The 57,671-nt window shown below is 56.7% G+C and carries 52 protein-coding genes (2 of these 52 running past the window's edge); 34 read left to right on the top strand and 18 right to left on the bottom strand.

Going from position 1 to position 57,671, the window contains the following annotated elements:
• The 3 genes from J7395_RS17715 to J7395_RS17705 all read left to right on the top strand — a co-directional run.
• Nucleotides 1-120, top strand: the final stretch of a protein-coding gene (locus J7395_RS17715; RefSeq protein WP_231858269.1) for an MFS transporter. The gene continues 1,272 nt to the left of window position 1, outside the view; the window shows 120 of its 1,392 coding nt (coding positions 1,273-1,392); the start codon falls outside the window, past its left edge; it ends in the stop codon at nt 118-120.
• Between the two features lie 122 nt (nt 121-242).
• Nucleotides 243-830: an ANTAR domain-containing protein gene (locus J7395_RS17710; protein WP_007091383.1), complete on the top strand. Its 588-nt coding sequence runs from the start codon at nt 243-245 to the stop codon at nt 828-830.
• Nucleotides 831-833: 3 nt separating this feature from the next.
• Nucleotides 834-2,030 carry a CmpA/NrtA family ABC transporter substrate-binding protein gene (locus J7395_RS17705; RefSeq protein WP_062959589.1) on the top strand — a complete coding sequence of 399 codons (1,197 nt, stop codon included), beginning with the start codon at nt 834-836 and terminating at the stop codon, nt 2,028-2,030.
• Between the two features lie 33 nt (nt 2,031-2,063).
• On the opposite strand, the gene J7395_RS17700 is transcribed toward J7395_RS17705, so the two are convergent.
• The gene (locus J7395_RS17700; RefSeq protein ID WP_062959588.1) at nt 2,064-3,005 is read right to left on the bottom strand and encodes a glucosaminidase domain-containing protein; all 942 of its coding nucleotides are present in this window, start codon (nt 3,003-3,005) and stop codon (nt 2,064-2,066) included.
• A gap of 62 nt (nt 3,006-3,067) precedes the next feature.
• A complete protein-coding gene (locus J7395_RS17695; RefSeq protein ID WP_209222819.1) occupies nt 3,068-3,781 on the bottom strand; it encodes a GNAT family protein in 714 nt (237 codons plus the stop codon).
• 627 nt (nt 3,782-4,408) lie between these two features.
• Here J7395_RS17695 and J7395_RS17690 point away from each other — a divergent pair.
• The 5 genes from J7395_RS17690 (at nt 4,409) to J7395_RS17670 (ending at nt 11,452) form a co-directional block, all read left to right on the top strand.
• The gene (locus tag J7395_RS17690) at nt 4,409-6,241 is read left to right on the top strand and encodes a dipeptide ABC transporter ATP-binding protein (RefSeq protein ID WP_062959586.1); all 1,833 of its coding nucleotides are present in this window, start codon (nt 4,409-4,411) and stop codon (nt 6,239-6,241) included.
• A gap of 66 nt (nt 6,242-6,307) precedes the next feature.
• The gene (locus J7395_RS17685) at nt 6,308-7,840 is read left to right on the top strand and encodes an ABC transporter substrate-binding protein (RefSeq protein ID WP_209222816.1); all 1,533 of its coding nucleotides are present in this window, start codon (nt 6,308-6,310) and stop codon (nt 7,838-7,840) included.
• Nucleotides 7,841-7,909: 69 nt separating this feature from the next.
• Nucleotides 7,910-8,833, top strand: a complete 924-nt coding sequence (locus J7395_RS17680) for an ABC transporter permease (protein ID WP_209222814.1) — start codon at nt 7,910-7,912, stop codon at nt 8,831-8,833.
• Nucleotides 8,834-8,837: 4 nt separating this feature from the next.
• Entirely contained in the window at nt 8,838-9,692 is an 855-nt protein-coding gene (locus tag J7395_RS17675) for an ABC transporter permease (protein WP_007091389.1), read from the top strand.
• The gene (locus J7395_RS17670) at nt 9,689-11,452 is read left to right on the top strand and encodes a M14 family metallopeptidase (RefSeq protein WP_209222812.1); all 1,764 of its coding nucleotides are present in this window, start codon (nt 9,689-9,691) and stop codon (nt 11,450-11,452) included. The genes J7395_RS17675 and J7395_RS17670 overlap by 4 nt, the downstream gene beginning before the upstream one ends.
• A gap of 94 nt (nt 11,453-11,546) precedes the next feature.
• Here J7395_RS17670 and J7395_RS17665 read toward each other — a convergent pair whose 3' ends face one another.
• The 4 genes from J7395_RS17665 to J7395_RS17650 form a co-directional block, all read right to left on the bottom strand.
• Complete coding sequence (locus J7395_RS17665; protein ID WP_209222810.1) at nt 11,547-14,108, bottom strand: FAD-dependent oxidoreductase; 2,562 nt, start codon at nt 14,106-14,108, stop codon at nt 11,547-11,549.
• Between the two features lie 78 nt (nt 14,109-14,186).
• The gene (purU, locus tag J7395_RS17660) at nt 14,187-15,044 is read right to left on the bottom strand and encodes a formyltetrahydrofolate deformylase (RefSeq protein WP_007091355.1); all 858 of its coding nucleotides are present in this window, start codon (nt 15,042-15,044) and stop codon (nt 14,187-14,189) included.
• 37 nt (nt 15,045-15,081) lie between these two features.
• Nucleotides 15,082-16,017, bottom strand: coding sequence for an FAD-binding protein (locus J7395_RS17655; RefSeq protein ID WP_209222808.1), 936 nt, complete (start codon nt 16,015-16,017; stop codon nt 15,082-15,084).
• Between the two features lie 17 nt (nt 16,018-16,034).
• Entirely contained in the window at nt 16,035-16,784 is a 750-nt protein-coding gene (locus J7395_RS17650) for an electron transfer flavoprotein subunit beta/FixA family protein (RefSeq protein ID WP_209222805.1), read from the bottom strand.
• Nucleotides 16,785-16,968: 184 nt separating this feature from the next.
• Between J7395_RS17650 and J7395_RS17645 the strand changes: the two genes are divergently transcribed.
• On the top strand, nt 16,969-18,042 hold the full coding sequence (locus J7395_RS17645; RefSeq protein ID WP_209222804.1) for a GlxA family transcriptional regulator: 1,074 nt from the start codon (nt 16,969-16,971) through the stop codon (nt 18,040-18,042).
• 88 nt (nt 18,043-18,130) lie between these two features.
• On the opposite strand, the gene J7395_RS17640 is transcribed toward J7395_RS17645, so the two are convergent.
• The 3 genes from J7395_RS17640 to J7395_RS17630 all read right to left on the bottom strand — a co-directional run bounded on the left by J7395_RS17640 (nt 18,131) and on the right by J7395_RS17630 (nt 22,318).
• On the bottom strand, nt 18,131-19,759 hold the full coding sequence (locus J7395_RS17640) for a BCCT family transporter (RefSeq protein WP_209222802.1): 1,629 nt from the start codon (nt 19,757-19,759) through the stop codon (nt 18,131-18,133).
• A gap of 154 nt (nt 19,760-19,913) precedes the next feature.
• Nucleotides 19,914-21,047, bottom strand: a complete 1,134-nt coding sequence (locus tag J7395_RS17635) for a hybrid-cluster NAD(P)-dependent oxidoreductase (RefSeq protein WP_181850037.1) — start codon at nt 21,045-21,047, stop codon at nt 19,914-19,916.
• Entirely contained in the window at nt 21,044-22,318 is a 1,275-nt protein-coding gene (locus J7395_RS17630) for an aromatic ring-hydroxylating dioxygenase subunit alpha (protein ID WP_209222800.1), read from the bottom strand. Before J7395_RS17630 ends, J7395_RS17635 begins: the two co-directional genes overlap by 4 nt.
• Before the next feature lie 687 nt (nt 22,319-23,005).
• Between J7395_RS17630 and J7395_RS17625 the strand changes: the two genes are divergently transcribed.
• Nucleotides 23,006-23,194 carry a DUF3008 family protein gene (locus tag J7395_RS17625; RefSeq protein ID WP_209222798.1) on the top strand — a complete coding sequence of 63 codons (189 nt, stop codon included), beginning with the start codon at nt 23,006-23,008 and terminating at the stop codon, nt 23,192-23,194.
• 22 nt (nt 23,195-23,216) lie between these two features.
• Here J7395_RS17625 and J7395_RS17620 read toward each other — a convergent pair whose 3' ends face one another.
• Nucleotides 23,217-24,344: a Gfo/Idh/MocA family oxidoreductase gene (locus J7395_RS17620; protein ID WP_209222796.1), complete on the bottom strand. Its 1,128-nt coding sequence runs from the start codon at nt 24,342-24,344 to the stop codon at nt 23,217-23,219.
• A 109-nt stretch (nt 24,345-24,453) separates the two neighbouring features.
• Here J7395_RS17620 and J7395_RS17615 point away from each other — a divergent pair, with 109 nt between their 5' ends.
• The 9 genes from J7395_RS17615 to iolG all read left to right on the top strand — a co-directional run bounded on the left by J7395_RS17615 (nt 24,454) and on the right by iolG (nt 34,864).
• Nucleotides 24,454-25,278, top strand: a complete 825-nt coding sequence (locus tag J7395_RS17615) for a MurR/RpiR family transcriptional regulator (protein ID WP_062953500.1) — start codon at nt 24,454-24,456, stop codon at nt 25,276-25,278.
• Between the two features lie 196 nt (nt 25,279-25,474).
• Nucleotides 25,475-26,416 (top strand): sugar ABC transporter substrate-binding protein, encoded by a 942-nt coding sequence (locus tag J7395_RS17610; protein ID WP_209222794.1) that lies wholly within the window; start codon nt 25,475-25,477, stop codon nt 26,414-26,416.
• A gap of 75 nt (nt 26,417-26,491) precedes the next feature.
• A complete protein-coding gene (locus tag J7395_RS17605) occupies nt 26,492-27,589 on the top strand; it encodes an ABC transporter permease (protein ID WP_062953502.1) in 1,098 nt (365 codons plus the stop codon).
• Nucleotides 27,589-28,368 carry an ATP-binding cassette domain-containing protein gene (locus J7395_RS17600; protein ID WP_062953503.1) on the top strand — a complete coding sequence of 260 codons (780 nt, stop codon included), beginning with the start codon at nt 27,589-27,591 and terminating at the stop codon, nt 28,366-28,368. Before J7395_RS17605 ends, J7395_RS17600 begins: the two co-directional genes overlap by 1 nt.
• Nucleotides 28,368-30,281, top strand: a complete 1,914-nt coding sequence (gene iolC, locus J7395_RS17595) for a 5-dehydro-2-deoxygluconokinase (protein ID WP_209222792.1) — start codon at nt 28,368-28,370, stop codon at nt 30,279-30,281. The genes J7395_RS17600 and iolC overlap by 1 nt, the downstream gene beginning before the upstream one ends.
• The gene (gene iolD, locus J7395_RS17590) at nt 30,278-32,107 is read left to right on the top strand and encodes a 3D-(3,5/4)-trihydroxycyclohexane-1,2-dione acylhydrolase (decyclizing) (protein ID WP_209222790.1); all 1,830 of its coding nucleotides are present in this window, start codon (nt 30,278-30,280) and stop codon (nt 32,105-32,107) included. The genes iolC and iolD overlap by 4 nt, the downstream gene beginning before the upstream one ends.
• Nucleotides 32,108-32,111: 4 nt before the next feature.
• Nucleotides 32,112-33,017: a myo-inosose-2 dehydratase gene (gene iolE / locus J7395_RS17585; RefSeq protein ID WP_209222788.1), complete on the top strand. Its 906-nt coding sequence runs from the start codon at nt 32,112-32,114 to the stop codon at nt 33,015-33,017.
• On the top strand, nt 33,017-33,820 hold the full coding sequence (gene iolB, locus J7395_RS17580) for a 5-deoxy-glucuronate isomerase (protein WP_209222786.1): 804 nt from the start codon (nt 33,017-33,019) through the stop codon (nt 33,818-33,820). Before iolE ends, iolB begins: the two co-directional genes overlap by 1 nt.
• A 54-nt stretch (nt 33,821-33,874) precedes the next feature.
• A complete protein-coding gene (gene iolG, locus J7395_RS17575) occupies nt 33,875-34,864 on the top strand; it encodes an inositol 2-dehydrogenase (RefSeq protein ID WP_209222784.1) in 990 nt (329 codons plus the stop codon).
• Between the two features lie 357 nt (nt 34,865-35,221).
• Here the strand turns inward: iolG and J7395_RS17570 are convergent, their stop codons facing one another.
• The 3 genes from J7395_RS17570 to J7395_RS17560 all read right to left on the bottom strand — a co-directional run bounded on the left by J7395_RS17570 (nt 35,222) and on the right by J7395_RS17560 (nt 38,732).
• A complete protein-coding gene (locus J7395_RS17570; RefSeq protein ID WP_209222782.1) occupies nt 35,222-37,198 on the bottom strand; it encodes a 3-hydroxyacyl-CoA dehydrogenase NAD-binding domain-containing protein in 1,977 nt (658 codons plus the stop codon).
• On the bottom strand, nt 37,198-38,034 hold the full coding sequence (locus J7395_RS17565) for an alpha/beta hydrolase (RefSeq protein ID WP_209222780.1): 837 nt from the start codon (nt 38,032-38,034) through the stop codon (nt 37,198-37,200). Before J7395_RS17565 ends, J7395_RS17570 begins: the two co-directional genes overlap by 1 nt.
• A 77-nt stretch (nt 38,035-38,111) precedes the next feature.
• A complete protein-coding gene (locus J7395_RS17560) occupies nt 38,112-38,732 on the bottom strand; it encodes an HNH endonuclease signature motif containing protein (RefSeq protein ID WP_209222778.1) in 621 nt (206 codons plus the stop codon).
• Nucleotides 38,733-38,920: 188 nt separating this feature from the next.
• On the opposite strand from J7395_RS17560, the gene J7395_RS17555 reads away from it, so the two are divergent.
• The 15 genes from J7395_RS17555 (at nt 38,921) to J7395_RS17485 (ending at nt 53,950) form a co-directional block, all read left to right on the top strand.
• Entirely contained in the window at nt 38,921-41,215 is a 2,295-nt protein-coding gene (locus tag J7395_RS17555; RefSeq protein ID WP_209222776.1) for a bifunctional salicylyl-CoA 5-hydroxylase/oxidoreductase, read from the top strand.
• 3 nt (nt 41,216-41,218) lie between these two features.
• The gene (locus J7395_RS17550; RefSeq protein ID WP_209222774.1) at nt 41,219-41,977 is read left to right on the top strand and encodes an SDR family NAD(P)-dependent oxidoreductase; all 759 of its coding nucleotides are present in this window, start codon (nt 41,219-41,221) and stop codon (nt 41,975-41,977) included.
• 2 nt (nt 41,978-41,979) lie between these two features.
• Nucleotides 41,980-42,471, top strand: a complete 492-nt coding sequence (locus tag J7395_RS17545) for a MarR family transcriptional regulator (RefSeq protein ID WP_247742258.1) — start codon at nt 41,980-41,982, stop codon at nt 42,469-42,471.
• Nucleotides 42,464-43,276 (top strand): enoyl-CoA hydratase family protein, encoded by an 813-nt coding sequence (locus tag J7395_RS17540; protein WP_082832698.1) that lies wholly within the window; start codon nt 42,464-42,466, stop codon nt 43,274-43,276. Before J7395_RS17545 ends, J7395_RS17540 begins: the two co-directional genes overlap by 8 nt.
• Nucleotides 43,276-44,433 carry an acyl-CoA dehydrogenase family protein gene (locus J7395_RS17535; protein WP_209222770.1) on the top strand — a complete coding sequence of 386 codons (1,158 nt, stop codon included), beginning with the start codon at nt 43,276-43,278 and terminating at the stop codon, nt 44,431-44,433. The genes J7395_RS17540 and J7395_RS17535 overlap by 1 nt, the downstream gene beginning before the upstream one ends.
• 19 nt (nt 44,434-44,452) lie before the next feature.
• On the top strand, nt 44,453-46,087 hold the full coding sequence (locus J7395_RS17530; RefSeq protein ID WP_062953516.1) for an AMP-binding protein: 1,635 nt from the start codon (nt 44,453-44,455) through the stop codon (nt 46,085-46,087).
• A complete protein-coding gene (gene kynU, locus J7395_RS17525) occupies nt 46,084-47,277 on the top strand; it encodes a kynureninase (RefSeq protein WP_209222768.1) in 1,194 nt (397 codons plus the stop codon). The genes J7395_RS17530 and kynU overlap by 4 nt, the downstream gene beginning before the upstream one ends.
• On the top strand, nt 47,274-48,143 hold the full coding sequence (gene kynA / locus J7395_RS17520) for a tryptophan 2,3-dioxygenase (RefSeq protein ID WP_209222766.1): 870 nt from the start codon (nt 47,274-47,276) through the stop codon (nt 48,141-48,143). The genes kynU and kynA overlap by 4 nt, the downstream gene beginning before the upstream one ends.
• A 396-nt stretch (nt 48,144-48,539) precedes the next feature.
• Nucleotides 48,540-49,679 (top strand): ABC transporter substrate-binding protein, encoded by a 1,140-nt coding sequence (locus J7395_RS17515; protein ID WP_209222764.1) that lies wholly within the window; start codon nt 48,540-48,542, stop codon nt 49,677-49,679.
• 95 nt (nt 49,680-49,774) lie between these two features.
• Nucleotides 49,775-50,692, top strand: coding sequence for a branched-chain amino acid ABC transporter permease (locus J7395_RS17510; protein ID WP_062953519.1), 918 nt, complete (start codon nt 49,775-49,777; stop codon nt 50,690-50,692).
• Between the two features lies 1 nt (nt 50,693).
• On the top strand, nt 50,694-51,680 hold the full coding sequence (locus J7395_RS17505) for a branched-chain amino acid ABC transporter permease (protein ID WP_209222761.1): 987 nt from the start codon (nt 50,694-50,696) through the stop codon (nt 51,678-51,680).
• A complete protein-coding gene (locus J7395_RS17500) occupies nt 51,673-52,422 on the top strand; it encodes an ABC transporter ATP-binding protein (RefSeq protein WP_062953521.1) in 750 nt (249 codons plus the stop codon). The genes J7395_RS17505 and J7395_RS17500 overlap by 8 nt, the downstream gene beginning before the upstream one ends.
• Before the next feature lie 2 nt (nt 52,423-52,424).
• Nucleotides 52,425-53,114, top strand: coding sequence for an ABC transporter ATP-binding protein (locus J7395_RS17495; protein ID WP_063094840.1), 690 nt, complete (start codon nt 52,425-52,427; stop codon nt 53,112-53,114).
• Between the two features lies 1 nt (nt 53,115).
• A complete protein-coding gene (locus J7395_RS17490; protein ID WP_063094838.1) occupies nt 53,116-53,547 on the top strand; it encodes a thioesterase family protein in 432 nt (143 codons plus the stop codon).
• On the top strand, nt 53,540-53,950 hold the full coding sequence (locus J7395_RS17485) for a RidA family protein (RefSeq protein WP_062959088.1): 411 nt from the start codon (nt 53,540-53,542) through the stop codon (nt 53,948-53,950). Before J7395_RS17490 ends, J7395_RS17485 begins: the two co-directional genes overlap by 8 nt.
• Nucleotides 53,951-53,996: 46 nt before the next feature.
• Here J7395_RS17485 and J7395_RS17480 read toward each other — a convergent pair whose 3' ends face one another.
• The 5 genes in view from J7395_RS17480 to J7395_RS17460 are tightly spaced (each overlapping or abutting the next) and all read right to left on the bottom strand, a layout consistent with a single transcriptional unit that may run on beyond the window.
• On the bottom strand, nt 53,997-55,241 hold the full coding sequence (locus J7395_RS17480) for a beta-ketoacyl-ACP synthase (RefSeq protein WP_209222759.1): 1,245 nt from the start codon (nt 55,239-55,241) through the stop codon (nt 53,997-53,999).
• Nucleotides 55,238-55,963 carry a 3-oxoacyl-ACP reductase FabG gene (gene fabG / locus J7395_RS17475; RefSeq protein ID WP_209222757.1) on the bottom strand — a complete coding sequence of 242 codons (726 nt, stop codon included), beginning with the start codon at nt 55,961-55,963 and terminating at the stop codon, nt 55,238-55,240. Before fabG ends, J7395_RS17480 begins: the two co-directional genes overlap by 4 nt.
• Nucleotides 55,960-56,451: a hypothetical protein gene (locus J7395_RS17470; RefSeq protein WP_209222755.1), complete on the bottom strand. Its 492-nt coding sequence runs from the start codon at nt 56,449-56,451 to the stop codon at nt 55,960-55,962. The genes fabG and J7395_RS17470 overlap by 4 nt, the downstream gene beginning before the upstream one ends.
• Entirely contained in the window at nt 56,448-57,665 is a 1,218-nt protein-coding gene (locus J7395_RS17465; RefSeq protein WP_209222753.1) for a beta-ketoacyl-[acyl-carrier-protein] synthase family protein, read from the bottom strand. The genes J7395_RS17470 and J7395_RS17465 overlap by 4 nt, the downstream gene beginning before the upstream one ends.
• Nucleotides 57,662-57,671: the final stretch of a DUF3261 domain-containing protein gene (locus J7395_RS17460; protein ID WP_209222751.1), read on the bottom strand. Its footprint extends 581 nt past the window's final position; 10 of the gene's 591 nt are visible here — the last part of the coding sequence; its start codon lies off the right edge, out of view; it ends in the stop codon at nt 57,662-57,664. The genes J7395_RS17465 and J7395_RS17460 overlap by 4 nt, the downstream gene beginning before the upstream one ends.

The following is a 57,671-nucleotide window of genomic DNA, read 5'->3' as shown; positions in this document are numbered from 1 at the left end:
GCTGCGCTTGCGGTTCGTTTCTCGGAAAAGACCGTGGCCGAGGAAAAGGAACGTTTCGAAAAAGCCATGCAGGAACGCGATGCGCTGCCATCCGGTGCGCAGGCGGTTCCGGCAGAATAACATACGATCTTTCCGGGATGCGGCATGTGCCGCATCCCGGTTCTCACCGGGCCATCAAGGTTCGGGCGAAAAAGAACAGACAGGAGAGAGACCTTGATCGTCAGGGATTTGGGTTGGTTTAAATGAAGCTTGAAGACTTCAGCATTCTGGTGATCGACGAAAACCCGGACCGTGCCGCCATTGTCGAGCGCGGCCTTGTCGAAAGTGGCTATACCCGTGTCAGCCGCATCGGCACGTCATACAATCTGGTCGAACGCATTCAGGCGTTGGCCCCCGACATCATCATCATTGATCTTGAAAACCCGGACCGTGATACGCTTGAACAGATGTTTCAGGTATCGCGTGTTATTGCGCGCCCGATTGCGATGTTTGTCGATCAAAGTGACAGCAACACGATCCGCGAGGCGGTAGAGGCCGGGGTCAGTGCTTATGTCGTTGATGGCTTGCGTCAGGATCGTATTCGGCCCATCGTCGAAATGGCCATTTCGCGTTTCAACGCGTTTGACCAGTTGCGCCGGGAACGGGACGAGGCCAAGGCCAAACTTAATGATCGCAAGTTGATTGATCGGGCAAAAGGACTTCTGATGCAGGAAAAGGGGCTAAGCGAGGACGAGGCCTATAACCTGCTGCGCAAAAACGCCATGAAACAGAACCGCAAAATTTCTGAAATCGCGCAAAGCGTGATCACGGCCTTTCAGTTGGAGTTCTAACGCATGTCCCTTAAACAGGTTCGACTTGGCTTTGTGCCACTTGTGGATTGTGCCCTGCCTGTCGTGGCGCGTGCCAAGGGCTTTGCCGAGGAAGAAAATATCGACCTGACCCTGATCCGGGAAATGTCCTGGGCGGCCATTCGCGACAAGCTGTCTTATGGTGTTTATGACGCGGCGCATCTTCTGGCGGGCATTCCGTTGGCAGCGCGGCTTGGGCTTGGCGGGATGCCGTCGCAGCGCATTGCGGTGCCGATGGCGCTGGGGCGGGGCGGGAATGCGATTACGGTTTCAACCCGGCTTTATCAGCGGATGCTTGAAGCGGATCCGGCGGCGATGCATGGGCCGCGCGGGCTTTCGGCACGGGCACTTAAAAAAGTGATCGACGAGGACCGGGCGGCCGGTCGTCCGATCATGTCCTTTGCGACCGTGTTCCCGTATTCAAGCCATAATTACGAACTGCGTTACTGGATGGCGGCGGGCGGTATTGACCCCGATAAGGACGTTAATATCGGCGTGATTGCGCCACCACGGATGTTTGACAGTCTGCGCAATGGCTGGGTTGATGGCTATTGCGTGGGGGAGCCGTGGAACCAGCGGGCGGTGTTCCATGGGGATGGCGTGATTGTGGCTCTTAAGGAAGATATCTGGGCGCGCAGCCCGGAAAAGGTTCTTGGCGTGCGCGAAGACTGGGTGCAATCCAATCCAGATACGGTGGATGCACTGGTGCGAGCGCTTGTCCGGTCGGCGGAATGGGCCGATCAGCCGGAAAACCGTACCGAACTGGCGCAATTGCTGTCTGGTGAAAACCATGTCGGCGCATCGTTTGATATCCTGCGGGCATCGTTGCTTGGTCGACCGGTTCTGAAGCCCGGGGACAATCCGATTGAGGCACCCGATCGCCATGTGTTTTATCGCTATACCGCGACGTTCCCGTGGCTGTCGCAGGGGGCGTGGGTTGGCACGCAGATGCAGCGCTGGGGGCAGGTGGATGCCACCGTCGATTTCAATACGCTTATATCCGACATATACCGACCCGACCTTTATCGCCGTGCGGTCAAGGGGCTTGATGTTGCGCTTCCGCATGATGACTGGCGGGTTGAGGGCGTGAATGATGCCGCGGACCGGGCGTTTGTCGGCCCGGATGCGTTTCTGGATAACAGCATATTCGACATGCGCAGCTTTGCCGGTGTCGGGGAATAGCCCGGCACCGGCTGTCGGCTTGTGAATGCGAACCTATTGTGCCGTCGCACCGATCGGGATCAGGTGATAATATTGTCCTTCAAGGACGGCATTGTCGACTTCCTGCAAGCCGTTCTGCCTGATGACGGCTTGGACTTCCTTGACATATTCTTCCCCGCGTTCGGAATAGCGGATCAGGGCTTCGGCCAGTTCCATACCGGTTGACTGTCGATCCGCCGCGATGTCGCTTGCGCGCATGTCACGCAGATCGGCATAGGCATTATGGGTATTGAGGTTCAGCAGATAGGCGCGCACCGATCCGAACGGGGTTCGGAAGGAGGCGATTTTATAATCGCCCAGATGTGTGCGTTGCTGTTCGGGGGTGATGCCCTCGCCATCATAGGTCCATTGCCCGAACAGGGCATTGCCAAGGGCGGCAAAGCGCGACGTGGCCCAGCCGCTTTCGATTGCCATCTGCGCCAGAACAAGTGACGGCGGCACCGGATTGATCCGTTCGCGCAGTTCGGCAATGGTTGTGCTGTCACCCGGGGCGCCATCGACCCTGTACTGGGTGGCAAGTTCCGTAATTACGGTATTGTCACCATCGGCAATGGCCTTTTCCAGTGCGACGCGCTGAAATTCGATTTCCTCGTTCGCGAGCAGGGCAAGCGGCCCCAATGTGCGGAAGAAAATCCGTTTTTTGGTGGCGACGGTGACCTGATCGCTGATTTCACTTCGCCATCTTTCGGGGATGGTTTGCAGGAACAGGCGCGGGACTTCACGTTTGCCTTCCTGCCAGCTTTGCTGGGTGTAATCGAGGCTTTCGTAAAGCTCTTCAAGCTGTTCGTAACCGTCAAGCTCGATCCGATTGATCTGGTCCGGGTCGGGCATCGGCAGGATAATATCGGCGCGTGCAATTTGTGCCGCGCCGATCAGAAAGATGCTTGTTATCAGGTATTTCAGGCTTTTTTGCAGGCAAACGGAAAAGGACGGCATGGCATAACCTCCCGCTATGCGCGATCATGAATGCGCGCGTTGCTTGTGTTCCCTGCGTGTGATTATACCTTGCGGAAGCTTTGCAGACTATTGCGTTGTTTGCCGGTTTCATCAAAGTTGCCAGGGGCAAGCCATGCTTCGAACGCGGTCCTGATCCTTGGCCATTCAAGATCGGTAATCGAAAACCACGCGGTATCGCGGTTGCGGCCCTTATAGACCATGTGATTGCCGAAGGTACCTTCGTAGGTGAAGCCATACCGCAGGGCAGCGGCGCGTGACGGGGCGTTCTGATCGTCGCATTTCCATTCGTACCGGCGGTATCCAAGTTCGTCAAAGGCGCGTTTCATCATCAGATACATCGCCTCTGTGCCGCCGATGGTTTGCGACAGGGCCGGGGAATAGTTGATATTGCCGATTTCAATGCCGCCAAATTTGGTATCAATCCGCATGAAGGCGGCGACACCTACTGCGGTGCCGGATGCCTTGTCGATGATGGTGTGCAGCATCGGGTCGCTGGTGGTGGCCAGGCTTTCAAGCCACACCTGATAAGCGTCAAAATCGGTGAATGCGTCGGTGAAAAGATAGGTAAAGCGCGATCCGTCCATGGCTTCGCGATTGGCGTCAAACAGTTGTCTGGCGTCGCGTTTTACATTGACCGGGGTGACAATGACATGGCGACCGACCATGTCACTGCGTGGTGGCATCGGGCATTCTTTCCAGTTTTCAACCGGGCGGCCGACCGGCTGACCAAATTCGTTTTTATATTCGGATGGCATCTGATGACCTTTGTTGCGAGGCGAGGGAGAATGCAGTCTGGGATATTATTGGTGCGTCATAAAGAGCCGTTTTGGCAAAATGAAGGGAGCCAATTTTGCGGGGCTTAAGGGATGACCGAAAAACTGGTCCGGTTTGGCAAAGGGAAGGGTGGTTTGAGGTCGGGTCATGAGGAGTCTTTGGGCGTGTTACGAAAGTGTTGTGATGCGTTCGTCTTTGGGTTGCAGGGTGTGTTGGATTACCCGTGACATGGAGGGAAATGCTGCGTTGCGAAATTATGGTTTTGAAACAAACCTTTAATGCGTCCGGGCTGTGCGGTGGATTATGCGGCGACAGGGCATTCAAACCGAATTGAATTTAGTTAAATTCAATTCGTTGACAATTTGTCGAATAAATGATGAGGTTTGTATACAAAATAAAAAACCATGAATTCGGTATCAGGGTTGTTGGCAATCGTCGTTAAGAGGGACCGCGTTACAACTTTCCGTTACGCATCGTCAGAAGGCCACGGCCCCCACCGTGCCGGACGAGAAACCCGATCTGGCGCCAATCACGTCTTGCAGCACTGACACCGGTTTGACCGGTGCGCGCCACCCGCGCATCCGCCTTACATTGCCGAGGATGTTTGCGTGACTGATTCTGTTTCTGTTCCGATCCTGTCCGTCGAAGATTTGTCCGTTGAGTTCGGCGACAGCCGGGTCATCGAAAATCTGAGTTTTGCCGTGAAACCCGGAAGGACATTGGCAATTGTCGGAGAGTCCGGATCGGGCAAGTCGGTGACATCGATGTCGATCATGCGTCTGGCCGATATGATGGGCGCATCCTATGCATCGGGGCGCATCCGGTTTACGTCAAAAGATCGCGATGAAGATTTGCTGGCGCTATCGCAAAAACAGATGCGCCGCATTCGCGGCAAAGACATCGCGATGATTTTTCAGGAACCGATGACGTCGCTGAACCCGGTTTTCACCATCGGTGATCAGATCGCGGAATCCCTGATGCTGCATGAAGGCATGTCGAAGCCCGATGCGCTTGTTGAAAGCAAACGGCTGCTTGATATGGTGCGGCTGCCTGATGCGCAGGAACTTCTGGGGCGGTATCCCCATCAGCTTTCGGGTGGGATGCGCCAGCGCGTCATGATTGCCATGGCGCTTGCCTGTCGGCCCAAAGTCCTGATTGCGGATGAACCGACAACGGCCCTTGACGTGACCATTCAGGCGCAAATTTTGACCATTATCCGCGACCTGCAACAGGAACTTGGCATGGCGGTGATTTTCATCACCCATGACATGGGGGTCGTTGCCGAGGTTGCCGATGATGTTGTCGTCATGTGGAAGGGCAAAAAGGTTGAAGAAGGTACGGTTGCCGATATTTTTGCCAATCCTGCCCATCCCTATACCCAGACCCTGTTGTCCGCGGTGCCCAAACTGGGCAGCATGACGGGCGAAGCATTCCCCAAACGGTTCCCGGTGACGATGATGGATGGCGATACGCCGCGTCTGGTCGGGACGGAGCATATCCAGAATACCGCACGTTACGACGAGGCCCCGTTATTGTCGGTACGTGATCTGGTGACGCGCTTTGATATCAAAAAGGGCCTGTTTGGCGGGGTTTCCCACCGGGTTCACGCGGTCGAGAATGTCAGTTTTGATATTTATCGTGGTGAAACGCTTGCCCTTGTCGGAGAGTCCGGATCGGGCAAATCAACCATTGGCCGCACGATCCAGCAATTGCAAAAGGCAACGGCGGGAAATATCAGTTTCGAAGGCCGCGCATTTAGTGCAATGGGCAAAGGCGAACAGCAGCGCCTGCGTCAGGAAATCCAGTATATCTTTCAGGATCCGTTTGCGTCCCTTGATCCCCGCAAGAAAATCGGATTTTCGATTGCCGAGCCGATCCGCACGCACCGCCTTATTGAGGGCGAAAAACAGATTGCCGCACGCGTTGACCAATTGCTGGAACGGGTCGGCCTGACATCGGCCCATGCCAATCGTTACCCGCATGAATTTTCCGGCGGTCAGCGCCAGCGTATCTGTATTGCGCGCGCCTTGGCATCCAATCCCAAGCTGATCATTGCCGACGAAGCGCTTTCGGCGCTTGATGTGTCGATCCAGGCACAGATCATCAATCTGTTCATGGAGCTTCAGGAAGAACACGGGCTTGCCTATCTGTTCATCAGCCATGACATGGCGGTGGTCGAAAAAATGAGCCATCGGGTCGCCGTGCTTTACCTTGGTCAGGTTGCCGAACTTGGATCGCGCCAGCAGGTTCTTGAAACGCCGACACATCCTTATACCCAGCGGCTTCTGAGTGCCGTGCCGGTCGCGGATCCCACAATCGTGCGCGACCGCATCCTGATGGATGGCGAAATTCCAAGCCCGATCCGCCGGGTCGGTGATGAACCGGCCATCCTTGCCCATCGCGAAATTGCGCCCGGTCACTTTGTGGCCGACGCACGTTAAGCGGCCCTTGGGTCGCAAGCCTTGTCTCCCCTCGCGCCAAGCCACCAACAACGGAGAAAAAATAACATGACGAAAAAACAGGGAATGCGCAGTGCGCTGATGGCTCTTGCCTTTGCGGGCGGCCTGATGGCAACTGCGCCGGCATATGCCGAAGGCACCTTGACCATTTCATCACCACAGGACCCCGGTAGCTGGGACCCGGTCGATACGTTTCTGGTCAACTGGTCGTCGGTTGCGACCAATATTTATGACGGTCTGACCTATCGCGGGCCGGATGCCAAACTGGTTCCGGGGCTTGCGAAATCATGGGAAGAATTTGATGGCGGTACGCGCATCCGTTTCCATCTGCGCGAAGGCGTGACCTTCCAGAATGGCGAACCGTTCAATGCCGAAGCGGTCAAATTCACCTTTGATCGCCTGATGGGTGATGAAGGCAAAAAAGGGCCGCAGCGGTCAAACTATGCCGCAATCAAATCGGTCGAAGTTATTGACGAAAACACCGTCGACATGCATCTGACCCAGCCGGATCCGGTGCTTCTGACCAAGCTTGCCGGTTATGGTGCGATGATTGTTCCGCCGAAATACATCGCGGAAAAAGGCGAAGATTATTTCAACGCCCATCCGATCGGCACCGGTCCGTTCAAAATGGTTTCCTATGAGCCGAAAGTTGGTCTGACGCTTGAAGCCTATGCTGATCATTGGGGCGGTGTGCCGAAACTTTCGACCATCAAGTATCGCTTCATCAGTGAACCGTCGACCGCGGTTGCGGAACTTCAGGCCGGGAACGTTGACCTTGTCATTCCGCCGACCATTCCGATCGGCATGATCCCGACCATTCAGGAAGACGAAAATATCGATATCGTCACCACCGTAAGCCCGACGGTTTATGCCCTGCGCTTTAATACCGGCAATGGCATCACGGCGGATGAAAAAGTCCGTAAGGCGATGATTTACGGTGTGGATCGTCAGGCGATCATTGACTCGATCCTTGGTGGTCAGGCAGCGCCGATTGCAAGTTTCCAGGGTGAATTGTCGTTTGGCAATGACCCGTCGATGAAGCCGTTGCCGTATGATCCGGCCAAGGCACAGGCGCTTTTGAAAGAAGCCGGTGTTGCACCGGGCACGAAAATCCAGATCGACATTCGCGGCAATGACGCAACCTTTAACGAAGTTGCTCAGGCCGTTGCCAGCTACCTTCAGGTGATTGGCCTGAATGCGACGATCAAGCCTTATGAAACCAACGTTCTGCTTAATGACATCATTCCGGCGGGTAAAACCGGTGCGATGTTCCAGCAGTCGTGGGGCGGCTGGACGCTTGATTATGATAACACCGCTTATTCCATGTATCACACGGGCGAAAAGTGGAACCCGTATGACAGCGACCCGGAACTCGACAAGCTGCTGGAATCCCAGCGTGCGATTACCGACCGTGCCAAACGTGAAGAGATCCTGCAGTCGATTGCGCATTACACGGCCGATCGTGCGCTGGAAATGCCGCTTTATAACCTCAATGCGATCTTTGGGGTTTCCAAGCGCGTCAAGAATTTCACCCCGGTTCCCGACAGCCGTCTGCGCCTGACGGAAGTGACTGTCGACTGATGTGAAACGAAAGCCGCCCGGACAGATGCCGGGCGGCTTTCATGCCTATTTCTTTAAAGGACAAGTGTTTTGGCTGGTTTTCTGATCAAACGCCTTTTGCAGGCGATTTTCGTGGTCGTCGCGGTGACATTGATTGTCTCGTTTGCCATCCGCCTGACGGGTGACCCGGCGCTGATGTTAAGCCAGGGGGCCGGCAGCATCACCGAGGAAGACCTTGCACGTATTCGTGAATCCCTTGGTTTGAACCAGCCATTTTTTGTTCAGTATGCCGATTTCATGCTGGGGCTTTTCAGTCTTGATTTCGGTCGATCCTTCCTTGGTGGAACGCAGGTTTCCACCCTGATTGGCAATGCATTGCCCGCGACCCTGATGCTGGCGTTTGCATCGATGTTCGTATCCATCGTGATTTCGATCCCGCTGGGGATCAAGGCCGCCATTTCGCGGGGCAAATGGCCCGATCAGGTCATTCGCATCCTGTCGCTGGTTGGCCTGTCATTCCCGAATTTCTGGCTGGCGATCATGCTGGTGCTGTTGCTGTCGATTACTTTCCGGCTTCTGCCGCCAAGTGGCATGACGGGGATTGAGAACTTCATCATGCCGGCGATCACCATGGGGGTGATCCTGACCGCAACCAATGTGCGGCTTGTGCGGACCTCGATGCTGGAAACCCTTCAGTCGCAATACATTATGGTCGCACACGCCAAGGGGCTTAGCGAGAAGGTCGTTCTTTATAAACACGCGCTTCGCAATTGTGCGATCCCGCTTGTGACCTATTTCGGTTTGCAGTTTGGCAATCTTCTGGGCGGGATTGTTGTCGTCGAACTGGTGTTTAACTGGCCGGGAATGGGCACGCTGGCTTTTGATGCCGTTGGTGCACGTGATTATCCGGTTCTGCAGGCCGTGATTACGGTTCTGTCGATCATGATTGTCGGGGTGAACCTGCTTGTCGACATTGCCTATGGCCTGATTGATCCACGTATCCGGACGGAGTAACCCCATGGCGACCACTGCAACCAAGGCGCGGTTTGCGCGCTTTAAAAATCTTGAATTCGTTCTGGGTGCTGTTCTGACCGGTGGCATCTGTTTTCTGGTCGTGTTTTCCGACCTGCTGTTTCCTGGCGGGGCGGACAAGATTGATCTTTCGGCCCGCCTGATCGCGCCGTTTACCAATGCCGATCATATCTTTGGTACCGATCCGCTGGGGCGTGACGTTCTGGCGCGTGTGGTTTCAGGCGGCAAAATATCGCTTCAGGTTGGTTTGCTTTCCGTTGCCGGGGCGGTTGTCATTGGTGTGATCATGGGCCTGATATCGGGATATTATCGCGGTTTCTGGGACATGATCGTGATGCGCTTTGCTGATGTGCAGCTTGCATTGCCGTTCATTTTGCTGGCGATTACCTTTATCGCGATTATCGGCGGTGGACTGACCAACATGATCATTCTGCTGATCATTGCGCAATGGGTGCAATATGCCCGTCTGGTGCGGGGATCGGTTCTGTCATTGCGGGATCGGGAATTCATCCAGTCGGCCAAGGCGATTGGCGTGCGCGATATTCATATCCTGTTCCGTCACCTTCTGCCGAACCTGATCGGGCCAGTCATCGTACTGATGACGCTTAATGTTGCGACCAATATCCTGCTTGAAAGCAGCCTGACCTTCCTTGGGCTGGGGGTTGACCCCCTGATCCCAAGCTGGGGCGGGATGCTAGCGGATGGGCGGACCTATTTGCAGAATGCCTGGTGGGTGTCGGTTTTCCCCGGGCTTGCCATTCTTCTGACCGTGCTTGGCCTGAACCTTCTGGGCGACTGGCTGCGCGATAGCCTTGACCCCACAGGCAGGACGTCCAAATGACACAGATTTTCGCCACCACCTTTGCGCCGACCCTCCCAAACCTGATCGATGAAATCGTCAAGGCTGCCCGCCCCGGGCAGTTTATCGAGGCATGGCTGTTTAACGATGCCCAAACCCGTGCCGCGGCCGAGGCAAAGTTGGCCCAGCAGGGGATCCAGGCGCGCATTCGCAGTGCCTATAAGCCGCTTTTGCATTTCTTCCTTGAAGATATTGATCTGGCAAAGTCGGGCATTGCCGATATCACGGTGCGTTATCCGCGCCATCAAAATGCGGCGGATAATCGCTTCCTGCTTGAAACCTACCCCTTGGCGGCCTTGGTTACGCCAGCCTCGATCACGTTCGGGGCATCGGATCGTTGTGATTGCACCTATGATGTGATCCTGCGTGGGGCGGATGGGGTTGAAACCCGTCACGAAGTTTTTGCGCCAAACCGCGTGCATCAGGATGTGGTTGATGAAACCCACCTGTCGCCGACCGGGTGGGTGCGGATTACCGATGCCGATGGTCAGATTGTTCGCGATGAGCGGATTGAAACCGAATACGAAGCCCTTTTTGCCCGGACCATGACGGCCATTGCCGATCATGACTGGGGTGGTCAGGAACCCTATTTCGAAGAGCTGAATATCTCGGTTGATCTGCCGGGGCATGATCAGAAGATCGCCCATGGTCACGAGGTTCTGAGCCTGCATGAAGCCCTGCACGAGGATTTCTATTTCTCGCTGCTGGAATATTTTCAGGTCAAATCAGGTCGTCCGCTGGGTGATCGCGGATTGCAGCCGGGGCAGATTGTCCCGGAAATCCGTCAGGTGCCCAGTGCTGGTGATGGGGATGGCGAGACCCGTGTCACGGTTGAATTGCGCCCCCTGTCAAAGGACGAGACAGCGGGTGAGATGCAACAGATTGATTGCGCCACCCGCCCGTTGACGGTTGCGCAAATCCGCGCCGAGCTTGACGGGATCAAAGGCGAAGAATTCCACGCGACGTCGCGGTCCGGGCGCATTCTGAATGCGCGCTATCACAAGGGTACGGATTTGCCGGTCATGATCAGTGGCGGGCAGCATCCCAACGAGATTTCAGGTGTTGCGGGCGCGCTTCGCGGGGCGTTGGAGCTGGCAAAACGCGATGGGGCGCATTTCACGATTTCACCGCTGGAAAATCCGGATGGTTATGCCCTTCATCAGCGCCTGATTGTTGATAACCCAGCCCATATGCATCATGCGGCGCGCTATACCGCACTTGGCGATGACATGGAATATCGCAGTGGTGATGGCCTTTATGAAAAGGAAATCCGGGTGCGGGCGCGTGCCATCAGCGGGGCAAGCCTGCATGTCAATCTGCATGGCTATCCCTGCCATGAATGGACCCGGCCGCTTTCGGGATATGTTCCGCGCGGGTTTGGCATGTGGACCCTGCCGAAGGGGTTTTTCCTGATCATGCGCCATCATGATGAATGGTCGGAACGGGCGGAAAACTTTATCGATCAGGTTACCCGGAAACTTGCCGCCATTCCGGGGCTTCTGGCATTCAACGCGGCACAGATTGATCTTTATCGCATTCATGCCGGTGAAACCGGTTTTCGGATCATCAATGGTTTTCCGTGCATGATTTCGGTTGATGATCGACATGACGTGCCGCTGACCCTGATTACCGAATATCCCGATGAAACGATCTATGGCGATGCCTTCATCGCGGCCCATACCGCGCAGCTGGCAACGGTTGTTGCCGCCTATGATGCGTGGCAGAACCTTGATCTGCTTTAACCAAATCCTTTTGATTTAACTTTTAATGAGAATGATAGCTGCCTACCTTAATGCGTGTTGCCTGTCTTAATTCTTTGCATCGTCAGAAAACGGTTTAGCTGCGCGGTTTGAGGTTTTCCGGGTCGTAAAGCGGCTTGTAGCCGATGCCGACGACCTCGACCGGGTAAATCTCGTCAAAATAGGAGACGGTCAGTTTGCGGCCTTCCTGGCAATAATCCCATGGCAGATAGGCAAGGGCGATGTTTTTGCCGATGCTGGGGCCAAAGGCGATGGAGGTCGTGTAAGAGCGACGACCCAGTTCATCAATCAGGGTTTTGCCGGTGTCCGGGTCCATGACCGGCAGATTGCCGACCGGGTAGCGCGCCACCCCATTGGCATCCTTGTTGTCGGTCATGACAAGGGTGCAGAGCATGGCGGGTTGATGATCGCGTTCGCGATATTCGACATGCTTTGCCTTGCCACGGAAATCGGCCTCTTTGACTTTTGGGCGGGCAAGGGCGGCTTCGATCAGGTTATATTGCGTATGCAGATCGGCGTTTTGCAGACGCAGTGATTTTTCCAGACGGCGCGAGTTGGCATAGGTTTCAACACCCACGGCCATCACGCCGATGCCGCGCAGCGCATCCCAGACGGCAAGGCCGTCTTCGTAGCGCATATGAAGTTCCCACCCCTGTTCCCCGACATAGGAAATACGGAATGCGGTGACGGTTTTACCCGCAATGCTGATCTGGCGGATGGCGGCAAACGGGAAGTTTTCGATATCGAGTTCATCGGGGGCGGCGACAACCTTTTTGAGGTTTTCGCGTGCGTTCGGGCCCCAGATGCCGATGGTTGTGAATTTTTCGGTGACGTCGGTGATGGTGACGTCCCAGCCCTTGTCCTGTGCCATGCGGCGCATATAGATCAGGTCACGCGGGCCGGCATCCGCCCCATTGACCAGACGGCAACGGTCCGCCATGCGGAAGACGGTGAAGTCGGCACGGACCATGCCCTCGTCATCGAGCATATGGGTATAGATACCCTTGCCGATATTGGCATCCCCACCGATTTTGGCGGCACAGAGCCATTCCATCAGTTCGACATGATCCGGGCCTTCTATATCGGTCATGTGGAAGTGCGACAGGTTGATGATGCCGCAATCGTCACTCATCGCGAGCTGTTCGGCGTTGGAAACGCGCCAGAAATGGCGGGTATCCCATTCATTTTCACGCACCGGCACCCGGTCGGCGTATTTTTCAAGCAGATGTTCGTTGGCGGCGTAACCGTGGGCGCGTTCCCAACCGCCCAGTTCCATGAAATAGCCGCCAAGTTCGACTTCGCGTTCGTAAAACGGCGAGCGTCGAATGCCGCGGGCTTTTGAAAAGGGCTCGCGCGGGTGAACCGGCGGGTTATAGATCTTTTTCGCGGTTTCCCAGCAGCGGTCGTAAATGTATTTCTCGTCAAGCTGGAATTCATTGAAGCGCGCGAAATCAATCGCATGGTGATCGACATGGGTGCGGCCATGGGTCATCCAGTCGGCAATCAGTTTGCCCATGCCGGGCCCGTCCTTGATCCAGATGCCGACCGCATACCAAAGGCCGCGCAGCTTCTGGCTTTCGCCCATCGAAGGGCCGCCATCGGCCGAGGTTTGCAGAAGGCCGTTGAAGGAATGGCTTTCGTTAAAGCCAAGTTCGGTCAGGATCGGGGTCAGTTCCATGGCGCGTTCAAGCGGTTCGATCACGTCTTCGAGTTCAAGATCGCGCTGGGACGGGGACAGGCGGGCCTGATCCTTTTCAAGGATTTCACGCGGATGGACCAGACGCGGGTTTTCTTCGTAGTAATAGCCCCATTCGATCTGGCCGCCTTCGGTGCTTTTGGGATCGCCGGTATCGCGCATATAGGCCGAATTCCCCTGATCGCGCAGAAGCGGCATGCCGATTTCAACACCGGTGCCGGCAAATTCGTTATACGGCCCGAAGAAGGTCAGCGGATGGTCAACCGGCATCACCGGCAGGTCTTCGCCCGCCATTTCAGCAATCAGACGGCCCCAGAGACCGGCACAGACGACAACATAATCGGCATGGATCGTACCGCGTTCGGTTTTAACCCCGGTGATGCGGCCATTTTCGGTGATCAGTTCAAGGGCGGAGGTGTTGGCAAAGATTTTGAGCTTGTCACTTGCCACACCCTGATCGATCAGCTTGCCCGCCACGGTTTGCGAGCGCGGGATGACAAGGCCGGCATCCGGGTCCCACATAGCCCCCTGAATCTGGTCTTCTTCGAGAAGGGGGAATTTTTCCTTGGCCTCGGACGCACTGATGATTTTGACGTTGGTGCCAAATGCCTTGCCGGAATCAACGCGGCGTTTGAGTTCGGCCATGCGGGCATCATCGCCGACACGGGCAACCTCGATCCCGCCGATGCGGGCGTAATGGCCCATCTTTTCGTAGAAATCGATGGAATACATTGTTGTCCAGCAGGACAGCAGATCATGGCTTGTCGCAAAGCAGAAATCGGACGCATGCGCGGTCGAGCCGATATCGGTCGGGATGCCCGATTTGTCGATGCCGACAATATCGTCCCAGCCATTTTCGATCAGATGATGCGATACCGATGCACCGACAATACCGCCGACGCCGACGATAACGACTTTTGCCCTGTTCGGAAATGCGGCCATTTCTCTCTTTCCTTCTTATTGCGATGGTTATCTTGTGTCGGCGGTGGCGGAATTCTGGCGATATTACTGGGTGAAGAATTATTGGGTGAAGACTACGGTGCGGTTTTTGTTCAGCATCACGCGGCCTTCGAGGTGGTATTTGACACCACGGGCCAGAACGCGGGCTTCGATATCGCGCCCGGTGGCGACGAAATCATCGGCCGACATGGCGTGGCTGACGCGTTCGGTTTCCTGTTCGATGATCGGGCCTTCGTCGAGGTCCGGCGTGACATAGTGCGCGGTTGCGCCAATCAGTTTCACACCGCGTTCATAGGCCTGATGATAGGGTTTGGCCCCCTTGAAGGACGGCAGGAACGAGTGGTGAATATTGATGATCATGCCATAAAACTGGCTTGAAAGATCGTTGGTCAGGACCTGCATATAGCGGGCAAGGACGACCAGTTCGGATTTGGTTTCCTTGATCAGATCGGCAAGTTTGGCTTCCTGTTCGATCTTGTTTTCCTTGTTCACCGGCCAGTAATGGAAGGGGATGCCTTCCTGATCGGCAATTTTGCGCGCGTCTTCGTGGTTCGAGACGATGGCCGCGACCTCGGCATCGAGCCAGCCGACCTTGATCTGATAAAGCAGATGCAGCATCGCGTGATCGAATTTGGAGACCATGATGATGATCTTGGGGCGGCGGGACAGATCATCGATCTTGAGCTTCATATTGAAGCGGTCAACCGCCGGGTTCAGCATCAGTTCGATTTCGGCCTTGCTGACATTTTCCGGCGTGCTGGTGGCGATGCGCAAAAAGAACTGGTTGGTCTGACGGTCCCAGAACTGGTTGGATTCAATGATATTGGCCCCGCGCGATGCCAGGGCAGAGGCGACGGTTGCGACAATGCCCGGCTGGTCGTCACAGGCGATACGCAGGGTATAGGAATGTTCGCTCACTGGATGTGCTCCGTTTCAAAGGGATGTGACGTTCGTGTCAGAGCTGACGCTCCAGTTCGGGAAGAATGTCGAACAGATCACCCACAATGCCATAATCCGCGACCTGGAAGATCGGGGCATCTTCGTCGGTATTGATCGCAACGATGATTTTGGAATCCTTCATGCCCGCAAGGTGCTGAATGGCACCCGAAATGCCACATGCGATGTAAAGATCAGGGGCGACCACCTTGCCGGTCTGGCCGACCTGCAAATCGTTCGATGCATATCCGGCATCCACAGCGGCACGCGATGCGCCAATCGCTGCACCAAGTTTATCGGCAACCGGTGTCATGACTTCCTGGAACCTTTCGGCGGAACCAAGCGCGCGGCCGCCCGATACGATGATTTTCGCGGAGCCAAGTTCCGGGCGGTCATTTTTCGACAGGATATTTTCAAGGAAGGTCGAAAGACCGGTGCCATCCGATCCGGCATCGATGGTCTGGATCGGGGCCGGGGCGTTATCGCCATTGGCGGCGGCAAAGCTTGTCGTGCGGATCGTGAGGATTTTTGTCGCATCGGTCGTCTGCACGGTTTCAATCGCGTTGCCGGCATAGATCGGGCGTTTGAAGGTATCGGGGGAAACAACCTCGATCACGTCGGACACCTGCATGACATCGAGAAGGGCCGCCACGCGGGGCAGCACGTTTTTGCCCGTGGTGGTGGCTGGCGCGAGGATGGTGTCGTAATCGCCTGAAAGATTGACGATCAGGGCGGCGGTCGGTTCGGCAAGACGGTTTTCAAGCGCGTCGCTTTCGGCAAGCAGCACGCCACGAATGCCTGAAAGTTTTGCCGCCGCATCGGCCACGGAGGCAGCATTTTTTCCGGCGACCAGAATGTCGATATCGCCGCTGATCAGGGATGCGGCGCTGAGTGCCTTGGCAGTCTGATCGGACAGGGATTGATTATCGTGTTCTGCAAAAAGAAGAATGGCCATTTTTATCTCCGCCCGGTTTAGATGACGCCTGCTTCGGATTTGAGCTTTTCGATCAGATCGGTCACGCCCGCGACCTTGATGCCGGCCTTGCGACCAGCGGGTTCTTCGACCTTGATCAGGCGCAGACGCGGGGAAACGGTAACGCCGAAATCATCGGGCGTTTTTGTTTCCAGCGGCTTTTTCTTGGCCTTCATGATGTTGGGAAGCGACGCATAGCGCGGTTCGTTCAGGCGAAGATCGGCAGTCACAATGGCGGGCAGGGTGACTTCGATGGCCTGAAGACCACCATCGACTTCGCGGGTGACTTTGGCGGTGGCATCACCAAGGTCAAGTTCAGAGGCAAAGGTTGCCTGCGACCAGCCGAGCAGGGCGGAAAGCATCTGACCGGTCTGATTGGCGTCATCGTCAATCGCCTGTTTGCCAAGGATGACGAGGTCTGGATTTTCGGCCGCGACAACGCCTTTGAGCAGTTTTGCGACAGATAGCGGTTCAACCGGTCCATCGACCGTGATCAGGATGGCGCGATCCGCCCCCATGGCCAATGCCGTGCGCAGGGTTTCCTGTGCCTGTGCCGGGCCGATGGAAACGGCGACGACTTCGTCGGCCTTGCCGGATTCCTTGAGGCGCACGGCTTCCTCGACGGCAATTTCGTCGAACGGGTTCATCGACATTTTGACATTGGCAAGATCAACGCCAGTGCCGTCTGCCTTGACGCGGATTTTGACGTTGTAATCGACAACCCGCTTTACAGGTACGAGAACCTTCATCTTCGTCCTTCCTGATAAAATCACGGTTTGGGGATTTCATCCTTTCGCCGCAAAAACGCATTATTGGTATTGTTAAAAAATAGCTTGGTGAATTTTTGCGCCGGAAAATAGAATGTTTGCGTCAAAGCGGGATTATCGCTACGACAAAGACAGCAACCTTGTCTGCATCGGAGGGTCTAGGGCCATGTATTCCGGATCTCAGAACGCTAAAGCGGGGCGTCTTGCGAACGTCACTGGTGCGGGCAAATCGGGCCACGAAAAGCCGCGTCTTTCGGTCGGGTTCATTCTGGCGAAGCGGTTTACGCTGTGTGCCTTTGCCAATTTTGTCGATGTGCTGCGACTGGCAGCGGATGAAGGGGATCGCAGCCGACCGATCCTGTGCAACTGGACGGTTGTTTCCGACACCATGGACCCGGTGCCATCAAGCAGCGGCATTATCGTTCAGCCCAAGGAACGGCTGGGCGACCCAAGGCGGTTCAATTATATCGTCGTGGTCGGCGGGCTTATGGAAGAAACCCCCAATCTTGGTTCGGCCTATCACAAGTTTTTGCACGAGGCGGCGGAGGCCGGTATTCCGCTTGTCGGGATATGCACGGGCGCGTTCCTGTTGCACCGGGCCGGGTTGCTTGACGGGTATCGCTGTTGCGTTAGCTGGTTCCATCATTCCGATTTCATCGAACAGTTCGAAGGGCTTGATCCGGTTGCCGATCAGATTTTTGTCGTCGACCGGGATCGGCTGACCTGTTCGGGCGGGGTCAGTTCGGCGCATCTGGCGGCCTATCTGGTGGACAAGCATGTCGGGCGCGCACAGGCCAGCAAAAGCCTGCATATCATGATCATTGATGATGCATTGCAGGCGGAAAAACCACAGCCGGGTATTCCGCTTGACCTCAAGACGCAGGACCCGATCGTGCAGCGGGCTTTGCTGATCATGCAGCAGAATATCGATACACCGATTTCGGTGCAGGAAATCGCGCGCCGGATGGGCAACAGCAAGCGCCAGATTGAACGCCATTTCAGGCTTTCGCTTGATACATCGCCGCAGGTGGCGTTCCTGAATATCCGGCTTGATATGGCCCATCACCTGATGGAGAAAAGCCAGAAGTCGGTGGCACAGGTGGCGGTGGATTGCGGATTTTGTGATTCTTCGCATTTAAGCCGGATGTTCCGGCGCCGCTATGGCTGCACGCCACAGGAATTGCGCCGCCCGGTATCCGATCAAGTATCTGAAGCGGTGCCTGTTCTGGAAGAGGTGTAACTTTCGCCTGCATATCGAAGTTAACATGAAAACGCCGCCCGGAAGATGATCCCTCCGGGCGGCGTTTTTCAGTGATCAAAGACCGTGATCAGCGCGGTTCGCTGGCAAGTCCGCGCCAGATGGCAACGCACATCACAAGCAGAACAATCGTAAACGGCAATCCTGTTGAAATCACCATCGATTGCAGTGATTTCAGACCGCCCGCCGAAAGCAGCAGGACGATTGCGACCAGACCTTCGAACACGCACCAGAAGACGCGCTGCGGCATCGGGGCATCGACCTTGCCACCGGCTGCAATCGTATCAATGACCAGCGACCCGGAATCCGAGGACGTGACAAAGAAAACAATCACAAGCACGATCCCGATGAAGGACGTGATCGATGCCAGCGGCAGTGCATCAAGCATGGTGAAGAGCTGCACCGGAAGGTCGGCTTCCTGAACGGCGGTATAGCCGTCACGAACGACCTGGCTGATGGCGGAGCCGCCAAAGATCGACATCCACAGAACGCAGACCAGTGACGGGATCAGCAGAACACTGATGATGAATTCACGCACGGTACGGCCACGGCTGACACGGGCGATGAACATGCCGACAAACGGTGACCAGGAAATCCACCATGCCCAGTAGAACGAGGTCCAGCCCTGCATGAAGTTGACATCGTCACGACCGACCGGGCTTGAAAGAGCCGGAAGGTATTGAAGATATGCCCCAAGGAAGTCAAAGACATCGGTCACCAGAAGCAGGGTCGGCCCCGCGACAAGCACGAACAGGAACAGCAGGAAGGCGATCCCCATATTAATTTCGGATAACAGCTTCACCCCGGCTTCCAGACCGCGAACGACCGAGAACAGGGCGATGGAGGTGATGCCGACAATCAGGATCACCTGCCAGGTGGTGTCGATGGGCATTCCGAACAGCTTGTTAAAGCCGGAATTTGCCTGAACCGCACCAAGACCAAGCGAAGTAGCAAGACCGAAAAGGGTCGCAAAAACAGCAAGAATATCAATGATATGCCCCGGCCATCCCCAGACGCGTTCACCGAAGATCGGATAGAAGGCGGAACGGATGGTCAGCGGCAGACCCTTGTTATAGCTAAACAGGGCAAGGCTAAGGGCCACGATGGCATAAATCGCCCAAGGGTGAAGGGCCCAGTGGAAGATCGAGGCGGCCATGCCAAGGCGAATGGCTTCTTCCTGCGTGGCCGCCGCACCCAGCGGAGCCCAGTCGGTCCGAATGCCATCGGCCCCCACGGCAGTCCCGCCCAGAGAAGACGAGAAATGGCTTAGCGGTTCCGAGACACCATAGAACATAAGCCCGATACCCATGCCCGCAGCAAACAGCATGGAGAACCAGCTTACATAGCTGAAATCAGGTGTTGCGTCCCGTCCGCCAAGCCGGACCTTGCCATAGGGGCTGACGACGACGACGAGGCAGAGGATTACGAAAATATCGGCCGCACCGATGAAGAACCAGTCGAAGCCCTGTGTGACTTCGGAGAATAACAGGCTGAAAACAGAGTTCGCCTGATCTGGCATCAGCAGTGTGTAGGCAACGAACGCGATAACGGTCAGGGCGGAGACGGCAAAGACGGGGTTATGGATATCGAACCCGATGGGGCCCAGTTTGCCTTCGATATTGTCCTGACCAATATTGTAGTCTGTATCGATTTGGCCTTCTGGCGGCGTTTCTTCCGCCGCTGTTTTTACGTCACTCATGAAGCATTCTCCTGTTATGAACCTGCGAAAAAATTCCGTCAGGAGAGATCCTTTTGCTGGACCCTTCTTGTGATTTTGAATCAAAGGTGCCACGCACGCCAAAAGGCGAGCTCGTTCAGAACTGTCTTAACGTGCGGGGCGTAAGGCAGAGGTCTTAGAGTTCGACCTCGATGTCCGACAAAGGTGTCGAACAACAAATCAGGACTTTTCCCTGATCTATTTCGCGCTGGCGGATGCCGCCACCGTGTTGCATATCGACTTCACCGGAAATCAGTTTTGACTTGCAGGTGCCACAGATGCCGCGCTGGCAGGAGGACATTGGCAATATCCCCGCCTCGCGGGCTGCTGACAGCACCGTCATGCCCGGACCACATTCGACAACATGGCCGGTTTTGGTGAAGCTCACCCGGAAAGTCTGGCCGCTTATTTCCGGGGCCGCGACAGGCTCTTCAAAGGTTCCGGCGGTTTCCGCGCCGAAGTCGAAGCTTTCCTCGTAATATTTCTCCATGTCGAAACCGGTATCGCGCAGCATGTTGCGGACACCTTCCATGAAGGGGGCAGGACCGCAGCAGAACACCTTGCGGTCCTTGAAATCGGGCAGCATGAGCGACAGCATCTGAATGTTGAAGCGGCCGGTATAGCCGCTCCAGCTATGATGGGCGGCGGCCGTACTGCAGGTGAAGGCAAGTTTCAGGCCCGGGTTCTGGGCCGCGAGAAGCGATAGTTCATCGCGGAAAATGATGTCGGCCGGGGTGCGTGCGGCGTGGATGAAACACAGATCCGACGGTTCGGACAGATCGCAGGCGGTGCGGGTCATCGACATCATCGGGGTGATGCCGCTGCCAGCGGAAATGAACAGAAGCTTTTCCTCGCCGGTGGCGTCGGTGGTGAATTCACCGAACGGGCCGGAAACATTCACCTCCTTGCCCGGCAGCATGTAATCATGCAGCCAGTTCGAACCGGGGCCGCCCGGTACGCGTTTGACCGTGATTTCGATCCGGTAGGGGCGGGCGGCCGATCCCGAAATCGTGTAACTGCGCGTGACCATGCCTTCGACGGGCAGTTCAAACGTCATGTACTGGCCCGGATAGAAGCGAAACGCGCGCGGTTCGCGGGCCGAAAAGACGAATGTCTTTACGTCATGGGTTTCCTGCCGCACCTGCCGACAGACCAGAACGTCATCCTGTTCCGGGTCCCAAAGCGGGATGCGGGTGGCCTCGGTAAAGTTTTCATCGTCGCCGGACGGGGCGGCTTGGCCGGTGGCCGGTGGATTGGTCTGCGTCATCATTTGGTGGCCGCCCCGGATTTGTCTTTGGCCAGATGCTGTTTCATCCGTGCGATATACCAGTCACAGAAGGCTTCGACATGCGGTTCGGTAAAGCTTGAATAGGGGCCGGGTTCGTAGGATGGCTGTTCACTGCCAAGCTGGGCAAGACGGACCAGATCGGCGTCCTGCTGGTTGGTCATTTTCCAGACCTGGGTCAGGTTATCGAGATTGTAATCTTCGCCTTCGATGGCATCCTTGTGGACCAGCCACGTGGTGCGCACTAGCGTGCGGTCGGCTGACAGCGGCAGGACCGAGAAGGTGACGATATGGTCACTCATGAAATGGTGCCATGAATTCGGATGGGTCCAGAAGCTGAGCCCGCCAAGCTTCGGATCGGTGAATTTGCCAAGCAGCTTTTTGGAGGCGACCTTGGTATCGAGCGTCTGGGATTCTCCTTCCCACATCAGGGGCAGGCGCATGGTGCGGAAGCCGGTGACATCGGAAAGGTGATCTTCTTCTGCGGATGGCAGGCCACAGGATTCCCAGCGTTTATGGTCGTTTTCAACCGCTTTGGTATATTTTTTGACGTCTTCGGACCGGCGTTCGTCCATTTCATCAGGGGAGAAGCCAAAACCGAATTCGGAAAGCGGCACTGTCAATTGCGGATGGTTGGCTTCGCAGTGATAGCATTCGCGGTTGTTTTCCATCGTCAGCTTCCAGTTGCCTTCCTCGATCAGGTCGGAGGTGAAGGCAACCTTGCAATTGGCGATGTCGTGCGGCGCGATATAGGGCGTCATCACGCGGGCCATTTCATCGATATCTTTGGGCGCTTCGTCGGCAAGGCAGATGAAAATCAGCCCGGCGATGGAACGGATATGGACAGCCTTTAGCCCGTGGCAGCTTTTATCGAAGCCAGCGCCCATATGTTCGGCCAGAATCAGGTCGCCGTCTTCGTTATAGGTCCAGCCGTGATAGCGACAGACGATATTGCCGATGGTGGTGGCGCGTTCGTCGATCAGCTTTGCCCCGCGGTGGCGGCACACATTGTGAAAGGCGCGGATTTCCATATCGTCGCCGCGCAGAAGCAGGATGGAGGCGCGGCCAACCTCGACCGTGATGCAATCACCGGGTTCAGGCAGTTCCGGCTCGACCGCAACGAAAATCCAGTGCTGATTGAAGATCGCCTCGACATCAAGCTTGAGGATTTCCGGGGCGTTATAAAATGGCGCTTCGAGGCTTTTGCCTTTTTCGCGGCGCGACACGAGATCTTGTATGTCAGAAGAAAAGCGCATGATCAGATACCTCGGCGTCTAAGCGGTACCACGAAGAGAGGACTTTGTCGGTCCTTGCGGAATTATAGGATGATGGACCTCTGTCGGGTGCAAGGAAACAAGATGCTGCGACTTTCATCGGGCTTCTTGCGCGATTGCCAGCCGGTTTCGGGCTTTGGTCACGGAAGCAGCCGGAGGAAAGAAAATCGCACGGCATTCGGTCCCGTCGGCACATCCCGGCATAACCCGCACTGTCCATTACAGGGGGGGTGATACGGGCAAGACAGGTCCCTGTATGAGGGTTGCCAGTCTCGTGCATGGCACGGGCTATCAATTGCACCCAAAGTCTCCCTCTTTTCATGCGGCAGGTAACCTGCTCTTCATTCGCCCTTGATCGACAACGAGCGATTAAAAAGATTTCAAAATCTATTGCGAATTGGAAGGCAGTTGGCAGGAACCTTGAGGCAATCACACAGTAAAATTGCGACGCAGGACTGTAACATCGGGATTCCGGTCGGGAAGTCGTTCCAAACTTGCTTCGTGGATATTTGATCATACCAGAGGATGAAAGACGGAGTTGGCTTCACATCCATGCAGCCAAAATCAGAAAACCCTGCCTTTGTGGCGGCGATTTTATCGTATTTCGGAACTTCCCGCCCATTCTGGTGTTTGGCAAGTAGGGCAAACATCCAAAACAGGGACGAGACAATGCCTGCGAAATCCAAAGCACAGCAGATGGCGGCCGGTTTGGCGCTTTCGGTCAAACGGGGCGAGAAGAAGAAAAGCGAGCTTAAAGGTGCTGCGAAAGAGATGGAAGAAACCATGTCCGAAGCGGAGCTTGAAGAGCTGGCATCGGGCAAGCGGAAGGGCAAGCCCGAACATAAGTCGGACGCTTGAGCCCTTCCGATAATGCCATGCGTTAAAGGTCGTCGATTTTTACACGCCGTTCTTCGCGGGCCGACAGGGCAACCGCGTGGATGACCTTTTCGAATTCAAAGGCATCGCCGAAGCTTGGATAGGCGGCATGATTGTCGCGGATGGCGCGCAGAAGGGTCGCGGCTTCGATCACCTTGAGGTCGTTAAAGCCGAGCTGATGACCCGGTGCGGGGCAGAAATTGCCATAAGGCGGATGTTCCGGGCCGGTCAGGATGGTGGTGAAGCCCTGTTTTGCTGCCGGGCCTTCGTTGCGGTAAAGCTGCAATTCGTTCATGCGTTCCTGATCAAAGCACAGCATGCCCTTGGTGCCGTGGACTTCCCACGCCAGCCGACTTTTGCGGCCCCATGCCGAACGCGATGTTGAAATGCTGCCCTGAACACCGCTGGCAAAGCGGACAAGGGCGGTTGCCGTGTCCTCGTTTTCGACCTTTGCCCGGCCTGATCCATCGGCCAGCGGGCGTGTATCGTGAACGGTCTGCATGTCGGCAATCAGGCTGTCGATCGGGCCGACAAGACCATAGGTCATTGACACCAGATGGCATCCCATATCCCCCAACGCCCCCAATCCGGCATCGGCAATCGTGCTGCGCCAGGTCCATGGCAGTTCGGGATTGGCCTGATAATCCTCGTCGACCCAGCCGCGGAAATGCACGATGTCACCAATCGCACCCTCGCGGAGCAATTTACAGGCATGGGTGAAGGCGGGGTTTTTGATGTAATTATAGCCGACCATGGTTTTGACCCCGGCCTTGCGCGCCGCATCGCGCATCGCGCGTGCCTGATCAAGTGTCAGGGCTAGCGGCTTTTCGCAATAGACATGCTTGCCCGCGGCAATTGCCGCCAATGCCATGTCAAAATGCAGCATATTGGGCGTCGTGATCGATACGATATCGACCGCCGGATCGGCAATCAGGGCCTTCCAGTCGTCAGTCGCACGGGCAAAGCCGAACTGATCGGCCATGGTTTGGGCCTTATCCGCCGGGGTGTCGCACAGCAATTCAAGCCGGACATCGGGGACATCGCCCATCACAGCGCGCACCGCGCCAAATGCAAGCGCATGCGCTTTGCCCATGAAACCGGTGCCGATCAGGCCAATTCCGATTGATGCCATTTCGCTGGACTCCCTGCCGATATCAAAATAGAATTTTTATTCTATAAAATGGATGATCATGGAATACATCCAGCGTCAAGCAAAAACAAAAACAGGAAACCCGTACGCCATGACGGACCAAACCGCACCGGTCTCGCTTGAGGAATTCAATCATCGTCTTGCTGAAATATCGGAGGCAATGCCCAAAAGATTGAGGCAATGCGCCGAATTCGTTGCCCAGAATACCGACCGTATTGCGGTTTCAACCGTGGCGGAACTATCCGCCGGGGCAGGGGTACAGCCATCTGCCTTCATGCGGTTTTGTCAGTTGCTGGGCTTTTCGGGTTTTTCCGAAATGCAGAAGATGTTTCGCGAAACATATGCCCAGAAATGGCCCGATTACGCGACGCGATTGGAAAATCTGCGGGCAAGCGGGGCCGATAGCCCAAGCGCGCTTTTGGCCGAGTTTGTCGAGGCCGGGCGGCTGTCACTGGAAAATCTGGCATCGTCGATTGATGCAGGGTCGCTTGAAGAGGCGGTTGATGTGCTGGCCGCAGCCCCGATGATCCATATTGTCGGATTCAGGCGGGCATTCCCGGTCGCGAGTTATTTATCCTATGCGTTTGAAAAAATGGACATCCCGGCAGTGCTGCATGACGGGGTGGGGAAGCTTAACCCGCGCCACGCCATCCGCAAGGGCGATGTCATGATTGCCATTACCTTTGCCCCCTATTCGCAGGAAACCATCGATCTGGCGGCCTATGCACGGGGACTCGGCAACCCGGTGGTGGCGATTACCGATACCATGACCAGCCCGCTTCGGCGGATTGATGCCCTGACACTTGCGGTGTCCGAAGTCGATGTGGGTGCGTTCAGGGCGCTGTCGGCCACGCTTTCTCTGGCAATTTCGCTGGCGGTTGCGATCGGGGCGAAGCGCGATCAGGCTGCGCAATAGAAAAAATTTGTTGCATCAAAATAAAAATGGAATAAAAATTCCATTCATCGCATTTGGGGTTCCTAACGCCCGCAAGCGAGGCCCGGTAAAAAGTGACGCCTTAAGAAATCACAGGCCGGACCGCTCACTGAACATTCAGTCGACGCATCGGGGCGCAACATGCGGCCCCGTTTCAAAGCCACTAGGGAGGCTAACGATGAAGAAGACTTTGACCGCAATTGCGGCCGCTGCCATTGCCTTTACCGGATTGACCGGGACTGCTTCGGCAGAAGACGAGAAATTCGTTCTGATCAGCCATGCGCCGGACTCGGACAGCTGGTGGAACACCATCAAGAATGCCATCAAGGTCGCAGGCGACCAGATGGAAGTCACGGTTGATTACCGTAACCCGCCGACCGGCGATCTGGCCGATATGGCCCGTATCGTTGAACAGGCGGCTGCCACCAACCCGGACGGCATCATTGTCACCATCGCCGATTTCAACGTGCTTAAAGGCCCGATCATGGATGCGGTTGATCGCGGTATTCCGGTGATCACCATCAATTCCGGCACAGTTGAACAGTCCGCCGAGCTTGGCGCGCTGATGCATGTTGGCCAGCCGGAATATGATGCCGGTTTTGGGGCGGGCAAACGCGCCGCGGCCGCCGGTGCGAAATCATTTGTCTGTGTGAACCATTACATTACCAACCCGGCATCGGTTGAACGTTGCCGTGGCTTTGCCGATGCGCTGGGTGTCGAACTTGGCAGCCAGATGATTGATAGCGGCATGGACCCGTCGGAAGTAAAGAACAAGGTTGCCGCGTATCTTAATTCCAACCCGGATGTGGATGCGATCCTGACCCTTGGTCCGAATTCGGCCCACCCGACCCTGGCTGCCGTTCGTGATGCCGGTCTTGCCGGTCAGATCATGTTTGGCACGTTCGATCTTTCAAGCGAAATTGCCGATGCGATCAAAAAGGGCGAAATCAACTTTGCCATCGATCAGCAGCCTTACCTTCAGGGCTATCTGCCGGTCGTTATCCTGACCAACTATGCACGATATGGTGTTCTGCCGTCTGGCAACATCAATTCCGGTCCCGGTTTCATCACCAAGGACAATATCGCGCTTGTTGAAAAATACGCTGGCGAATTCCGTTAAGTGTTACCTCCCGTCAGGGGGCTGGCATCTGGCCGCCCCCTGGCAAAACTCACCTGCCATTAAAAGAGTGATGTCATGACGGACGAGCGGCTCAAGCAAGTCTCAACCCTTCGACGTGCCATGATCCGGCCGGAACTGGGCGCTATTTGCGGCACGATCCTGGTCTTTGTTTTCTTCTTCATGATCGCGGGCGATAGCGGCATGTTCTCGCCCGAAGGGGTCCAGAACTGGGGCGTGGTTTCTGCGCAGTTTGCCATTATCGCCGTTGGCGCCTGTCTTTTGATGATTGCCGGCGAATTTGATCTGTCGGTCGGATCGATGATCGGTTTTGCCGGGGTGGTGATTGCCATTCTGTCGGTGCATATGGGATGGCCGGTGTGGCTGTCGATCATTGCGGCCTTCGTCGTTTGCGTCGCCCTTGGTGCGCTAAACGGGTTCCTTGTGATCAAGACCGGGTTGCCGAGCTTTATCGTCACGCTGGCGTTTCTTTATATCCTGCGCGGTCTGACCATCTGGTTATCCATCCTGACCACGCGCCAGACGATTATTGGCGGTGTCAAGGAAGCCGCAGAGGGTGATCCGCTGGCCTTCCTGTTTGGCGGGGTCATCTTCAAGGACCTGTTCCAGTGGTTTGCCGATCTTGGCTTGCTTGATACCTTTACGCGCGGTTCGCGTGCCGGTCAGCCGGTTGTTGAAGGCCTGCCGATGCTGGTGGTCTGGGCGCTGGCCCTGGTGATTTTCGGGCACTGGCTTTTGACCAAAACCCGTTTCGGGAACTGGATTTTCGCATCCGGTGGGGATGCACAGGCAGCACGCTATGTTGGCGTGCCGGTCAATCGGGTCAAAATCCTGATGTTCATGTTTACCGCATTCTGTGCCACGGTTTTCGCCACCTGTCAGGTGATGGAATTCGGTTCGGCCGCAGCCGACCGCGGACTTTTGAAAGAGTTTGAAGCGATCATCTGTGTGGTGATCGGTGGCGCGCTTTTGACCGGGGGATATGGTTCGGTCATCGGGGCGGCACTTGGTGCGCTGATTTTCGGTGTGGTTCAGCAGGGGCTGTTTTTTGCCGGGGCTGAAAGTTCGCTGTTCCGTGTGTTCCTGGGCGGTATCCTGATCCTTGCCGTCATCATGAACACCTATATCCGCCGCATGATCACGGGAGAACGGTGATGAGCACGCCATTGATTGAAATGAACAATATCGAAAAGCATTTTGGTCCGGTGATCGCGCTGGGCGGGGTGTCGTTCGATGTGATGGAAGGCGAATGCCATTGTCTTCTGGGCGATAATGGTGCGGGTAAATCGACCTTTATCAAAACCATGTCGGGTGTGCATAAACCGACCAAGGGGACGATGAAGGTCAGCGGCAAGGAAATCACATTTGATAGCCCACGCGATGCCATGGAAAACGGCATTGCCACGGTTTATCAGGATTTGGCGATGATCCCGTTGATGTCGGTGACGCGCAATTTCTGGATGGGGCGTGAACCGCGCAAAAGTTTCGGCCCGTTCAAATGGATCGATTTCGATCATGCCAATTCGGTGACATTAAACGAAATGGCGCGCATGGGGATTAACCTGCGCGAGCCGGAACAGGCGGTCGGCACCCTTTCGGGGGGCGAGCGGCAGACGGTCGCGATTGCGCGTGCGGTCTATTTCGGGGCCAAGGTCCTTATTCTGGATGAACCGACATCGGCCCTTGGCGTGCGGCAGACGTCCAATGTCCTTGCGACCATCGACCGTGTGCGCAAATCGGGCATCGGGGTGATTTTCATTACCCATAACGTGCGCCATGCGATGGCGGTGGGCGACCGTTTCACGGTTTTGAACCGCGGGCAGACCCATGGCACGGCAAAGCGGGGCGAAATCAAACCCGAAGAATTGCAGGATCTGATGGCGGGCGGTCAGGAACTGGCCGAGCTTGAAGGATCGCTTGGGGGGACGATCTGATGAAAAAGCTTGATGTCATTACCATCGGAAGATCATCGGTCGATCTTTATGGCGCGCAGATCGGCGGCCGACTTGAGGATATGGCATCCTTTAGCAAATATATCGGCGGATCGCCCACCAATATGGCGTGCGGAACCGCGCGGCTTGGCCTGAAATCAGCCCTGATCACGCGGGTCGGGGACGAGCATATGGGCCGTTTCATCCGTGAACAGCTTGTGGCCGAAGGGGTTGATGTGCGCGGGGTGATTACCGACCCCGAACGCCTGACGGCCCTTGTCCTTTTGGGCGTGCGCGATCAGGAACAGTTTCCGTTGATTTTCTATCGCGAAAACTGTGCCGATATGGCGCTGTGCGAGGATGACATTGATCCCGAATTCATCGCCGATGCGCGGTGCGTTACGGTGACAGGGACGCATTTATCGCATCCGCGCACGCGGGCCGCGGTTTTGAAGGCGTTGAAACTGGCGCGGGAAAATGGGGCCAAAACCGCACTTGATATCGATTACCGGCCCAATCTTTGGGGATTGTCGGGGCATGGGGATGGTGAAAACCGGTTCATTGCATCGGACAAGGTGACCAAGGAACTGCAATCAACCCTGCATCTGTTTGATCTGATTGTCGGAACCGAGGAAGAATTTCACATTGCCGGAGGCACGACCGATACGCTTGAGGCGCTTGAAAATGTACGGGTTACATCGCATGCGACGCTGGTGTGCAAACGCGGGCCAATGGGGGCAGTTGCCTTTACCGGCAAGATTGGTGCGAAGCTTGATGACGGTATTTCCGGCCCGGGTTTCCCGGTTGAGGTGTTTAACGTTCTGGGCGCGGGTGACGGGTTTATGTCCGGCCTGCTCAAGGGCTGGCTGACGGATCAGGATTGGGAAACGTCGCTTAAATATGCCAATGCGTGCGGGGCGTTTGCGGTGTCGCGACATGGCTGCACGCCGGCCTATCCAAGCTGGGAAGAATTGCAGTTCTTTTTCAAGCGGGGGATCAAGAACCCGTCGCTGCGTCATGATGCGGAGCTTGAGCAGATCCATTGGTCGACGAACCGGATTGGTGACTGGCCGGAAATGCGGGTTTTTGCATTTGATCACCGGATGCAGCTTGAAGACCTGGCCGATGAGGTTGGCGTTTCGCGCGACCGGATCGGGCCGTTCAAGGAGCTTTGCCTGCGTTCGGTGCGCGATGTGGCGGGCGATAAATCGGGTTATGGCATCCTGTGCGAACCGCGTCTTGGCCGTGATGCGCTTTATGCCGCAGCTGGTACCGGGCTTTGGATCGGGCGGCCGGTCGAATTGCCGGGATCGCGTCCGTTACGGTTGGAAATCGGTCCTGATATTGGCAGCAAGCTTGCGGAATGGCCGGTCGAGCATGTGGTGAAGGTGCTGTGTTTCTATCACCCCGATGACGACGCGGCGATGAAGGCGGATCAGGAAGAAACCATCAAACGTCTGGCGGATGGGGCACGGGCCAACAGGCTTGAATTCCTGTTGGAAATCATCCCGTCCAAGGTTGCGGCGTGTGATGATCAGACGACGGCAAAAATCATCGAGCGGTTCTATGAAATCGGGGCTTATCCCGATTGGTGGAAGCTGGAACCGATGAAGTCGGACGCGGCATGGCGTCATGCCTGTGACATGATTTCACGCCATGATCCCTATTGCCGGGGCATCGTCGTTCTGGGTCTTGAAGCGCCCGAGGCCGAACTGGTGGCAAGTTTCGAAGTTGCCGCCAAGCATGACATGGTCAAGGGCTTTGCCGTCGGGCGGACGATCTTTGCCGGGGTTGCACGCGACTGGCTTGCGGGTAACATTGACGATCAAACAGCCGTTACACAGATGGCGGAAAAATATCGTGTGCTTTGCACCACATGGGATGCGGCACGCAAAAAATCGGGAGGAGCGGCATGAAAACCGTTCGATTAACCGCCGCCCAAGCGATGGTGCGGTATCTGAGCAAACAGCAGAACGAAGACGGTGTTGCGTTTTTCGGCGGATGCTGGGCGATTTTCGGTCATGGTAATGTCGCCGGGATCGGCGAGGCATTGCAAGGCATCGGGGATGATTTCCCGACCTGGCGCGGCCATAACGAGCAGGGCATGGCCCATGCCGCCATTGCATACGCCAAGGCATCGAACCGCAAGCGTGCCATGACGGTCACGACATCGATCGGGCCGGGTGCGACCAATATGGTCACGGCCGCCGCATTGGCGCATGTCAACCGTCTGCCGGTTCTGTTTGTGCCCGGTGATGTGTTTGCCAATCGCGCACCTGATCCGGTGTTGCAGCAGGTCGAGGATTTCGGCGATGGCACGATTTCGGTCAATGACTGTTTCAAGCCGGTCAGCCGTTATTTTGACCGCATCATGCGCGCCGAGCAGCTTTTGACCGCCCTGCCACGCGCCATGGCGACCCTGACCGATCCGGCCGATTGCGGCCCGGTGACATTGGCATTCTGTCAGGATGTGCAGGCAGAGGCATTTGACTGGCCCGAAAGTTTCTTTGACACCAAAATCTGGAAAACCCAGCGCCCGCGCGCCGATCTGGATCAGCTTGACGCAGCGGTTGCCGCAATCAAGGCGGCCAAACAGCCGATGATCATCGCAGGCGGCGGGGTGCATTATGCCGGGGCGTGTGGTGCCTTGGCCGAGTTCGCCCATCGTCACAATATCCCGGTCGGGGAAACGCAGGCGGGTAAATCATCCATGCCGTGGGATGATGAGCTTAACCTTGGTTCCATTGGCGTCACGGGGGCGAGCAGTGCCAACGCGATTGCGGAAAAATCCGACCTGATCATTGCCATCGGCACACGGTTGCAGGATTTCACCACCGGAAGCTGGGCCCTTTTCAAGCACCCGGACCGGCGCATCCTGTCGATCAATGTCGCGTCCTATGACGCGGCCAAACATAATGCGATTGCGGTGACGGGGGATGCCAAAATCACCCTTGCCGAAATTGGCAACATGCTGGGCGATTACCGGGCGCCGGCGATTGACGCCGCGCTTAAATCCGATTGGATTGCGGCGGTGGACAAGGTGACGGCAATGCCGACGGGCAATGCCCTTCCGACCGATGCGCAGGTGATTGGTGCGGTTCAGCGCAGTGTTGATGACGATGCGATTGTCGTCTGTGCGGCGGGTGGTCTGCCCGGCGAGTTGCACAAGCTTTGGAAGGCGGCAAAACCCAACGGTTATCACGTTGAATACGGCTTTTCCTGCATGGGATATGAAATTGCCGGTGGGCTTGGTGTCAAGATGGCACAGCCGGACCGCGAGGTCGTCGTGATGGTCGGTGACGGGTCATACATGATGATGAATTCCGAACTGGCGACCAGTGTGATGCTGGGCCACAAGATCATCACCGTGATCCTTGATAACCGTGGCTTTGGCTGTATCAACCGGTTGCAGATGGCAACGGGTGGGGAGAGTTTCAACAACCTTCTGGATACCGCGCGCCATGTGGTGCCGTCCGCGATTGATTTCACCGCCCATGCCGGATCGATGGGGGCGATTGCCGAAAAGGTATCGTCGATCAGCGAACTGGAAGCGGCGATGGAACGTGCCCGCAAGGCCGACCGTTCCTATGCCATTGTCATTGATACCGATCCCCTGCCAAGCACCGATGCCGGTGGCCATTGGTGGGATGTTGCCGTGCCGGAAGTTTCGGTGCGGCCAACGGTGAATGAAGCACGAAAAAATTACGAAGCTGCGCTTAAACAACAGCGCCCCGGAGATTGAGAAAATGATCCTTTACGGTACCAACCCGATTGCCTGGTCCAATGACGATGATCAGACGCTGGGTGCTGAAATCAGCCTCGAAACCTGTTTGTCCGAAGCAGGCGAAATCGGTTTTGATGGGATTGAAAAAGGCCACAAGATGCCGACCGAACCGGCGGCACTGAAGGCCAAGCTTGATCCCAACGGGCTTAAGTTCGTGTCGGGCTGGCATTCGCTTAATCTTCTGACCCATTCGGTCGAGGACGAGAAAAAGGCGATCCAGCCACATCTGGATTTGCTGAAAGCCATGGGATGCAAGGTGTGCATCGTGTGCGAAACCAGCAATGCGATCCACGGAAATGACAATGCGGCCCTGTCCGAAAGCCCGGTTTTGGCGGCGGACAAATGGGCGAAATTTGGTGCGGATGTTGAGGCGATTGCCGCCTATTGCACCGACCAAGGCGTGACATTGGTGTATCATCATCATATGGGCACGATTGTTGAAACGGCCGATGAAATTCATCAATTCATGGCCCATACCGGCCCTAAAACGCACCTGTTGCTGGATACCGGGCACGCATGGTTTGGCGGGGCAAATCCCGAAGAACTGGCCAGCCGTTATATGGATCGGGTCGCCCATATCCATTGCAAAAACGTGCGCCCGAAAATCGCCGAGCAGGTCCGCAATCAGCATCTGAGCTTCCTTGAAGGGGTGCGGCGCGGCGTGTTTACCGTGCCCGGTGACGAGGAAGGTATTGTTGACTTCGAACCGGTTCTGAAAATCGCGGCCGAGCATGATTATTCCGGCTGGCTGGTGATTGAGGCAGAACAGGACCCGGTCGTGCGCAACCCGTTCAAATATCAGTCGATGGGGCTTAAGGCGCTTCGTGCGATGGCGCAGAAAACCGGACTGGATAAGGGAGAAGCCTGATGGCCGATCTGCTGAGAAAACCGTCGGGGACAACCGGAAAAGTCCATGACATTACCGCCCAAAGTGCCAATTGGGGCTATGTCGGGTTCGGGCTTTATCACCTGAAAGCGGGTGAAACGGCAGCCGAGCCGACGGGCGACCGCGAGGTGATTCTGGTTCTTGTCGAAGGCAAGGCCGAAATCGCGGTGGGTGATCAGAATTTCGGGGAACTGGGCAAACGAATGAGCGTGTTTGAACGTATCCCGCCTGCCTGTGTCTATGCCCCCAATGATGCCAACTGGAATGCCAAGGCCACGACTGATTGCGTTCTGGCGGTCTGCACCGCACCGGGCAAGGGCAATTATCCGGCACGTGTGATCAGCGATATTGAGCTGGTTGAACGCGGCAAGGGTGCCAATACCCGATACATCTATCCGATTGCGATGGAGGAAAAGGATATTGCCGACAGCCTGCTTGTGACCGAGGTCTTCACGCCGTCGGGCAACTGGTCAAGCTATCCGCCGCACCGCCATGACGAGGATAATTATCCCGACATGACATACCTTGAGGAAACCTATTATCACCGTTTGAATCCCAAACAGGGTTTCGGTTTCCAGCGGGTGTTTACCGAGGATGGGGAGCTTGACGAAACCATGGCGGTTTCGGATGGCGATGTGGTGCTGGTGCCCAAGGGGCATCACCCGTGCGGCAGTCCTTATGGCTATGAGATGTATTATCTGAATGTCATGGCCGGGCCGATGCGCAAATGGCGATTCCAGAACCATCCCGATCATGACTGGATTTTCCAGCGCGACAGCAAATAAACCCGTTTTCCGTATTCCCGTCTTCGCAACATTTGTCCTTTCAGGATGTCAAACATGCTTAATATCGGACTTCTTGGTGCTGGCCGTATCGGCATCACCCACGCCAAAGCCGTTCAGGCCCTGCCAAATGCCAAAATCGCCAAGGTTTTTGACCCGGTCGATGCCGCGGCGGAAAACGCGATTGCCCTTACCGGGGCGACCCGTGCGACGGTCGAGGAAATCATGGCGGATGGCAATATTCACGCCGTTATCATTGCCACCCCAACCGACCTTCATGCCGATCAGATCGAACTGGCCGCGCGGGCGGGCAAGGCGATTTTCTGTGAAAAGCCGGTTGATCTGGATGCCGGGCGGGTGCGCGATTGCCTGAAAGTGGTCGAGGAAACCGGTGCGGTTTTGATGGTGGGTTTCAACCGTCGTTTTGACCCCAGTTTTGCCCGCCTTCGTGCCGAGATTGACGCGGGCGCGATTGGCGATGTTGAAATGGTGCAGATCACGTCGCGTGATCCGTCCGCGCCACCGGTTGATTATATCAAACGGTCGGGCGGGCTTTTCCGCGACATGATGATCCATGACCTTGATATGGCGCGCTTCCTTCTGGGCGAGGAGATTGTATCGGTCTATGCGACCGGTGCGGTCCTGACCGATCCGGCGATCAAGGCGACGGGTGATGTCGATAGCGCGGCGGCAACCCTTCGGACCAAAAGCGGCCGGATGGCGGTGATTACCAATTCGCGTCGTGCGACATATGGCTATGACCAGCGCATCGAAGTGCATGGCTCAAAAGGTCTGGTCGAGGCCGGAAACCATCGCACCACGTCGGTCACCGTGGCGAACGGTTCGGGATATACCGCCGAACCGTTGATGGATTTCTTCATGTCGCGTTATGCCGATGCCTATCGGATTGAGCTGACGACCTTCTGTGATGTGGTGGCGGGTAAAACCACCAATTATCCCAGCGGTGCAGATGGCCTGAAAGCGTTGATTTTGGCCGATGCGGCGCTTGAATCGCTTGCGAGTGGCAAGGAAGTTCTGGTCGGGTAGGCGAAAAAAAATCGCTGACCCTATCAAAAAGTTCTTGATTTGTTCTTTTCTGTCTGATATAAGAACCAAGTCAACACCAGAATTGCGCCCGCCGGGAACTTCCCGGCGGGCGTTTTTGTTTTGGCGGTGTGTGGCGGGTAGCCAGATTGGCGGTTCGTCGGGTCGGTATTAAGGCCACGGGCGGCGATTTTGGCCGTTTTGCTGGCGGTCAAATGGGGGACAAACGGCAGTCAAAAGCAGTCAAAGGCGGCCAAGCGGGAGAGTTGTGCCCGGTTTGTACCGGGGCGCGGGTGATGTTGGAGAAGGGCCGGGTTCGGGCACCTTTCCGGGGCCGTGAAAGCCCCGGATTTCAGGTGTTCAGGCGGTCTTTTTAAGGTGCATCGGGCCGCCCTTGTGGCGGGGGAAGCCGTAGCCGTTGACCATCACGACATCGATGGCATCAGAGCTGTGCGCGATGCCCTCGGCCAGGATTTTTTCGCCTTCTGCCTGCATGGCAGACAGGATGGTTTCGATGATTTCGGCATCGGAAAACGGGCGGCGTTTGATGCCCTTTTTCGCCGATTCAGCGATCACCAGTTCATCGACAACAGGATCAGGGAAAGCTTTGCCATGTTCATCGTAGCGATACCACCCAAGGCCATTCTTGCGCCCGAAACGCCCCATTTCACAGAGGTAATCCCCAAGCGCGACATAGCGTTCATTCGGGTCGCGGGTGGGTGCCAGGCGTTTGCGGGTGGCCCATGAGATTTCAAGCCCGGCCATGTCCTGCATGGCAAACAGGCCCATCGGGAAACCGAAATTGGTCATGGCGCGGTCAATGTCAGGCGGGAGAGATCCGTCTTCGAGCATGTATTCGCAATGTTTGCGATAGGCCGACATGATCCGGTTGCCGATGAAGCCATCACACACCCCGCAAGGGACCGCGATCTTGCTAAGGCGCTTGGCGAAGGCAAGGGCGGTTGCCAGTGTCACGGGGCTGGCCAACCGGGTGCGGACGACTTCGAGCAATTTCATCACATGCGCCGGGGAGAAGAAATGCAGGCCTATCACCCGTTCGGGATGGGTGCAGGCCGTCGCAATCGCATCGATGTCGAGATAGGAGGTGTTCGACGCCAGCACCGCATCGGGTTTGCAATGGGCGGAGAGTTTGGCAAACACGTCATGTTTGACGTCCATGTCCTCGAACACGGCCTCGATCACCAGATCGCAGTTGGCAAGGGCCGCGTAATCCGTGCTGCTGACGAGATCGCCCAGAAGCTGATCATGGCGGGACTGGGTGATGATGCCACGTTTGAGCGACCCGCCGAGATGATGGCGGACATTGGCGATGCCGCGTTCACAGGCATCGTTATCGCGTTCGATCATCACCACGGCATAGCCGGCCAGAAGGGCGGAGGTGGCAATCCCGGCCCCCATGATGCCGCCGCCAATGACGCCGATTTCGGCAACGGGGCGGGGATCGACCCCGGCCAGTTCGGGCAGCTTGGCAACCGATCGTTCGGCAAAGAAAATATGGCGCAGTGCCTTTGACTGGTCGCTGTCGCGAAGGCGAACGAAGTTTTCGCGCTCAAGACCCAGGGCGGTTCTGGCGTCGCCGGTCACGGCGGCCCGGATGGTCCGGGCGGCAATCACCGGGGCATCCTGCCCACGGGCCTTTTTGCCGATCCCGGCAATCAGGGCATCCCAAGCATCGGTGTCCGGGGCATTGACCGGGGCGCGGTCAATCAGGGCGGTCGGGCAGGGATCGGTTTTGATCCGTTCGGCCAGTGCGAGGGCGGCGGCCTGCAAATCACCATTTCCGATATCCGCAATTTCGTCGATCAGGCCGAAATCACGGGCGGTGGTGGCCGTGACCGGCTTGCCGCCGGTAATCATGGCAATCGCGTTCTCAACCGCGATCAGGCGGGGTAATCGCACGGTGCCGCCGGCACCGGGGATCAGGCCAAGATTAACCTCGGGCAGGCCGAGTTTGGCGGTGGCTGTGGCGATGCGGTAATGACAACCCAGCGCTACTTCAAGCCCGCCGCCAAGCGCATTGCCGTGAATGGCGGCGATCAGTGGCTTGGTTGATTGTTCGAGTTTGAGGATCAGATCGGGCAGGATCGGGTCCAGCGGCGGTTTGCCAAATTCGCTGACATCGGCCCCGGCGATAAAGGTTGACCCGGCGCAGGTCAGGATCGCAGCGCGGATCGCGTCATCGCGGTTGACCTGATCAATTGCTTCCCAAATTCCCAGACGGACGACATGACTGGTCGCGTTGATCGGTGGATGATCAATCGTGATGATCGCAATGTCGTTTTCGGTTGTAAGACTGACGGGGGACAGTGTGGACATTATGCGTCCTCCGGCTCAATCGGATGCAGCAGGCAGGCGACCAGATCAGAATCCGGATCGGCCAGATCGGCGATGACGTCGAAATGGTGTTTGTCGGGGGCCTCAACCGCGCGGGTCGCAGCACCTAGACCGGTCCAGATATTGGCAAGAAGATCGTTCTGACGGACAAATTCCGGCCGTTCATCCGCGCCGACCCAGCAGGTGATGGAGCATGGCAGATGCGGGCGGGTCAGTGCCGCACTTTCGGCGATTGCTTCGGCTTCGTCGAGTTTCAGCACATCATTCATCGCGGTTTTCAAAAGCGGGCGCAGATCGTGCAGGCCGCTGATGGATACCGTGTTTTTGATGCGTGCCTGCGTTGCCGGTGACAGGGGCGAGGAGACGCAATTCATCCGGCTGACCAGATGACCGCCCGCCGAATGGCCGGTCAGGTGAATAGGACCTGAAATGCGGTTGGCAACATGATCAATCGCCGCCCCGATCTGGCGGGTGATGTCCGAAAGACGGGCTTCGGGGGCCAAAATATAGCTTGGCAGACAGACCGCCCAGCCGCGCGCAACCGCACCACGCGCCAGATGCGACCATGTCGATTTATCAAACGCCTTCCAATAGCCGCCATGCACGAAAACAACCAAACCCTTTGGGGTGCCTTCGGGCAGGAACAGGTCGTATTTTTCACGCGCGGCGTTGCCATAGGAAATATCGAGTTCCGCCCGGTTCGATGCCGCCATTTCATCGCGGAAGGCTGCAGCCAGTTTGGCCCACATGCCGGGAAATTCCGCCGCACCCCTGATATGGTCGCCATTGGCGTATGCGTCGTCCCAGTTGGTGATCATTTTTTATCGTTCCCTTTTTGGAGTGCGGGTTTTTGTATAAGCCCGCAATAGACTTCGTCAGGTCCTTCGGTATCGAATCACGTCATCAATCGTTCCAGCCCGTCCCAAGAGCTACGCAAAGGTTCTCTGGTTCTGGGATCAAGGAGCCCGACTTCTTCGATCAGAAAGTTCATGCGCCCAAAGTTACACGGTGCGCACGTAATCACCAGATTATCGAGGTCGTTGTTGCCGCCCCTTGCGTGGGGGATCACGTGATCATACTGAAGCCACATCGCTTGAAATGCGGCGTGTTGTTCGGTGTTTTTCCGGCCCCATTTTAAAGAATCCGGGTAGAGCATTGCCAATTTCGCACGGACTTCTTTGCGAATGACGGGAATGCCGCAAAAACGGCAATGGAAAGCATCCCGTTCATGGAGATGCTTTTTTTTCAACGCATTTGGCATCCGGGCCGCGACCCGCTGTTCTTTGGTCAGAACAGGTGCTGCGCCAGAAATCCTGCCAGAGGAAACGTAGGGGCTGTTCTTGCCCCAAATTGATTCCGTCCAGTCCCGGATGACCGGCATATCTGCTCGTTTGATCAGCGTTGCAGCCTGTTCATGTTCCCCCTTTAGATGCGCAGTTACCGCAGCATCCAAATACTGAGCCGCTATCGCAATTTCAGGGATTGGCTCGCGGAAACATGACCGCAGGTCGGACATCAGAGATACCTTGTTGTTGGCTTGCTTGAAGCAACTTGCATCATCTTGTTTCGGGGATTCTAGGGGAAAATACAGATATTTCAAACCCAAATATTTTATGCTTGAAATAAATGTCGGGCAGGCGTACCGTTTTTGAAGTTTCCCAAAACAACCGGGGCAAAGACCCCATATCAAGAAGGGAAAATCAGGTGAGAGTAGCTTGTTTGGGTGGCGGTCCTGCGGGGCTTTATTTTGCGATTTCGATGAAATTGCGCGATCCCGGCCATGAGGTCGTGGTGATCGAGCGTAACAAGCCCGATGACACGTTTGGCTGGGGCGTTGTCCTGTCGGACGAGACGCTGACCAATCTGGCGCAGAACGATGCCAAAAGTGCCGAGGCGATCCGGGGGCATTTTTCGTACTGGGATGATGTTGCGGTTCTGTATCGCGGTGAAAAGACCGTATCGACCGGACATGGTTTTTGCGGCATCGGGCGCAAGCAGCTTTTGATCCTGTTGCAGCAGCGGGCAGGCGAACTGGGTGTCGAGCTTCGGTTCGAGACCGAGGCCGAAAGTGCCGCGCATTATGCCAAGGAATTCGACCTTGTCGTCGCATCCGACGGGCTTAATTCCAAAACCCGCACCGAGTTTGCCGATAAATTCCAGCCTGATATCGATACGCGGAAATGCAAGTTTGTCTGGCTGGGCACGCATCAGAAATTCGATGATGCCTTTACGTTCATTTTCGAGGAAACCGACAAGGGCTGGGTCTGGGCGCACGCCTATCAGTTTGATGACAAGACTGCGACCTTTATCGTCGAATGTTCGCAAGCGACTTGGGAAGCGTATGGTTTCGGCGACATGACCAAGGAAGAGTCGATTGCCACCTGCGAGGAAATCTTCAAGGACCATCTTGGCGGTCATGCGTTGATCAGCAATGCGCATCATGTGCGTGGTTCGGCGTGGTTGAGCTTCCCGCGGGTTTTGTGCAAAACATGGTCGCATGAAAATATCGTCCTTATGGGTGATGCGGCGGCGACCGCGCACTTTTCCATCGGATCGGGCACGAAGTTGGCCCTTGAAAGTGCCATCGGGCTTGCCAATTACCTGCATTCCGAGGCCGATTTGCCGTCCGCCTTTGCCAAATATGAAGACGAACGCCGGTTAGAGGTCTTGCGCCTGCAATCAGCCGCGCGCAATTCGATGGAATGGTTCGAGGAGATCGAGCGGTATTTCCATTTCGATCCGGTGCAGTTCACCTATTCGCTTCTGACCCGATCACAGCGCATCAGCCATGAGAACCTTCGACTGCGCGATGCCAAGTGGCTTAAGGATGCCGAAGGATGGTTCCAGCGCAAGGCGGGCATTCCGGCGAATGATGAAGTCCGTCATCCGATGTTCGTGCCGTTTACATTGCGCGACATGAAACTGAAAAACCGCATCGTGGTGTCGCCGATGGCGCAGTACAAGGCGGTGGATGGCTGCCCGACCGACTGGCATCTGGTGCATTATGCCGAACGGGCCAAGGGTGGTGCGGGGCTGGTTTATACCGAGATGACCTGCGTTTCCGATACCGGCCGCATCACGCCGGGGTGCCCCGGTTTTTACGCGCCGTCGCACGAGGCAGCGTGGAAACGGATTACCGATTTTGTGCATTCCGAAACGGATGCCAAAATCTGTGCGCAGATCGGTCATTCCGGGCGCAAGGGTTCGACGCAGCTTGGCTGGGAAGAAATGGATGCGCCGCTGAAATCGGGTAACTGGCCGTTATTGTCGGCATCCGACATTGCGTGGTCGGATCGCAACCAGACGCCAAAACCGATGACACGCGATGACATGGATAGGGTGCGCGATCAGTTCGTCGCAGCCGCCGAAATGGCGGATCGGGCGGGCTTTGACATGATTGAGGTTCATGCGGCCCACGGGTATCTTCTGTCATCGTTCATCAGCCCGGTCAGCAATACGCGCGGCGATGAATATGGCGGGTCGCTTGAAAACCGGATGCGTTATCCGTTGGAAGTGATTGATGCGGTGCGTGCCGCATGGCCGGCGCACAAGCCATTATCGGTGCGTATTTCGGCCAATGACTGGGTCGGGGATGAGGGCGTGACACCGGAAGAAGCGGTCGAGATCGCCCGGATGTTGCAGGCCCATGATGTTGATATCTGTGACGTATCCGCCGGTCAGACGACCAAGGCCGCACGGCCCGTCTATGGCCGCATGTTCCAGACACCGTTTTCCGACCGGATCAGGAACGAAGCACATATGGCGACCATGGCGGTTGGCAATATTTACGAACCCGATCACGTCAATTCGATCCTGATGGCGGGACGGGCGGACCTTGTGTGCCTTGCGCGGCCACATCTGGCCGATCCGTACTGGACGCTGCATGCCGCAGCCGGGCTTGGCAACCGGACGGAAAACTGGCCGGAACCGTATTATGCCGGGCGGGATCAGATGTGGCGTCTGGCGGAACGGTCCGACGTCATGACCGGGAAGGTGTAACCCATGGGAAACCTTGCCATCAGCACAGCATTGATTACCGGCGGCGGGACGGGTGTGGGGGCCGTGATGGCCCGTATGCTGGCCGATGCCGGGGTGAAGGTGGCGGTATCAGGCCGTCGGCCCGAGATGCTGGCCGAGGTGGCAAAACATCCCAATATCATCGCCATCCCCGCCGATGTGACGGATGAGGCATCGGTGCGTGCGATGTTTGGCACATTCTGCGATGTGATCGGCGCGCCCGATCTGGTGATTGCCAATGCCGGTATGGCCGAAAGCGCGCCGTTTGGCAAAACATCCATCGACCTTTGGAAACGCACAATGGATGTGAACCTTACGGGCACGTTTTTGACGTTCCGCGAAGGGTTGAACGTGATGGACCGCGCCAAGCGGGGGAGGTTGATTTCGATTGCATCGACGGCGGGGCTTAAGGGCTATGCCTATGTCACTGCCTACTGCGCGGCGAAACATGCGGTCATCGGGCTTGTCAAAAGCCTTGCGACCGAGCTGGCATCGACCCCGATCACGGTCAATGCGGTGTGCCCCGGTTTCATGGAAACGCCGATGCTTGAACAATCGGTTGCCAATATCGTTGCGAAAACCGGCATGAGTACGGAAGACGCCCGCGCAAGCCTTGCGAAGATCAATCCGCAGAACCGGTTGATCCAGCCCGAAGAAGTTGCCGAGACCGTCATGTGGCTGGCAAGCAGCCAGGCCGCATCGATCACCGGACAGGCGATTTCGGTATCGGGAGGAGAGATATGAATATGGATAAAACAGTCCGCGACCCCGATATGCCGCACAATGAAACATCGGATATTTCAAAGGCGCGCCTTAGGGCGTGGCTTCAGGTTTTACGCGTGTCGCGCAAGATCGAGGGCGAACTTCGCGAAAAGATGCGCCTTGAATTCGGGTCGACTTTGCCGCGCTTTGACGTGATGGCAGCGCTTTACCGGTCCCGCGACGGGATGCGCATGAGCGAGCTTTCAAGCGCGTTGATGGTATCGAACGGCAATGTCACCGGGATTGTTGACCGCTTGGTGAGCGAGGGGATGCTGGTCCGGGTGCCGGTTGAAAATGATCGCCGGGCATCCATCGTGCGCCTGACGGAAGCGGGCGAAAAGGATTTTGCCGAGCGCGCGCTTGTGCATGAGGGCTGGGTTTCCGAGCTGTTTTCCGATCTGTCGGCCAGTGATGCCGATGCCCTGATCCGTATCCTTCGGACTGTTTATCATCATAACGAGGCGCACCATGACTAAGATGGCAAACATCACGCCAAAGCATTTCAACTGGCGCATGGAAGGCGATGTTGCGGTCATTTCGCTGGATCGGCCGGAACGCAAGAACCCGCTGACGTTCGAGAGTTATGCCGAGCTTCGCGATACGTTCCGTGATCTGGTTTATGCCGATGATATCAAGGCGGTGGTGTTCGGATCGAACGGCGGCAATTTCTGTTCGGGCGGGGACGTGCACGACATTATCGGCCCGCTGATCGACAAGGACATGAAGGGGCTTTTGGAATTTACCCGCATGACAGGCGATCTGGTCAAGGCGATCATTGGCTGTGGCAAGCCGGTGATTGCGGCGGTGGATGGCATTTGCGTTGGTGCGGGGGCGATCATTGCGATGGCATCCGATTTGCGCATCGCGACCCCGGTATCGAAAACGGCGTTTCTGTTTACCCGTGTCGGGCTTGCGGGCTGTGACATGGGGGCATGTGCGATCCTGCCGCGTATCATCGGGCAGGGGCGTGCAGCCGAGCTTTTATATACCGGACGGTCCATGAGTGCAGACGAGGGCGAGCGTTGGGGGTTCTATAACCGGCTGGTCGAGGGGGATGTTCTGGAGGCCGAGGCGATTGCATTGGCGACCCGGATTTCCGAAGGCCCGAATTTCGGTCACATGATGACGAAAACCATGCTGGCGCAGGAATGGAATATGGGGATCGAGCAGGCGATTGAGGCCGAAGCACAGGCGCAGGCGATCTGCATGCAGACCGAGGATTTCAACCGCGCCTATAAGGCATTTGTCGCCAAGGAAAAACCGGTGTTCGAGGGGAACTGATGGCTGATACGTCCTATCTTGACTGGCCGTTTTTCGAAGACCGGCACCGCGAACTTGCCGCACGGCTTGATGCGTGGGCGGCGGCCAATCTTGACGGTATCGATCATCATGATGTCGATGGGGCGTGCCGTGACCTTGTGGCGCGGCTTAACGATGGCGGGTGGCTTAAACATGCAGCGATTGACCCCGACATTGATGGCGCGAAGCTTGACGTCCGGTCGCTTTGCCTGATCCGGGAGACGCTGGCGCGCTATGACGGGCTGGCCGATTTTGCCTTTGCCATGCAGGGGCTTGGTAGCGGGGCGATTTCGCTGTTTGGCACTAGGGCACAGCGGGCCGAGATCCTGCCGAAGGTCCGTTCGGGCAAGGCGATTGCCGCCTTTGCCCTGACCGAACCACAATCGGGATCGGATGTTGCCAATATCGCACTGGAAGCCCGTGCGGATGGCAGCGATTTTGTCCTGAATGGCGAGAAAACCTGGATTTCGAATGGCGGGATCGCCGATTTTTATTGCGTTTTTGCGCGCACCGGCGAGGCACCGGGGGCCAAGGGGCTTTCGGCGTTTCTGGTACCCGCCAACACACCGGGGCTTTCGATTGCCGAGCGGCTGGAAACCATTGCGCCGCATCCGTTGGCGCGGCTGAAATTCAGTGATTGCCGTGTTCCGGCGACGGCCCTGATTGGCCTTCCGGGTGAAGGGTTCAAGATCGCGATGTCGGTTCTGGACGTGTTCCGGTCGACCGTTGCCGCGGCTGCACTCGGCTTTGCCAGACGTGCGCTTGACGAAACCATTAATCGCGTTCAGTCCCGCGAATTGTTTGGCGCACCGCTTTTTGATTTGCAGATGGTGCAGGGGCATGTGGCCGATATGGCGCTTGATGTCGATGCCAGTGCGCTTCTGGTTTATCGCGCCGCGTGGCTGAAGGACAGCGGGGCATCGCGGGTATCACGCGAGGCCGCGATGGCAAAACTTTATTCAACCGATCATGCCCAAACCGTCATCGACAAGGCGGTACAAATACATGGCGGCGATGGTGTGCGTTCTGGTCACATCGTTGAAACGCTGTATCGGGAAATTCGCGCCCTTCGGATTTATGAAGGCGCGTCAGACGTCCAAAAAATAATCATTGCACGGCAAACGCTGGCACAAAAATAGCTGTATCAGGGGCTTAACCATGTCGCACGTTCTGGGTCCGACCGCACATAGCGATACGTTCGCAAGGGACAATCTGCCACCGGTCGAAAGTTGGCCGGTCTTTAACCTCGAAAAGTTTCAGTATCCCGAATATCTCAATGCCGGGGTCGAGTTGACCGACCGGATGGTCGAACAGGGATTTGGCGATAATACCGCCCTGATCGGCAATGGCCGTCAGCGGACATACAAGGAATTATCCGACTGGACCAACCGCATTGCTCATGCGCTGGCCGAGGATTATGGCGTCAAGCCCGGCAACCGGGTTTTGATCCGGTCGGCCAATAATCCGGCGATGGTGGCGTGCTGGTTAGCCGCAACCAAGGCGGGGGCGGTTGTGGTCAATACCATGCCGATGCTGCGTGCCGGCGAACTGGCCCAGATCGTTGACAAGGCCGAGATCGAATTTGCCCTTTGCGATACGCGGCTGATGGATGAGCTGGTGGCGTGTGCGAAGGACAGCAAATTCCTTAAAAAGGTCATCGGCTTTGACGGTACCGCCAATCATGACGCGGAGCTTGATCGCATTGCCCTTACCAAATCGGTGAAATATGAGGCGGTCAAGACCGGGCGCGATGATGTGGCGTTGCTGGGCTTTACATCGGGCACGACGGGGGAGCCCAAGGCGACCATGCATTTCCATCGTGATCTTCTGATCATTGCCGATGGCTATGCCAAGGAAGTCCTGAATGTGACGCCCGATGACGTGTTTGTCGGATCGCCGCCGCTTGCCTTTACCTTTGGGCTTGGCGGGTTGGCCGTCTTTCCGCTTCGCTTCGGGGCGACGGCGACATTGCTTGAAAAGGCATCGCCGCCCAACATGATCGAGATTATCGAAACCTATAAGGCAACCGTGTGCTTTACCGCGCCGACGGCGTATCGGGCGATGTTGGCCGCGATGGAAGACGGGGCGGATTTATCATCCCTTCGGGCCGCCGTTTCAGCGGGCGAGACATTGCCAGCCCCGGTTTACAAGGCATGGATGGAAAAGACCGGCAAGCCGATGCTGGATGGCATTGGTGCCACCGAGATGCTGCATATCTTTATTTCCAACCGGTTTGGCGACAGTCACCCGGCCTGCACCGGGCGTCCGGTGGGCGGATATGAAGCCAGGATCGTTGATGATGAAATGAACGAGCTTCCGGTGGGCACCATTGGCAAGCTTGCGGTGCGTGGCCCGACCGGGTGCCGGTATCTGGCCGATGATCGGCAGCATGGTTATGTGCGTGATGGCTGGAACCTGACGGGGGATGCGTTTTTTGTCGATAGCGACGGCTATTTCCATTTTGCCGCGCGTAATGACGATATGATTGTCTCGTCGGGCTATAACATTGCCGGGCCCGAGGTCGAGGCGGCGTTGCTGGCACACCCGGATGTGGCGGAATGTGCGGTGGTGGCGGCTGCTGACGAGGAACGCGGTTATATCGTGCAGGCGCATGTGGTATTGACCCCGAATGCCAATCCGTCACCCGAAATGGCGAAGCTTTTGCAGGATCATGTCAAGGCGACGATTGCACCTTATAAATATCCGCGTTCGATCCTGTTTATCGATGCGTTACCGAAAACCGCGACTGGAAAAATCCAGCGATTCCGCCTGAAACAGGAAATGTCTGCATGATTGACTTTGCCGCCACCAAAGCCTTGTTCCATATCCCTGACGGGGTGATTTACCTTGACGGTAACTCACTGGGCGCGATGCCGAAAACGGCGGCCGCGCGCGCCAAATCCATGATCAGTGATGAATGGGGCGAGATGCTTATTCGCGGCTGGAACGATGCCGGGTGGATGGAGCAGCCCAAACGCGTCGGCGATCTGGTCGCGCGTCTGATCGGGGCGGCACCGGGTACGGTGGTGATGGGCGATACTTTGTCGATCAAGGTTTATCAGGCGCTTGCCAGTGCGCTTGAAATGAAGCCGGATCGCAAGGTGGTGGTTTCCGACAATGGCAATTTCCCGACCGACCTTTATATCGCCGATGGCTTGATCAAAAGCCTTGATAAGGGCCATGTGCTTAAGACGCCAAACCCGGAAGATGTCGAAAGCCTGATCAATGATGATCTGGCGGTTTTGATGCTGACCCATGTCGATTACCGCACCGGGCGGATGTATGACATGAAACGGATCACGAAGATGGCCCATGATGCAGGCGCAATCGTGATATGGGATCTGGCGCATTCGGCGGGGGCGGTGCCGGTCGATCTTGCGGGATGCGAAGCCGATTTTGCGGTCGGGTGCACCTACAAGTATCTGAATGGTGGCCCCGGTGCGCCGGCATTTATCTATGTGCGGCCCGATCATGCGAAGACCGTGCGCCCGGCGCTTTCGGGATGGCTTGGCCATGCGGCCCCGTTTGCCTTTGACCTTGAATACAGCCCGGCCCCGGATGTTTCGCGGATGCGGGTCGGAACACCGCCGGTCATTCAGATGACGGTTCTGGAAGAGGCGATGAAGGCGTGGGACGGGGTCGAGATGGCCGATATCCGCAAACGCAGCATTGAGCTTTGCGACCAGTTCATTGCAGGGGTCGAGGCAAGCTGCCCGATGCTGGAACTGGCAAGCCCGCGTGATGCGACCCTGCGCGGATCGCAGGTTTCGTTTAAATTCGCAGATGGCTATGCGGTGATGCAGGCCTTGATTGCGCGCGGCGTGATTGGTGATTTCAGGGCACCCGATATCATCCGGTTCGGCTTTACCCCGCTTTATATCGACAACAACGATGTTGATGGCGCGGTCAGAATTCTGGCGGATATCATGGAAACGCGCGCCTGGGACAAGCCGGAATTCCATAAAAGGAATGCCGTGACATGAGCGATAAAGCCAAAAATACCGGCTGCCCGATGAAACAGCCCTATGACCCCAGTACAGAGGGTGCGCGCACCGATTTTTCCGATCAGATGTCGTATGGCGATTATCTGGCGCTGGATGCGGTATTAACAGCCCAGCATCCGTTGACCGATGCGCAGGATGAGTTGCTGTTTATCATTCAGCATCAGACATCCGAATTGTGGATGAAACTTGCGATCCGGGAAATTACCGCTGCGCGCGATGCCATCCGCTACGGTCGCCTGCAACCGGCATTCAAGATGCTGGCACGGGTGTCGCGCATATTCGAGCAATTGAACAATGCGTGGGACGTTTTGCGGACCATGACGCCAAGCGACTATACGACGTTTCGCGATGCGCTGGGCCCATCGTCGGGCTTCCAGTCCTATCAGTATCGCCAGATCGAGTTTATGTTAGGCAATCGGAACCATGCGATGTTGCGCCCGCATGCGCACCGCGACGACATTACCGAAATGCTCAACGCCGAACTGGCAACGCCCAGCCTTTATGACGAGGCGCTGGCCCTTTTGGCGCGCGAGGGGATTGCGGTGCCAGACGAGGTTTTATCACGTGATGTCAGCGCCCCATACGAGGCACATGACGAGGTGATCGTGGCGTGGCATCGGGTTTATAGCGCGCCTGAAAAGCATTGGCCGCTTTATGAGCTGGCCGAGAAGCTTGTGGATTTTGAAGATTATTTCCGGCGTTGGCGGTTCAACCATGTGACCACGGTGGAGCGCGTCATTGGCTTCAAACGCGGGACCGGGGGGACCGGCGGGGTGAGTTACCTTAAAAAAATGCTGGAAGTTGAACTGTTTCCGGAACTCTGGCGGGTGCGAACCACGCTTTGAGGATGGACGGGCCTGATGGAACACTGCAAAATCAGGGGCAGGCATCAGGTTCAGAGGGTGTGGACCCACTAATATGATCGTAATGGCAACCGAGATGACCGCGAAATACAAGGAAAAGCCCGCAGAGCGGGACGCCCCCCCGGTCAAGGGGTTTGACGCTGGAGTTCGCGGTCATCTCGGTTGTCCTGCGGATCATCCGGATTTGCACGGGCTGCTGTGTCGCAAAATCTTGAAACATGTAGATGTTCCGGCGATTTTGCTTCGTGCATCCGCACAAATCCGAATGACCATTTCGGTCATATTAGTGGGTCCACATCCTCAACCGTGACAAAAAACAACAAAGTCACGGAATGCCGATGTTGCTGAGTAGATAAAAACATAAACACGGAGGCTTTAATGAAGGGCACTAAGACGACAATCGCAGCTTTGGCTGCGCTTTTGATGGCGGGGGCGGCACAGGCCGAGCCGGTCAAGGTTGGCATGATCACGACCCTTTCGGGTGGCGGTGCGGGGCTTGGCATCGACGCGCGCGATGGTTTCATGCTGGCGGTCAAGCAGGCCAATAACCCGGACCTGACGGTTGTGATCGAAGACGATCAGCAGAAACCCGATATCGCGGTTCAGTTGGCCGATAAAATGATCCAGAGCGAGAAGGTCGATGTGCTGACCGGTATCATCTGGTCGAACCTGGCGATGGCGGTGGTGCCGTCGGCGGTGGCACAGGACAAGTTTTATCTTTCGGTCAATGCCGCACCGTCGCAATTGGCGGGCAAGGGCTGCAACAAGAATTACTTCAGCGTTTCGTACCAGAACGACAACCTGCATGAAGCCGCAGGCGGTTATGCGACCAGTGCCGGTTACGAGCAAACCTTTGTGATGGCGCCGAACTATCCGGCAGGCAAGGATTCCATCGCCGGTTTTAAGCGTTTCTATCTGGGTGATGTATCGGGCGAGGTTTACACCAAGCTTGGTCAGACCGACTATGCGGCCGAAATCGCACAGATCCGTGCATCGGGTGCGGATAGCGTGTTCTTCTTCCTGCCGGGCGGCATGGGCATTGCGTTCATGAAACAGTATGCCCAGTCGGGTGTGGATATTCCGCTGATCGGTCCGGCATTCTCGCTGGATCAGGGGATTCTTGGCGCGATTGGCGATGCGGCGATTGGCATCAAAAACACCGCCAACTGGTCCAAGGACATCGACAACGACACCAACAAGGCGTTTGTCGAAACCTTCCAGGCGGAATATGGCCGCCTGCCGTCGATCTATGCGTCATATGGCTTTGACACCGCCAATCTGTTGCTGTCGGCAATGGGCAAGGCAGACGTCAAGGATGCCGACGCATTCCGTGATGCGCTGCGTGCGGCGGACTTCAATTCCGTCCGTGGCAAGTTCATCTTTGGCCCGAACCAGCATCCGATCCAGGACATCTATGTCCGTGAAGTGGTGAAGGAAGGCGACGTTCTGACCAACAAGATCATTGGCACAGCCCTTATCGATCATGCCGATGCCTATGCATCGGAATGTGCGATGTAACGACGAAGTCTGTTTCATAGACTGGCAAGTTCGGCGGGCATTTGTGCCCGGTTTCCGGGGCTGATGCCCGCCATCTTGCGACGGAGTTTTCCTTTATGTTTTCTTTATTTCTGGAGCAGCTTCTGAACGGCCTTCAGTCGGGGGTCATGCTGTTTCTGATGGCATCGGGTCTGACGCTTGTTTTTGGTGTCATGGGGCTGATCAATCTGGCGCACGGGTCGCTTTATATGGTAGGCGCGTTTGCGTGCGCGGCCGTTGCGGCATGGACCGGTTCATTCTGGCTGGGGCTTGTCGCGAGTTTGATGGCGGCCGCCCTTGCGGGGGCGCTGGTCGAGATGCTTGTGATCCGCAGGCTTTATAAACGTGACCACCTTGATCAGGTGCTGGCGACATTTGCGCTTATTCTTATTTTTTCCGAAGGCACCCGGTGGATTTTCGGGTCCTTCCCGCTGTTTTTAAATGTCCCCGAAGCCCTTTCGGGTACGGTAACGATGCCCGGTGGATCGGAATATCCGATTTTCCGGCTGGCGATTATTGTCGCCGGTCTGATCGTGGCGGCGGGTCTTTTTGCCCTGATTGGCAAGACGCGGCTTGGCACGCGCATTCGTGCCGGGGAAGCCGACCGCGAAATGATTGCCGCACTGGGGATCAATATCGACCGGCTTTATACGGTTGTTTTTGCCCTTGGTGCGGCATTGGCAGGTCTTGCCGGGGCGTTTGTCGGCACGACGCAATCGGTACAGGTTGGCATGGGCGAGCCGGTTCTGATTTTGGCATTCGTTGTTATCGTGATTGGCGGGATCGGATCGATCAAGGGCGCACTTATCGGATCGCTTCTGGTGGGCTTTACCGACACGATGGGGCGGTTTTTGCTGCCCATCGGGTTCGAGGCATTTTTCGATCCGGCAAGTGCGACGGCGATTGGGTCGGCCCTTGCATCGATGCTGATTTATATCGTTATGGCGCTGGTGCTTTTCCTGCGGCCAAGCGGTTTGTTCGGGACGGAAGCCTGATATGAGCATGAACCGCGAAACCATCCTTAATATCGTTCTGGCGGCGTTGCTGATTGCGGTGCCGGTGATCGCACAGATCATGGGTGAGCCATTTATCATCACGCTGGCGACCAAGGTTGCGATCCTTGGCATGGCGGGGGTCGGGCTTAATATCGCGCTTGGCTATGGCGGGCTTGTATCGTTTGGTCATGCGGCGTTTTTCGGGATCGGGGGCTATGCCGCGGGTATCCTTGCCAGCCATGCGCTGAATTACGAGCCGATCATGGAGGCGCCGTTTGAAATCAACGGTACGACGCAGATGATTGTTATCTGGATCGTGGCATTGATCGCATCGGCTTTGGTGGCGCTTCTGATCGGGGCGATCACGCTTCGGACCAGTGGTGTCTATTTCATCATGATCACGCTGGCCTTTGCGCAGATGATCTATTATTTCGCGATTTCCTGGCCGGCCTATGGTGGGGAAGACGGGCTTTCGATTTATGTGCGCAACAGCTTCCCGGGGCTGAACACGCTTGATCCCATCAGCTTCTTTGCGCTGTGTGCCGCGATGCTGGGTATTGCGATTGCGTTTTCAGCGGTGCTGATCCGGTCGCGGTTTGGTTTGGCCCTGCATGGGGCGCGGCAAAACAGCCAGCGCATGATGGCGATTGGTATTGCGCCGTTCCGTGTGCGGCTGGTGGCGTTTGTGATTTCGGCGATGATTACCGCATGGGCCGGTGCGCTTTATGCCGATCTGAACCGGTTTGTCAGCCCGTCGATGCTGTCATGGCATATGTCAGGCGAAATCATGGTGTTTGTCATTCTTGGCGGGGTCGGGCGGCTGTTTGGTCCGGTCGCGGGGGCGGCACTTTACATCATTCTGGAACATCTTCTGGGCGGCATGTTTGAATATTGGCAATTGCCGCTGGGTATTCTGTTGCTGGTGGTGGTGCTGTTTGCACGCGGTGGCCTGATCGGCCTTCTGGCGGGGGAGCGCAAACATGCCTGAAGCCATTCTTTCACTATCCAATGTCACCAAGCAGTTCGGCGCATTGCTGGCGAGTGACAATGTGTCGCTGGACCTTATGCCCGGTGAAATCCATGCCCTGATCGGGCCGAACGGGGCGGGGAAATCCACCCTGATCAAGCAGATCGCGGGCGAGATCAAATCTGATAGCGGCAACATCCGCTTTGCCGGACGCGATATCGGCGATCTGGATGCGGTGGAACGATCCCGCATGGGGTTGGCGCGGACATTTCAGGTGTCGTCGCTTATGCCGGAATTCTCCGTCCTGCAAAACGTCGTTCTGGCGCAGCAATCGGTCAGCGGGAAAATCTTCCGGTTCTTCAAGCCGGTTCTGAGCGATGCGTCGCTTCTTGAACCGGCGATGGCGCAGCTGGAACGGGTTGGTCTTGCCGACCGGGCCCAGATGCGGGCGGCCGATATTTCGCACGGCGAACGCAGGCAGCTTGAAATGGCGGTTGCGTTAGCACTTAAGCCGCGTGCCTTTTTGCTGGACGAGCCGATGGCAGGCATGGGACCGGAAGGCTCCAAACGTTTGACCGGGTTCCTTGACGGATTGCGGGCAGAGGCGCCGATCCTTCTGGTCGAACATGATATGGATGCGGTCTTTGCGCTGGCCGACCGGATTTCGGTTCTGGTTTATGGGCGGGTGATTGCGACCGGAACGGTTGACGATATTCGTGGCAATGAAGACGTCAAGCGGGCGTATCTGGGGGAGGAAGCCTGATCATGAGCGCACTTCTGGAAGTATCAGGCATCACCGCATTTTATGGTGCGTCGCAGGCGCTGTTTGGTGTTGATCTGATCGTGAACGAGGGCGAGGCGGTTGCGCTTATGGGGCGCAACGGCATGGGCAAGACCACGACGATCAAGACCATCTGCCGGATGATGAGCCACCGGGATGGCGAGGTCCGCTTTGCCGATACCGACCTTGCAAAACTGCCATCGCATAAGGCCGCCCGCCTTGGCATCGGACTTGTCCCCGAAGGGCGGCGGTGCTTTGCCCGGTTAAGCGTGATGGAAAACCTGATGGCGGCGGCACGGGCCGGTGAATGGGATTTTGACCGGGTGGCGGATTTGTTCCCACGGCTTGCCGAACGGCGCGATCAGAAGGCGATGACGCTTTCGGGTGGGGAGCAGCAGATGCTTGCCATCGGGCGGGCATTGATGACCAACCCAAGGCTTCTGATCCTTGATGAGGCGACCGAGGGATTGGCACCGGTGGTGCGGCAGGAGATTTGGGCCGCGATCAACCGGTTGAAGCAATCCGGCCTTTCGATCCTTGTCGTTGACAAGTCGCTTAAAGAATTATCCGGCGTTGCAGACCGTTATGTGGTGGTCGAAAAGGGCGTTACCGCATGGACGGGGGCGGTTGGCGATTTGACCGACGACCTTGCCGACCGGTATCTGGGGGTGTGAGATGACGACATTCACCTATGCCCAGAAGGTTCTGTTTCAGCATTGCGACCCGGCGGGGATCGTTTTTTATCCGCGCTATTTCGAAATGATCAATGCGACGGTCGAAGAATGGTTTGAGGACCGCATCGGCTTCAGCTTTGCGCAGATGCATGGTGTGGACGAGGTGGCGGTGCCGACCGCGGGGCTTCAGATCAGTTTTACCGCGCCAAGCCGCCTTGGCGAGATGCTTGAGTTTCGGTTGGTGCCGAAACGGTTGGGGCGGTCGAGCCTTGATCTTGAAATCACGGCTGTCTGTGGCGACGAGCAACGCCTTTCGATGACAGCAACGCTGGTCTTTACCAGAAGGGGTGCCGGGAAATCGGTGCCGTGGCCCGATGATTTGCGTGCCAAAATCGACAACGAAATCAATGAAATGGTAGAAAAAGATGCATAAAATCATTCAGCCAGACGGATGGAAACCGCCCAAGGGTTACGCAAATGGCGTGCTGGCCGACGGGGTGCCGCTTTATATCGGTGGGCAGATCGGCTGGACGGCCGATCAGGTCTTTGTCGCCAAGGATTTCGTCGGTCAGATGGAACAGGCGCTGCGCAATATTGTCGATGTGCTCGAGGCCGCCGGTGGCGGGCCGGAACACCTGACGCGGCTGACATGGTATGTGGTCGACAAGAAGGAATATCTTGCGAAACAGCGTGAGGTCGGCGAGGCCTATCGCCGGGTGCTTGGCAAGAATTTCCCGGCGATGACGATGGTTGTGGTAAGCGCCCTTGTCGAAGACGAAGCCCTGATCGAGATCGAGGCGACGGCATCGATCCCGGCGGATAGAAACGCGGCCTGAAACGCAAAACCCCGGCAGATGCCGGGGTTTTTGTTGGTCGGTAAAATCAGATTTGCCGGAAGATCAGGGATGTGTTGATGCCGCCAAAGGCGAAATTGTTGCTCATCATATGTTCGGCCGAAAGGCTTCTGGCGTCGCCAAAGATGTAATCAAGTTCGGCGCATTCCGGGTCGACCTGTTCAAGATTGGCGGTGGCGACAAATTTGCCTTCTCGCATCATTTCAAGGCCAAGCCATGCCTCAATGGCACCACATGCGCCAAGGCTGTGACCGAAATGGCCCTTTAGGGTGTGCATCGGAATGGCGCGATCGAACACCGCACGGGTCGCCTTGCTTTCGGCAAGGTCGCCGTGATCGGTTGCGGTGCCGTGGCCATTGACGATATCGATATCCGATGGTGACAGCCCGGCAGTTTCAAGCGATTTACGAAGGGCGACTTCCATTTTGTCCGCCGCGGGCTGCGTGATGTGTGCGCCGTCCGAATTGCTGGCGAAGCCGACGATTTCGCCATAGATGGTCGCCCCGCGGGCCTTGGCGTGTTCGTATTCTTCGAGGATCAGCGTTCCGGCCCCTTCGCCGATCACCAGACCATCGCGCCTTGCATCATAGGGGCGCGGGGAGAGTTCGGGGGCGTCGTTGCTTGTGCTGGTGGCAAACAGGGTATCGAACACGGCGACCATGGTGGGGCAGAGTTCTTCGGCCCCGCCTGCGATCATCAGATCCTGCATGCCGAATTTGATCGCCTCATACGCATATCCGATCCCCATGCTGCCCGATGTGCAGGCGGTCGAGGTCGGGATGATGCGCCCGGAAATGCCGTATAGCACGCCGATATTGACGGCCGCCGTGTGGCTCATCATCTGGATGTAGCTGGTGGCGGTGATGGCGTTGCTGTCGCCATGTTCCATCAGGCGGGTGAAGCCGAGAACGGGCGGGGTGCTGCCAAAGGATGATCCATAGGCAATGCCAAGACGCCCGCCCTGAAGGATGGCGGCATCATCACGAAGCCCTGCCATTTCGAGTGCCTTGTCGGTGGCATCAACCGACATCTGCGCGACGCGGCCCATGCTGCGAAGCTGTTTGCGGCTGAACTTGCCCTTGAGCGTGAAGTCCTGCACGGGGGCTGCCAGGCGGGTGCGCAGATCATATTTGCCATCCCAGTCATCCATGCGCCGGATGCCGGTTTCGCCCGCTGCCATGCGCGAGGATATGGTTTCCCAGTTATCACCAAGGGCGGTGATGCCCGCCATGCCGGTGACGACAACGCGGCGGGTGGAGGATGTGTTGCTCATAACATGCCCCCATTCACACTGATGACCTGGCGCGTGATGTAGGACGCATCGGGGCTGCACAGAAACGCGATGGTGGCGGCGACCTCGTCGGTTGTGCCATAGCGGCGCATCGGGATCATCGCCTTGACCTCGTCCGCGGGCAGGTCGCCGGTCATCTGGGTTTCGATCACGCCGGGGGCGACGGCGTTGACGGTGATTTTGCGTTTGGCGAGTTCAAGGGCAAGCGATTTGACCGCGCCGATGATCCCGGCCTTTGAAGCCGCATAATTCACCTGCCCGCGATTGCCAGCGATCCCGGCGATGGAGGTGAGCGCCACGATCCGCCCGCCCTTGCGCCGTTGAATGATCGGCATGATCAGCGGTTTGATCACATTGTAAAAGCCATCGAGATTGGTGTGCAGAACCCGATCCCAATCGTCGTCTTCAAGGGCGGGAAACGGTCCATCGCGGGTCAGCCCGGCATTGAGGATCACACCATAGGGCGCGCCATGATCGGCAATGTCGGCCTCAAGTGCCACGCGTGTTGCGTCCCGGTCGGCGATATCGAACCGGATCAGGCGGGCAGTGCGGCCAAGGGCGATGATATCATCACGCACGGCTTCGGCCCCGGTTTGATCGGAATGATAATGGACGATGATATCAAAACCGTCCCTTGCAAGACGGCGCGCGGTGGCGGCACCGATCCCCTTGCTTGCACCTGTTACCAGAATGGTTTCTGTCATGGCTTTGTCGTTTCTTGGTTGCTGGATGGGGTTTCGGATGCGGCGTCATTGGGCTGATAGACATTGATGCGCGCCGTCACAAGGGGTTCGTCACCTTTGCGGACTTCACCGTCAAACACACCCATTTCGCCGTCTTCGAAAATGTTTTTCACATGGACGACAAGCACATCGCCATCGGCAAAGCCGTCGCACGCCATGGTCATTTTGCGCGTGCCGAGCAGATAACCGATTTTGGGGGCTGTGCCGGGGGCCGCCGATTGGGCACGCCAGCCGCTATAGGCGGCGACCGACTGGGCGATATATTCAATCCCGACATAGGCGGGGACGCCGTGCGTTGGGGTGAAGAACAGGCTGTTTTTGGTGATGCGGACTTCTGCCGTCAGGCTTTCGGCATCGGCAGCGAGAATGCGGTCGATCAGGAGCATCGGGCTTGCGTGCGGCACCAGTGTTTCGACGGGTGGGAAGGCGGGTTTTACAGACGCATTCATGCGCGGTTCCCCCGGTTCCAGCCCCGGCCCAGAATGACCGAGACGTTGCTGCCGCCAAAGGCAAACGAGTTGCTCATCATCGCCAAGCGATCCGAAGGGGGCAATCTGGTGCCCGGTTTGGTCACCAGATTGATGTCGGGAATTTCGGGATCAGTCGCACCATCCCAGATATGACGCGGCAGGGGCGCGCCATGGGCGGCATCGCAAAGCGAGAGCCAGAGCATGGCGGCTTCGATGGCGCCCGCAGCACCCAGCGTATGGCCGGTCATGGGTTTGGTGGAGCTTGCCGGGACGTTGGCGCCGAGAACATCACAAACGGCACGGGCTTCCATGCCGTCATTAAGCGGGGTCGCGGTGCCGTGCAGATTGATATAGGCGGTGTCAGATGGTTTGAGTTTGGCGTTTGCCAGCGCGTTTTGCATGGCCATTGCCGCCCCCCGGCCATCGGGATGCGGGGCGTTGGGGTGATGGGCGTCGGAGCTTTCACCGACACCGAGCAGTTCGATGTCGCCCGCATCACGGCGGAGGATGAAAATTGCGGCCCCTTCGCCGATATTGATGCCGTCGCGATTGATGCTCATGGGATTACAAATGTCGTTTGATACCGATTGCAGGGCATCAAAGCCGCGCACGGTCAGACGGCAGAGGCTATCGACGCCGCCGACCAGAACCGCATCGCACAGCCCGGCATTGATCAGGCGCGCCCCGGCGGCGAAGGCCTTGGCACTCGACGAGCAGGCGGTTGAAATCGCATAAGACGGCCCGCCAAGATCAAAGGCATCGCGCAGGAAATCGGCGGGCGATCCGATTTCCTGATGGCTATAGACGAACATTTCGGGGAAGACACCACCATCAAGGGCGGCTTCGTAATCGCTTGTGCCTTCTTCGATGCCCGATGTGCTGGTGCCCATGATGACACCGATGCGGTCCCGGCCGATATCGGCGATCAGATTGGTGATATCGGTTTCGATCTGCCGGGTTGCGGCCCAAAGCAGACGGTTGTTGCGGGTATCGTGGCGGGCAAGGTGATCGGGTAGCGGTTCGGGATCATGCGTGACGGTGCCAAGGATCGTGGTGCGGTCGGGCAGGAAGCCATCGCGTGCGATCATGTCCGCCGGGCGATCGCCAAACAGGGTCGTGCGACTTTCATCGATCCCGCTGCCAAGGGCCGATACGATGCCAAGGGCGGAAAGATACAGCGAACCCGGCGTCATGATGAC

Source organism: Thalassospira sp. A3_1 (assembly GCF_017744215.1).
Classification (GTDB): domain Bacteria; phylum Pseudomonadota; class Alphaproteobacteria; order Rhodospirillales; family Thalassospiraceae; genus Thalassospira; species Thalassospira lucentensis_A.
The sequence above is the reverse complement of the archived record's forward strand: the minus strand, read 5'-3'. Positions and strand labels throughout refer to the sequence as shown.

Bases quoted from the DNA above. Each gene is read 5' to 3' on its own strand.
- J7395_RS17710 (WP_007091383.1), top strand. From the start codon at position 243: ATGAAGCTTGAAGACTTCAGCATTCTGGTGATCGACGAAAACCCGGAC.
- J7395_RS17705 (WP_062959589.1), top strand. From the start codon at position 834: ATGTCCCTTAAACAGGTTCGACTTGGCTTTGTGCCACTTGTGGATTGT.
- J7395_RS17700 (WP_062959588.1), bottom strand. From the start codon at position 3,005: ATGCCGTCCTTTTCCGTTTGCCTGCAAAAAAGCCTGAAATACCTGATA.
- J7395_RS17695 (WP_209222819.1), bottom strand. From the start codon at position 3,781: ATGCCATCCGAATATAAAAACGAATTTGGTCAGCCGGTCGGCCGCCCG.
- J7395_RS17685 (WP_209222816.1), top strand. From the start codon at position 6,308: ATGACGAAAAAACAGGGAATGCGCAGTGCGCTGATGGCTCTTGCCTTT.
- J7395_RS17675 (WP_007091389.1), top strand. From the start codon at position 8,838: ATGGCGACCACTGCAACCAAGGCGCGGTTTGCGCGCTTTAAAAATCTT.
- J7395_RS17670 (WP_209222812.1), top strand. From the start codon at position 9,689: ATGACACAGATTTTCGCCACCACCTTTGCGCCGACCCTCCCAAACCTG.
- J7395_RS17665 (WP_209222810.1), bottom strand. From the start codon at position 14,108: ATGGCCGCATTTCCGAACAGGGCAAAAGTCGTTATCGTCGGCGTCGGC.
- J7395_RS17655 (WP_209222808.1), bottom strand. From the start codon at position 16,017: ATGGCCATTCTTCTTTTTGCAGAACACGATAATCAATCCCTGTCCGAT.
- J7395_RS17650 (WP_209222805.1), bottom strand. From the start codon at position 16,784: ATGAAGGTTCTCGTACCTGTAAAGCGGGTTGTCGATTACAACGTCAAA.
- J7395_RS17645 (WP_209222804.1), top strand. From the start codon at position 16,969: ATGTATTCCGGATCTCAGAACGCTAAAGCGGGGCGTCTTGCGAACGTC.
- J7395_RS17640 (WP_209222802.1), bottom strand. From the start codon at position 19,759: ATGAGTGACGTAAAAACAGCGGCGGAAGAAACGCCGCCAGAAGGCCAA.
- J7395_RS17635 (WP_181850037.1), bottom strand. From the start codon at position 21,047: ATGATGACGCAGACCAATCCACCGGCCACCGGCCAAGCCGCCCCGTCC.
- J7395_RS17630 (WP_209222800.1), bottom strand. From the start codon at position 22,318: ATGCGCTTTTCTTCTGACATACAAGATCTCGTGTCGCGCCGCGAAAAA.
- J7395_RS17625 (WP_209222798.1), top strand. From the start codon at position 23,006: ATGCCTGCGAAATCCAAAGCACAGCAGATGGCGGCCGGTTTGGCGCTT.
- J7395_RS17620 (WP_209222796.1), bottom strand. From the start codon at position 24,344: ATGGCATCAATCGGAATTGGCCTGATCGGCACCGGTTTCATGGGCAAA.
- J7395_RS17615 (WP_062953500.1), top strand. From the start codon at position 24,454: ATGACGGACCAAACCGCACCGGTCTCGCTTGAGGAATTCAATCATCGT.
- J7395_RS17610 (WP_209222794.1), top strand. From the start codon at position 25,475: ATGAAGAAGACTTTGACCGCAATTGCGGCCGCTGCCATTGCCTTTACC.
- J7395_RS17605 (WP_062953502.1), top strand. From the start codon at position 26,492: ATGACGGACGAGCGGCTCAAGCAAGTCTCAACCCTTCGACGTGCCATG.
- J7395_RS17600 (WP_062953503.1), top strand. From the start codon at position 27,589: ATGAGCACGCCATTGATTGAAATGAACAATATCGAAAAGCATTTTGGT.
- iolC (WP_209222792.1), top strand. From the start codon at position 28,368: ATGAAAAAGCTTGATGTCATTACCATCGGAAGATCATCGGTCGATCTT.
- iolD (WP_209222790.1), top strand. From the start codon at position 30,278: ATGAAAACCGTTCGATTAACCGCCGCCCAAGCGATGGTGCGGTATCTG.
- iolE (WP_209222788.1), top strand. From the start codon at position 32,112: ATGATCCTTTACGGTACCAACCCGATTGCCTGGTCCAATGACGATGAT.
- iolB (WP_209222786.1), top strand. From the start codon at position 33,017: ATGGCCGATCTGCTGAGAAAACCGTCGGGGACAACCGGAAAAGTCCAT.
- iolG (WP_209222784.1), top strand. From the start codon at position 33,875: ATGCTTAATATCGGACTTCTTGGTGCTGGCCGTATCGGCATCACCCAC.
- J7395_RS17570 (WP_209222782.1), bottom strand. From the start codon at position 37,198: ATGTCCACACTGTCCCCCGTCAGTCTTACAACCGAAAACGACATTGCG.
- J7395_RS17565 (WP_209222780.1), bottom strand. From the start codon at position 38,034: ATGATCACCAACTGGGACGACGCATACGCCAATGGCGACCATATCAGG.
- J7395_RS17560 (WP_209222778.1), bottom strand. From the start codon at position 38,732: ATGTCCGACCTGCGGTCATGTTTCCGCGAGCCAATCCCTGAAATTGCG.
- J7395_RS17550 (WP_209222774.1), top strand. From the start codon at position 41,219: ATGGGAAACCTTGCCATCAGCACAGCATTGATTACCGGCGGCGGGACG.
- J7395_RS17545 (WP_247742258.1), top strand. From the start codon at position 41,980: ATGGATAAAACAGTCCGCGACCCCGATATGCCGCACAATGAAACATCG.
- J7395_RS17540 (WP_082832698.1), top strand. From the start codon at position 42,464: ATGACTAAGATGGCAAACATCACGCCAAAGCATTTCAACTGGCGCATG.
- J7395_RS17535 (WP_209222770.1), top strand. From the start codon at position 43,276: ATGGCTGATACGTCCTATCTTGACTGGCCGTTTTTCGAAGACCGGCAC.
- J7395_RS17530 (WP_062953516.1), top strand. From the start codon at position 44,453: ATGTCGCACGTTCTGGGTCCGACCGCACATAGCGATACGTTCGCAAGG.
- kynU (WP_209222768.1), top strand. From the start codon at position 46,084: ATGATTGACTTTGCCGCCACCAAAGCCTTGTTCCATATCCCTGACGGG.
- kynA (WP_209222766.1), top strand. From the start codon at position 47,274: ATGAGCGATAAAGCCAAAAATACCGGCTGCCCGATGAAACAGCCCTAT.
- J7395_RS17515 (WP_209222764.1), top strand. From the start codon at position 48,540: ATGAAGGGCACTAAGACGACAATCGCAGCTTTGGCTGCGCTTTTGATG.
- J7395_RS17510 (WP_062953519.1), top strand. From the start codon at position 49,775: ATGTTTTCTTTATTTCTGGAGCAGCTTCTGAACGGCCTTCAGTCGGGG.
- J7395_RS17505 (WP_209222761.1), top strand. From the start codon at position 50,694: ATGAGCATGAACCGCGAAACCATCCTTAATATCGTTCTGGCGGCGTTG.
- J7395_RS17500 (WP_062953521.1), top strand. From the start codon at position 51,673: ATGCCTGAAGCCATTCTTTCACTATCCAATGTCACCAAGCAGTTCGGC.
- J7395_RS17495 (WP_063094840.1), top strand. From the start codon at position 52,425: ATGAGCGCACTTCTGGAAGTATCAGGCATCACCGCATTTTATGGTGCG.
- J7395_RS17490 (WP_063094838.1), top strand. From the start codon at position 53,116: ATGACGACATTCACCTATGCCCAGAAGGTTCTGTTTCAGCATTGCGAC.
- J7395_RS17485 (WP_062959088.1), top strand. From the start codon at position 53,540: ATGCATAAAATCATTCAGCCAGACGGATGGAAACCGCCCAAGGGTTAC.
- J7395_RS17480 (WP_209222759.1), bottom strand. From the start codon at position 55,241: ATGAGCAACACATCCTCCACCCGCCGCGTTGTCGTCACCGGCATGGCG.
- fabG (WP_209222757.1), bottom strand. From the start codon at position 55,963: ATGACAGAAACCATTCTGGTAACAGGTGCAAGCAAGGGGATCGGTGCC.
- J7395_RS17470 (WP_209222755.1), bottom strand. From the start codon at position 56,451: ATGAATGCGTCTGTAAAACCCGCCTTCCCACCCGTCGAAACACTGGTG.
- J7395_RS17465 (WP_209222753.1), bottom strand. From the start codon at position 57,665: ATGACGCCGGGTTCGCTGTATCTTTCCGCCCTTGGCATCGTATCGGCC.